At 73.1% G+C, this 57,671-nt stretch carries 40 protein-coding genes and 1 pseudogene (1 of these 41 cut by a window edge); 13 read left to right on the top strand and 28 right to left on the bottom strand.

Going from position 1 to position 57,671, the window contains the following annotated elements; all coding sequences use genetic code 11:
- A protein-coding gene (locus ACFV3E_RS36175) for an amino acid ABC transporter permease (RefSeq protein WP_500539122.1) crosses the window boundary here: on the top strand, positions 1–816 show its 3' portion. Its footprint begins 33 nt before the window's first position; 816 of the gene's 849 nt are visible here — the last part of the coding sequence; its start codon lies off the left edge, out of view; the stop codon is at positions 814–816.
- 105 nt (positions 817–921) lie between these two features.
- Entirely contained in the window at positions 922–2,577 is a 1,656-nt protein-coding gene (locus tag ACFV3E_RS36170; RefSeq protein WP_500539120.1) for an FAD-dependent monooxygenase, read from the top strand.
- A gap of 132 nt (positions 2,578–2,709) precedes the next feature.
- Here the strand turns inward: ACFV3E_RS36170 and rny are convergent, their stop codons facing one another.
- The 5 genes and pseudogenes from rny to ACFV3E_RS36145 form a co-directional block, all read right to left on the bottom strand.
- A complete protein-coding gene (gene rny / locus ACFV3E_RS36165) occupies positions 2,710–4,197 on the bottom strand; it encodes a ribonuclease Y (RefSeq protein ID WP_500539118.1) in 1,488 nt (495 codons plus the stop codon).
- 93 nt (positions 4,198–4,290) lie between these two features.
- Positions 4,291–4,944 (bottom strand): annotated as a pseudogene (recX, locus tag ACFV3E_RS36160) (recombination regulator RecX); the annotation flags it as partial.
- A complete protein-coding gene (gene recA, locus ACFV3E_RS36155) occupies positions 4,890–6,035 on the bottom strand; it encodes a recombinase RecA (protein ID WP_500539116.1) in 1,146 nt (381 codons plus the stop codon). The gene recA and the pseudogene recX, both read right to left, overlap by 55 nt.
- A 237-nt stretch (positions 6,036–6,272) precedes the next feature.
- Positions 6,273–7,436 (bottom strand): AI-2E family transporter, encoded by a 1,164-nt coding sequence (locus tag ACFV3E_RS36150; protein WP_500539114.1) that lies wholly within the window; start codon positions 7,434–7,436, stop codon positions 6,273–6,275.
- A gap of 135 nt (positions 7,437–7,571) precedes the next feature.
- Complete coding sequence (locus ACFV3E_RS36145) at positions 7,572–7,766, bottom strand: DUF3046 domain-containing protein (protein ID WP_499514387.1); 195 nt, start codon at positions 7,764–7,766, stop codon at positions 7,572–7,574.
- A gap of 339 nt (positions 7,767–8,105) precedes the next feature.
- Between ACFV3E_RS36145 and ACFV3E_RS36140 the strand changes: the two genes are divergently transcribed.
- From ACFV3E_RS36140 to ACFV3E_RS36130, 3 genes are all read left to right on the top strand, one after another.
- Entirely contained in the window at positions 8,106–8,687 is a 582-nt protein-coding gene (locus ACFV3E_RS36140; protein WP_500539112.1) for a TMEM165/GDT1 family protein, read from the top strand.
- A 194-nt stretch (positions 8,688–8,881) separates the two neighbouring features.
- Positions 8,882–10,102 carry a PP2C family protein-serine/threonine phosphatase gene (locus ACFV3E_RS36135; RefSeq protein ID WP_500539110.1) on the top strand — a complete coding sequence of 407 codons (1,221 nt, stop codon included), beginning with the start codon at positions 8,882–8,884 and terminating at the stop codon, positions 10,100–10,102.
- 92 nt (positions 10,103–10,194) lie between these two features.
- Positions 10,195–12,501, top strand: coding sequence for a SpoIIE family protein phosphatase (locus tag ACFV3E_RS36130; RefSeq protein WP_500539108.1), 2,307 nt, complete (start codon positions 10,195–10,197; stop codon positions 12,499–12,501).
- On the opposite strand, the gene ACFV3E_RS36125 is transcribed toward ACFV3E_RS36130, so the two are convergent.
- The 4 genes from ACFV3E_RS36125 to ACFV3E_RS36110 form a co-directional block, all read right to left on the bottom strand.
- A complete protein-coding gene (locus ACFV3E_RS36125) occupies positions 12,502–13,113 on the bottom strand; it encodes an HdeD family acid-resistance protein (RefSeq protein ID WP_500539105.1) in 612 nt (203 codons plus the stop codon).
- A 61-nt stretch (positions 13,114–13,174) separates the two neighbouring features.
- A complete protein-coding gene (locus tag ACFV3E_RS36120) occupies positions 13,175–13,594 on the bottom strand; it encodes an SHOCT domain-containing protein (protein WP_500360165.1) in 420 nt (139 codons plus the stop codon).
- A gap of 94 nt (positions 13,595–13,688) precedes the next feature.
- Positions 13,689–16,166: an ATP-dependent Clp protease ATP-binding subunit gene (locus ACFV3E_RS36115; protein WP_500539103.1), complete on the bottom strand. Its 2,478-nt coding sequence runs from the start codon at positions 16,164–16,166 to the stop codon at positions 13,689–13,691.
- 142 nt (positions 16,167–16,308) lie between these two features.
- A complete protein-coding gene (locus ACFV3E_RS36110; RefSeq protein ID WP_500539102.1) occupies positions 16,309–18,969 on the bottom strand; it encodes a Pls/PosA family non-ribosomal peptide synthetase in 2,661 nt (886 codons plus the stop codon).
- A gap of 323 nt (positions 18,970–19,292) precedes the next feature.
- On the opposite strand from ACFV3E_RS36110, the gene ACFV3E_RS36105 reads away from it, so the two are divergent.
- From ACFV3E_RS36105 to ACFV3E_RS36090, 4 genes are all read left to right on the top strand, one after another.
- Complete coding sequence (locus ACFV3E_RS36105) at positions 19,293–21,143, top strand: Na+/H+ antiporter NhaA (protein WP_500539100.1); 1,851 nt, start codon at positions 19,293–19,295, stop codon at positions 21,141–21,143.
- A 71-nt stretch (positions 21,144–21,214) separates the two neighbouring features.
- The gene (locus ACFV3E_RS36100) at positions 21,215–21,931 is read left to right on the top strand and encodes a HEAT repeat domain-containing protein (protein WP_500539098.1); all 717 of its coding nucleotides are present in this window, start codon (positions 21,215–21,217) and stop codon (positions 21,929–21,931) included.
- A 245-nt stretch (positions 21,932–22,176) separates the two neighbouring features.
- Positions 22,177–22,842 carry a response regulator gene (locus ACFV3E_RS36095; RefSeq protein WP_499514378.1) on the top strand — a complete coding sequence of 222 codons (666 nt, stop codon included), beginning with the start codon at positions 22,177–22,179 and terminating at the stop codon, positions 22,840–22,842.
- Positions 22,839–23,939 (top strand): sensor histidine kinase, encoded by a 1,101-nt coding sequence (locus ACFV3E_RS36090; protein ID WP_500365801.1) that lies wholly within the window; start codon positions 22,839–22,841, stop codon positions 23,937–23,939. The genes ACFV3E_RS36095 and ACFV3E_RS36090 overlap by 4 nt, the downstream gene beginning before the upstream one ends.
- On the opposite strand, the gene ACFV3E_RS36085 is transcribed toward ACFV3E_RS36090, so the two are convergent.
- The 6 genes from ACFV3E_RS36085 to ACFV3E_RS36060 form a co-directional block, all read right to left on the bottom strand.
- Complete coding sequence (locus ACFV3E_RS36085) at positions 23,900–26,689, bottom strand: cation-translocating P-type ATPase (RefSeq protein WP_500539096.1); 2,790 nt, start codon at positions 26,687–26,689, stop codon at positions 23,900–23,902. The two genes, ACFV3E_RS36090 and ACFV3E_RS36085, sit on opposite strands and share 40 nt — an antisense overlap.
- A gap of 74 nt (positions 26,690–26,763) precedes the next feature.
- Entirely contained in the window at positions 26,764–27,723 is a 960-nt protein-coding gene (locus ACFV3E_RS36080; protein ID WP_500539094.1) for a polyphosphate kinase 2 family protein, read from the bottom strand.
- Between the two features lie 61 nt (positions 27,724–27,784).
- Positions 27,785–27,916, bottom strand: coding sequence for a hypothetical protein (locus tag ACFV3E_RS36075; protein WP_500539092.1), 132 nt, complete (start codon positions 27,914–27,916; stop codon positions 27,785–27,787).
- A gap of 260 nt (positions 27,917–28,176) precedes the next feature.
- Complete coding sequence (locus ACFV3E_RS36070; protein ID WP_500539090.1) at positions 28,177–30,267, bottom strand: SpoIIE family protein phosphatase; 2,091 nt, start codon at positions 30,265–30,267, stop codon at positions 28,177–28,179.
- Between the two features lie 147 nt (positions 30,268–30,414).
- On the bottom strand, positions 30,415–32,859 hold the full coding sequence (locus tag ACFV3E_RS36065) for an ATP-binding SpoIIE family protein phosphatase (protein WP_500539088.1): 2,445 nt from the start codon (positions 32,857–32,859) through the stop codon (positions 30,415–30,417).
- Between the two features lie 100 nt (positions 32,860–32,959).
- Positions 32,960–34,135: a hypothetical protein gene (locus tag ACFV3E_RS36060; protein ID WP_500539086.1), complete on the bottom strand. Its 1,176-nt coding sequence runs from the start codon at positions 34,133–34,135 to the stop codon at positions 32,960–32,962.
- 164 nt (positions 34,136–34,299) lie between these two features.
- Between ACFV3E_RS36060 and ACFV3E_RS36055 the strand changes: the two genes are divergently transcribed.
- Positions 34,300–35,202, top strand: a complete 903-nt coding sequence (locus tag ACFV3E_RS36055) for a hypothetical protein (RefSeq protein ID WP_500539084.1) — start codon at positions 34,300–34,302, stop codon at positions 35,200–35,202.
- Between the two features lie 7 nt (positions 35,203–35,209).
- Here the strand turns inward: ACFV3E_RS36055 and ACFV3E_RS36050 are convergent, their stop codons facing one another.
- Genes ACFV3E_RS36050 through ACFV3E_RS36035 form a run of 4 tightly spaced genes read right to left on the bottom strand, consistent with a single transcriptional unit; the run spans position 35,210 to position 38,371 of the window.
- The gene (locus ACFV3E_RS36050; RefSeq protein ID WP_500539082.1) at positions 35,210–36,430 is read right to left on the bottom strand and encodes a PucR family transcriptional regulator; all 1,221 of its coding nucleotides are present in this window, start codon (positions 36,428–36,430) and stop codon (positions 35,210–35,212) included.
- 48 nt (positions 36,431–36,478) lie between these two features.
- Complete coding sequence (locus ACFV3E_RS36045; RefSeq protein WP_499514368.1) at positions 36,479–36,787, bottom strand: AzlD domain-containing protein; 309 nt, start codon at positions 36,785–36,787, stop codon at positions 36,479–36,481.
- Positions 36,784–37,497 (bottom strand): AzlC family ABC transporter permease, encoded by a 714-nt coding sequence (locus ACFV3E_RS36040; RefSeq protein ID WP_500372631.1) that lies wholly within the window; start codon positions 37,495–37,497, stop codon positions 36,784–36,786. The genes ACFV3E_RS36045 and ACFV3E_RS36040 overlap by 4 nt, the downstream gene beginning before the upstream one ends.
- Positions 37,498–37,522: 25 nt before the next feature.
- On the bottom strand, positions 37,523–38,371 hold the full coding sequence (locus ACFV3E_RS36035) for an AraC family transcriptional regulator (RefSeq protein WP_500539079.1): 849 nt from the start codon (positions 38,369–38,371) through the stop codon (positions 37,523–37,525).
- Positions 38,372–38,482: 111 nt separating this feature from the next.
- On the opposite strand from ACFV3E_RS36035, the gene ACFV3E_RS36030 reads away from it, so the two are divergent.
- From ACFV3E_RS36030 to ACFV3E_RS36020, 3 genes are read left to right on the top strand one after another with little or no spacing between them, the layout of a single operon-like run.
- On the top strand, positions 38,483–43,192 hold the full coding sequence (locus ACFV3E_RS36030) for an ATP-dependent helicase (protein WP_500539077.1): 4,710 nt from the start codon (positions 38,483–38,485) through the stop codon (positions 43,190–43,192).
- Between the two features lie 18 nt (positions 43,193–43,210).
- Positions 43,211–44,035: a DNA-formamidopyrimidine glycosylase family protein gene (locus tag ACFV3E_RS36025; protein ID WP_500539075.1), complete on the top strand. Its 825-nt coding sequence runs from the start codon at positions 43,211–43,213 to the stop codon at positions 44,033–44,035.
- A 32-nt stretch (positions 44,036–44,067) separates the two neighbouring features.
- On the top strand, positions 44,068–44,865 hold the full coding sequence (locus ACFV3E_RS36020; protein ID WP_500539073.1) for an SDR family NAD(P)-dependent oxidoreductase: 798 nt from the start codon (positions 44,068–44,070) through the stop codon (positions 44,863–44,865).
- 538 nt (positions 44,866–45,403) lie between these two features.
- On the opposite strand, the gene ACFV3E_RS36015 is transcribed toward ACFV3E_RS36020, so the two are convergent.
- The 9 genes from ACFV3E_RS36015 to ACFV3E_RS35975 form a co-directional block, all read right to left on the bottom strand.
- A complete protein-coding gene (locus tag ACFV3E_RS36015; protein WP_500329082.1) occupies positions 45,404–45,874 on the bottom strand; it encodes a Dps family protein in 471 nt (156 codons plus the stop codon).
- Positions 45,875–46,035: 161 nt separating this feature from the next.
- Positions 46,036–46,419 carry a helix-turn-helix domain-containing protein gene (locus ACFV3E_RS36010; RefSeq protein WP_500539071.1) on the bottom strand — a complete coding sequence of 128 codons (384 nt, stop codon included), beginning with the start codon at positions 46,417–46,419 and terminating at the stop codon, positions 46,036–46,038.
- A gap of 94 nt (positions 46,420–46,513) precedes the next feature.
- On the bottom strand, positions 46,514–47,056 hold the full coding sequence (locus ACFV3E_RS36005; RefSeq protein ID WP_500365824.1) for a CinA family protein: 543 nt from the start codon (positions 47,054–47,056) through the stop codon (positions 46,514–46,516).
- Positions 47,053–47,790, bottom strand: a complete 738-nt coding sequence (gene pgsA, locus ACFV3E_RS36000; protein WP_500365826.1) for a CDP-diacylglycerol--glycerol-3-phosphate 3-phosphatidyltransferase — start codon at positions 47,788–47,790, stop codon at positions 47,053–47,055. The genes ACFV3E_RS36005 and pgsA overlap by 4 nt, the downstream gene beginning before the upstream one ends.
- Positions 47,787–49,271 carry a 30S ribosomal protein S12 methylthiotransferase RimO gene (rimO, locus tag ACFV3E_RS35995; RefSeq protein WP_500539069.1) on the bottom strand — a complete coding sequence of 495 codons (1,485 nt, stop codon included), beginning with the start codon at positions 49,269–49,271 and terminating at the stop codon, positions 47,787–47,789. Before rimO ends, pgsA begins: the two co-directional genes overlap by 4 nt.
- A gap of 114 nt (positions 49,272–49,385) precedes the next feature.
- On the bottom strand, positions 49,386–50,186 hold the full coding sequence (locus ACFV3E_RS35990; RefSeq protein WP_500539067.1) for a helix-turn-helix domain-containing protein: 801 nt from the start codon (positions 50,184–50,186) through the stop codon (positions 49,386–49,388).
- Positions 50,187–50,406: 220 nt separating this feature from the next.
- The gene (locus ACFV3E_RS35985; protein ID WP_500539065.1) at positions 50,407–53,043 is read right to left on the bottom strand and encodes a DNA translocase FtsK; all 2,637 of its coding nucleotides are present in this window, start codon (positions 53,041–53,043) and stop codon (positions 50,407–50,409) included.
- Positions 53,044–53,157: 114 nt separating this feature from the next.
- Positions 53,158–53,838 (bottom strand): response regulator, encoded by a 681-nt coding sequence (locus tag ACFV3E_RS35980; RefSeq protein WP_431965404.1) that lies wholly within the window; start codon positions 53,836–53,838, stop codon positions 53,158–53,160.
- A 258-nt stretch (positions 53,839–54,096) separates the two neighbouring features.
- On the bottom strand, positions 54,097–57,671 hold a 3,575-nt coding region (locus ACFV3E_RS35975; RefSeq protein ID WP_500539063.1), incomplete at its 5' end, for a HAMP domain-containing protein.

Raw genomic sequence — 57,671 nt, 5'->3', positions numbered from 1 at the left:
CCCCGGGCCAGGATCCGCAACCGGGTCGTCGGCGCGGCCGCCGCCCTGGCGATCCTCGTGCTGCTGTGGTTCGTCTACCGGCGGCTCGACGAGTCGGGGCAGTTCGCCTCGTACCTCTGGGAGCCCTTCCAGTACACCGACATCCAGCAGCGCATCGTCGACGGTCTGCTCGCCACGCTGAAGGCCTTCGCCCTGGCCGCGGTCTTCTCGCTGGTGCTGGGCGCGGCGCTCGCGGCGGGCCGGCTGTCGGACCACGCCCCGGTGCGGTGGGTGGCGACGGTCGTCGTGGAGTTCTTCCGCGCGATGCCGCTGCTGATCATGATCTTCGCGCTGTACGTGGGCGTCTTCACCTCGGCCCCGCTGTGGGCGCTGGTGATCGGCCTGACCCTCTACAACGGCTCGGTGCAGGCCGAGATCTTCCGGGCCGGCATCAACGCCGTGCCGAAGGGCCAGCGCGAGGCCGCGTACGCCATCGGCCTGCGCAAGACGCAGGTCATGGTCTTCGTGCTGATCCCGCAGGCGGTCCGGGCGATGCTGCCCTCGATCATCAGCCAGCTGGTGGTCACCTTGAAGGACACCTCGCTCGGCTACATCATCACGTACGAGGAGCTGCTCTACACCGGCAACCTCATCGCGAAGAACAGCGCGGGCTTCCCCTTCATCCCGATGATCATCATCGTGGCGCCGATCTACATCCTGATGTGCCTGGCGCTCAGCGCGCTGGCCAACTGGATCGAGCGTCGCGGCCGCCGCAGCCGCAAGGGCGCGCCGCCGAAGGCGGGCGCCATCAAGGCGGTGGAGGCCGCCGCGGAGTGACGGCGCGCCAGGCGCGCCACCGCGCGGCAGGTGTGGTCACTTGACGCACGCACGCGCAGTAGGTTGCATACGCAATGTGACTGCACAACTTCCCGGGACCGCGCAGTGGACCCGGTGATCATCGCGGGGGCGGGTCCGGTCGGGCTCGCCCTCGCGCTCTGCCTGGCCCGGCACGACGTGCCGAGCATCGTGCTGGACGAGCACGACCACGCGCCCTCGCTCCCCGCGGAACGCACGGCCGTCCTCAGTCCCGAGACCGCCGGGCTGCTGGTGCGGCTCGGCCACCGCCGGCTCTACGAGTCCGGCGCCACCTGGGAGGCGTGGCGGACGCTGCGCCGACGGCAGGAGACCGTCCGGGTGGAGTTCGGCGACCGCGCCTCCGGCGGGCAGGGGCCCTCCCCGCTGCACATCGGGCAGGAACGCCTGGAGCACGGGTTGCGCGGGGCCCTCGCCGAGCAGGCGCTGGTGCGGATCGTCCCGGGGGCGCGCGTCGACTCCGTCGAGCAGGACGACCGCGGTGTCAGCGTCCGCACCAAGGGTGCCAACGCCACCTGGTGGCGCGGGAGTTACCTGATCGGGTGCGACGGCCCGCGGTCCACCGTGCGCAAGCTGCTGGGCGTGCGCTTCCCCGGCCGCACGGCCGTCGACCGGCACGCCGTCGCCGCCCTGCGGGTCGCGCTGCCCGACGAGGGCGTGGCTCTGCTGCACCGCGAGCCGCCGGGGCCTGGCGCGGGACCGGAGGTGACGGCCCGTCCGCTGCCGGACGGCGTGTGGCGGCTGGACTGGCTGCTGCCCGCGCGCGGTGAGCCGCTCACCTCCGACGAGCTCGTCTCGCGGATCCGCGGCACCCTGACGGCCTGGTGCGGAAGCGTTCCGTCGTACGAGCTGCTGGGCTCCGCCGAGTACCCGGTGCACCAGCGGCTGGCCCGGCGCTGGCGCGCCGGACGCGTCTTCCTGGCCGGCGACGCGGCGCACCTCATGGGCGCGCTGGGCGCGCAGGGCCTGGAGGAGGGCCTGCGCGACGCCGACAACCTCGCCTGGAAGCTCTCCCTGGCCTGGCACCACGGCGCCTCGGACACCCTGCTCGACAGCTACCAGGCCGAGCGGCGCGGCGCGGTGGGCGCCCGGCTGCGGGCCACCGACCAGGTGCTGCCGCTGCTGCGGGCCAGCGGTGTCTGGCACACGGTGCGACGCTCCGTGCTGTCCGGCTCCGCCCGGCGGTACGCCGAACTGCTCACCGACGGCCACCTCGGCCGGGGCCCGCTCGGCGCGCCGCCGGTCTACGCCCGCTCACCGCTCGCGCTGCCCGCTCCCCGCGGGGCGGGCGCCGCGGCCTCGGCCTCCTCGGCGGCCGCGCCGTCGCCGCTTCTGGGGTCCTGTGCCACTCCCCCGGGCGGTGCGGTCGTCGACGTCCCGGTCACGGCGCTCGACGGCTCCGGGGCGCGCCTGTACGAGCGCCTCGGGCGTGACCTGCTGGTCGTCCTCGTCGCGCCGGGCACCGGTGTGTGGGAGAGCCGGCACTGGCTCACCGCGGGCCTGATGCCCCGGCTGGCCAAGGCGGTTGCGGCCCTGCCCACCCGGGCGGAGCTGCTCGTCACGGAGGCGTACCCGGGGTCGACGGCGCACAGCGTGCTGCTGATCCGCCCGGACGGCCACCTGGTGACCGTGATGACCGGCTGCCGCCCGACCGAGCTGTACGCCTACGCCGACCTCGCCCGCGGCGGCCCCCCGAGCCCCGTCCAGGACCGCGTCCCCCACTGACGGGGCGGGGGGAGGGGCGGGGCGCGGGCCCGGGGAGCCCGGTCCCGGCTCCGTCCGCTGGACCTCCGGCGGAGCCGGGGCGAGCCGCCGGGGCGAGCCGCCGGGCCGGTCCGTTCGTCCCGGCCGGTCCGCTCAGCGGGCGAACTCCGTGGCGCGGGACTCACGGACGACGGTGATGCGGATCTGGCCGGGGTAGGTGAGTTCCTCCTCGATCTGCTTGGCCACGTCACGGGCGATGACCTGCGCCTGGATGTCGTCCACGTCCTCCGGGCGCACCATGACCCGGACCTCGCGTCCGGCCTGCATGGCGAAGACCTTGGCCACCCCCGTGTGCGCGGCGGCGATCTGCTCCAGTCGCTTGAGACGGCGGACGTAGCTCTCCAGGGACTCGCGCCGTGCGCCGGGACGGCCTCCGGAGATGCCGTCGGCGGCCTGGGTGAGGACGGCCTCGACGGTGCGGGGGTCGACCTCGTTGTGGTGGGCCTCGATGGAGTGGACGACGTCCTCGGACTCGCCGTGCCGCCGCGCCAGGTCCGCGCCGATGAGGGCGTGGCTGCCCTCGACCTCGTGGGTGAGGGCCTTGCCGATGTCGTGCAGCAGCGTGCCGCGTTTCGTCACGGCCGGGTCGATGCCGAGTTCGGCGGCCATCATGCCCGCGATGTGCGCGGACTCCAGGAGGTGGCCGAGCACGTTCTGGCCGTAGGAGGTGCGGTAGCGCAGCCGCCCGAGCAGCGTGACCAGTTCGGGGTGCATGTCGGTGATGCCGATCTCGGTGAGCGCGTCCTCGCCGTGGCGCACGCAGAGCTGCTCGACCTCGGCCTGCTTGCGCTCGTAGACCTCCTCGATGCGGTGCGGGTGGATGCGGCCGTCGGTGACGAGCGCGTCGAGGGCGAGCCGGGCGACCTCGCGGCGCACCGGGTCGAAGCAGGACAGCAGCACCGCCTCGGGTGTGTCGTCGATGATGAGGTTGACCCCGGTGACGGCCTCGAAGGCACGGATGTTGCGGCCCTCGCGGCCGATGATCCGGCCCTTCATCTCGTCGCCCGGCAGTTGGAGCACCGAGACCACGGACTCGGCGGTCTGCTCGGTGGCCACGCGCTGGATGGCCCCGGCCACGATCCGCCGGGCGCGTTCCTCGCCGCGGTCGCGGGCCGCCCGCTCGATGTCGCGGGCGATCACCGCCGCCTCACGCTTGGCCTGTTGCTCGGCAGAGCGCACGAGGTCGGCGCGGGCCTCGGCCGCGGTGTAGGCGGCGACGCGCTCCAGGACGTCGCGCCGCTCCTCCTCCAGCCGGTTGAGCTCGGCGCGGCGGCGCTCCAGCTCCTCGCGCTCCTCGGCCAGTTCACGGCGACGCCGGTGCAGTTGCTCCGACTCGGCGTCGATGCGGGCCTCCCGGTCGGCGAGCCGCTGCTCACGCCGCTCCAAGTCGGCCCGGATCTCACGGACTTCCTCCTTGGCGGTGGCCCGGATCTCTCGGGCCTCACGCTCGGCCGCCGCCCTGAGCTGTTCGCGTCCCGCGCGGAGCCGTTGGAGCAGCACCCCCGCGGTGACCGCGACGGCCACGGTGACGGCCACGGCCACGGCCGTGAACACGGATTCGGTCCCCAGCGCGATGCCCATGGCACCAACTCCCGTATCTCTGAGGACGCGATCCCTCACCGGTTGTGAGGCTAAGTCGACTCAGAGGCACGGTCAAGGAACCTCAACGGAGGTTCAGTCGGGCAGGTACTGCTCCAGCGACTCCGGGTCCTCGCCCTCCTCCTCCAGAGCACGGCGGACCACCCTCAGGGCGAGCCCTTCCGCGTACCCCTTGCGGGCGAGCATCCCGGCGAGCCGGCGGATCCGCTTCTCCTTCTCCAGGCCTCGGGTGGCCCGGAGCTTGCGGTCGACGAGGGCGCGGGCGGTCTCCTCCTCCTGCCCCGCGTCGAGCCGCCCCACGGCCTGGCCGATCGCCTCGGCGTCCACCCCCCGGGTGCGCAGCTCCTGGGCCAGGGCACGCCGGGCGAGGCCCCGGCCGCGGTGCCGGGACTCCACCCAGGCGTTGGCGAACGCCTGGTCGTCGATGAGCCCGACGTCCTCGAACCGCTCCAGCACGTGCTCCGCCGCGTCCTCCGGGATCTCCCGGCGGCGCATGGCGTCGGCGAGCTGCTTGCGGGTACGCGGCGTCCCGGTGAGCAGGCGCAGGCAGAGCGCCCGCGCCTGCTCCACGGGGTCGAGCGGGCGTTCTTGCTCCGCCCTGGGCCCCTCCTGCCCTACGGCGGGCGAGGAGCGAGAGAAGGAGCCGCCACGATCCTTGTGCCCGGATACCACCGTCAGGCCTTGGCGGCCGCGGCCTTGGTCGCCTTGACGGCCTTGGGCGCCGGGACCGTCGCGCCGGCGTCCGCCTTGGCCGGGTCGGCCACAGCGGCGGGAGCGGCGGGAGCGGCCGCGTCCTCACCGGGCTGCTCGTCCGAGGCCTCGGGCCGGACGCCGATGCCGAGCTTCTCCTTGATCTTCTTCTCGATCTCGTCGGCGAGGTCGGGGTTGTCGCGCAGGAAGTTGCGCGCGTTCTCCTTGCCCTGGCCGAGCTGGTCGCCCTCGTAGGTGTACCAGGCACCGGACTTGCGGATGAAGCCGTGGTCCACACCCATGTCGATCAGACCGCCCTCGCGGCTGATGCCCTGGCCGTAGAGGATGTCGAACTCGGCCTGCTTGAAGGGCGGTGCGACCTTGTTCTTGACGACCTTGACGCGGGTGCGGTTGCCGACCGCGTCCGTGCCGTCCTTGAGGGTCTCGATACGGCGGATGTCCAGCCGCACGGAGGCGTAGAACTTCAGCGCGCGGCCACCGGTCGTGGTCTCCGGCGAGCCGAACATCACACCGACCTTCTCGCGGAGCTGGTTGATGAAGATCGCGGTGGTCTTGGACTGGTGGAGCGCGCCGGTGATCTTGCGCAGCGCCTGGCTCATCAGACGGGCCTGCAGGCCCACGTGCGAGTCACCCATCTCACCCTCGATCTCGGCCCGCGGCACGAGGGCCGCCACGGAGTCGATCACGATGAGGTCCAGCGCGCCGGAGCGGATCAGCATGTCGGTGATCTCGAGGGCCTGCTCGCCGTTGTCCGGCTGGGACAGCAGCAGGGAGTCCACGTCCACGCCGAGGCGCTTGGCGTAGTCGGGGTCGAGGGCGTGCTCGGCGTCCACGAAGGCGACCTTGCCGCCGGCCCGCTGGGCGTTGGCCACCGCGTGCAGGGTCAGGGTCGTCTTGCCGGAGGACTCCGGGCCGTAGACCTCCACCACGCGGCCGCGCGGGAGACCGCCGACGCCGAGGGCGACGTCCAGGGCGGTGGATCCCGTCGAGATGACCTCGATGGGCTCGTTCGGCCGGTCGCCGAGGCGCATGACGGCACCCTTGCCGAACTGCCGTTCAATCTGTGCGAGCGCGGCGTCGAGCGCCTTGTCGCGGTCGGTTCCTGCCATGGGTTCCACCCTGGGTGTCTGAGTCGTTCGCTTCACGTCCATGACGCTACTGCCTGCCACTGACAACGCGTCCCGACGCCGCCCCCGGCCTGTGGACAACCCAAGGGAGCCCGTGAAAACCCTTGGGAAACCAGGCCGGCACATCCATGAGAATGGATGTTCGATTTTCGTGTCAAGCGACTCCCGGACCCCGGTCGCCCCCGCCGTCCGCCCCGTTCCGGCCGTCCCGCCGGTCCCTCACGCCCCCGCGGGCCCCTCCGGTCCGTCGTCGCCCGGACCGGTGCCCTGCCCGTCGCCCGGACCGCTCCCCCGGCCGGTCCTGCGCGACCGCAACCGGAACAGCGGCCGCCGCTGCGGCCCGTGCGCCCGCGGGTCCGTGACGGCGTACCGCTTCACGTACGCCCCGAGGAAGCCCTGCAGCGTCGCCGTCGCCGGGATCGCCACCAGCGCCCCCACCGCCCCCAGCAGCGCCGTGCCGGCGATCACCGACCCGAAGGCCACCGCGGGATGGATGTCGACGGTGCGCGCGGTGATCCGCGGCTGCAGCACGTAGTTCTCGAACTGCTGGTAGACCACGACGAAGCCGAGCACCCACACCGCGTCCCACGGGTCCTGCGTGAACGCGATCAGCATCGGCAGCGCCCCCGCCAGGTACGTGCCGACCGTCGGCACGAACTGCGAGACCACGCCGACCCAGACCGCCAGCGCCGGCGCGTACGGCACCCCGATGGTCACGAACAGCACGTAGTGGGAGACGGCCGAGATCAGCGCCATCAGCGCCCGCGAGTACAGGTAGCCACCGGTCTTGGCCACCGCGATCTCCCAGGCCCGCAGCACCTCTGCCTGCCGGGCGGGCGGCAGCACCGAGCACACGGCACGGCGTATCCGGGGCCCGTCGGCGGCGAAGTAGAAGGTGAACAGGCTGATCGTCAGCACCTGGAAGACCCCGCCGAGGACCGTCGCCGACAGCCCCCACACGTTGCCCGCCTGCCGCTGCACGTAGGTGCGCAGCCAGTCGGAGTGCAGCACGTTCTCCTGCACCTTGCCGACGGACAGGTCGGTGCCGAAGGTCTGGTTGACCCACACGACCACGTCGTCGACGTACTCCGGCAGATTGCGCCCGATCGAGGTGATCTGGTCCACCAGCAGGGAGCCGAGCAGCACCACGAAGATCCCGCCCGCGGCGAGCACGACCAGGAACACCAGCCCGGTCGCCCACCCCCTGCGCATGCCGCGCGCGGCCATCCAGTCCACCGCCGGCTCGATCGCCAGGGCGCCGAAGAAGGCCAGCAGGATGTTCACCAGCAAACCGATGACCTGGTGGAACGCCCAGTTCGCCAGTTGGAAGGCGGCCAGCAGTGCGATCGCCAGCAGCATCGCCTTCGGCAGCCACCGCGGCATCGCGGAACCCCCCGTGCCCTCCCCGGCACCCGTTCCGTGTCCCGGGTCCCCGGGCTCCCCCGGCGACCGCGGACCCGCGGCCGCCCCGGCTATCGTCTCGTCGCTTCCCGCCACGACCCCAGTCCCACCCCGTGATCAGCGGCGCGAGGCCGGAACGTCGACGGCCGCGCAGACCGCCCGCCACACGTCCTTGGTCTCCCAGCCCTCGTCCAGTGCCTGGTGCACGGTCCGGCCGCCGAGCTCGGACATCACGTGGTCGCGCGCGAAGGAATCGGCGTACGTCTCGCCGAAGTGCGTGCGCATCCGTTCCCAGAACACCGTCAGCTTCATGCGGCCAGTATCCCGCGCCGCCGACCGAACGGGTGGGCGTCGCACAAGGGCGCACACGTCCGCCGCCGGGCCGGCGGGGCCGATCCGTGCGTTGGGTACACTGGACTGCAGCGAAGGGGAGTAGTCCCGCAATACCGGCTGGTCGACACACTGGACGTCCTGGACGTCCCGGCCACCGGGCCGCCGCACCAGGTGCGGGGGTGGACGAGACCTTCGGCCAAGGCAAGACGTGGTCCGCACCGCCGTGCGGGCCGCTCCGTCGTGCCGGGCCGTTGGCGCTTCCCGTCGCCCCCTGGGTGCCGTCGAGTCCGCGGTCCGGTCCCAGCAGAAAGCACCGGAATGACCTTCGACCCCCTGGCGCTCGTCACCGCCTTCGGGCTGATCTTCCTCGCCGAGCTCCCGGACAAGACGATGTTCGCCTCACTGGCGATGGGCACGCGCATGCGCCCGCTGTACGTCTGGTTCGGCACCTCGACCGCCTTCATCGTGCACGTGGCCATCGCGGTGGGCGCCGGCAGCCTGATCGGCATGCTGCCGAACATGGCCGTGAAGCTGGTCTCCGCCGCCCTGTTCGCCTTCGGCGCCGTGATGCTGCTGCGGAGCGGGGGCGACGACGACCACGACGAGGCCGGCAGGACCGTGACCGGTTTCTGGCCGGTGTACTCCACCGCCTTCATGGCCGTCTTCATCGGCGAGTGGGGCGACCTCACGCAGATCACCACCGCCAACCTCGCCGCCACCAACGGCTGGCTGCCGACGGCCGTCGGCTCGGCCGCGGCCTTGATGTCGGTTTCCGCCCTGGCCCTGGTGGTGGGCCGGTTCATCGCCAAGAAGGTGCCGCTGAAGACCGTCCAGCGCATCGGCGGCGCCTGCATGGCGGGCCTGGCCGTCTGGACCCTGGTCGAGGCGTTCACGGGCTGACCGGCCCCCGGCCTCCGGGGAGGGCGCACCACCGCCTCCCTTCCTCGCACCGTCCGCTTTTCCCGAATGCCGCCATTAAGTGGTGCGATGACCGGAGATGTTTACCGGGCGTACATTCGGTGTATGCGAGCGCCAGCGGTGGAGGACGACCTTCGCGCCGCGGCCCCCGGCCCCGTCAGGGACCCGGAGCCGCGATGAAGGGCAGTCTCACGCACCGCCTGCGGCGGCTGCCCGGGCAGCGGGCGGCCGCGCCGGGCTCAGGGCCCGGCCCCTCCTGGGTGACGCAGATGACCCAGGGCCACGGGCCACTGGCGCTGGCCGTGTTCATGATCGGCGCGATCGTCGTCACCGGTTTCATACTGCCGCCCACCGAGCACCTGGCCTCGCTGATGGTGGTGGTCCCCGCCACCACGGCCGTGCTGGCGGGGCCGGGGACGACGACCCTGAGCGCCGCCCTGTCCTGCGTCGCCGCCTTCGTGCTGGACGTCCACGACAACCTGCTGGGCACCTCCATCCCCGCCGTGCACCAGCTGGAGATCCTCCTCGTCTCGGCCTTCGTCATCGCCTCCCGCAGCATCCGGGACCGCAGCGTCCGGGAGCTGATGGAGGTGCGGATCGTGTCCGACACCATCCAGCGCGTCCTGCTGCGCCCGCTGCCCCCGCGCATCGGGCCGTTGCTCGTACGGGCGACGTACCACGCCTCCCATCCGTACGCGCAGATCGGCGGGGACCTGTACGCGGTGGCCCGGAGCGCGGCGGGGGTCCGCTTCCTGATCGGGGACGTCAAGGGCAAGGGGCTGCCGGCGGTCGAGGACGCGGAGGCCCTGCTCGGGGCGTTCCGGGGGGCCGCCCGCAGGTTCGGCTCGCTCCCGGAGCTGGTGGCCGACCTGGAGCACGCGGTGCGCGGCCACTTCGAGGAGACCGGCCGCACCGACAGCGACGCCGTGGAACGGTTCATCACCGCGCTGGTCCTGGAGGTGCCCGACGACTGCGCCGAGATCCACATGGTCACCTGCGGACACCCCCCGCCCTACATGGCACAGCGATCCGACACCCTGCTGCTGTCCCCGGCCGTGCCCTCTCCCCCGCTCGGCCTGGGGAGCCTGAACGCCGAGGACTACGTCGTCGACACCTTCCCCTTCGGCCGTGAGGCGACGCTGCTGCTCTACACCGACGGCGCCATCGAGGCCCGCAACGACGACGGCCAGTTCTACGACCTGGGCGCCCATGTGGCCGACTGGCCGGGCTCCCGTCCGGAGGAACTGCTCCAGCACGTGCTCGACGGGCTCTCCCTGCACGTGGGCGGCGGCGCCATCAAGCTCGACGACGACATCGCCATGATCGCGGTGCAGTACGGCGACGGGTTCCCCTCGCCCTCCCCCGCCCCGTCCGACGAGCGGCTCCTCACCTCCTGACGCGGTCGCCGCCGCGGACCCTCCCCCGGGGGAAAACGCCAGGGTGCGGGGGCTGGTGGGGTGGGAGAGGGTGAGGTGGGAGGTGCGTGCGGATGGCGGGTGGCGGTGACGTGCTCCTGCTCGTCGACGAGGACGGGCGGGTGGCCGAGTGGCGGCCCAAGGCCGATGAGCTGTTCGGCCTGCCCGCCGACCGGGCCGTGGGACGGCCCGTCGCCGACCTCGTCCGCGCGCCCGGTTCCGCCCTGGGCCAGAGCGAGCTGCTGGTCAGGCCGCTCCTGTGCGGTGACTCCGTGATGTGGGAGGTGCGCGCGGGCGGCGACGCCCTCGGCGCGCGGGACATGGCGCTGCTGAAGCTGATGTTCTCGCAGGCCCCGGTGGGTCTGCACGTCCTCGACGACCAGCTGCGCCTGGTGCGGATGAACAGCGCGACGCGGGCGCTGCACGATGCGGCGCTCAGCCCCGGGCGGCACTTCGGCGAGGTGTTCCAGCTGGACGACCCGGTGACGGAGGAGGAGGTCGCCCGGCGGGTGCTGGAGACCGGGGAGCCGGTGGTGAACCGCCTGGTGCGCGGCGCGCTGGGCGAGGGCCGGCCGCACCGGCGCATGTACCTCACGTCCGTCTTCCGTCTGGAGGGCCCGCACGGCGAGGTGCTGGGGCTGGTGGCCGCGGCCTCCGACGTCACCGAGCGGCAGACGAGCCGCCGGCGGATGGCCGTCCTGGACGCGGTGCGCGAGCGGGTGGGGCAGCGGCTGGACGTGGTCGCGGTCTGCGAGGAGCTCGCGGAGACGGTGGTCCCGGCGTTCGCCGGGATCGTGGTGGTGGAGGTGGTGGAGGACGTCGTGCGCGGTGAGGTGCCGCCGCTGGTCCCCGTCGACCGCGACGTGCCGCTGCGCAGGGCCGCCTACCGCGGGAAGATCTCGGCGTACCCCGTGGGGGACGTCCGGCACCTGCCCTACGGCACCCCGTTCGCCCGCGTGCTGGCCGATCTGCAGCCGCGGCTCATCCCGGTGGACGAGGACAGCATGTGGCTGGCGGCCGACCCGGCGCGGGCCGACGCGATCCGCCGGCAGAACGTGCACTCCCTGATCGTGGCGCCGCTGGCGGTGCGCGGTGAGGCGCTGGGTCTGGTCAGCTTCTACCGGCACGAGGACGAGGACCTCTTCGACGAGGACGACGTCAGGCTGGCGCTGGACGTGTGCACCCACGCGGCGCTGTGCATCGAGAACGCCCGGCGTTTCACCCGCGAGCGCACCATCGCCGCGACCGTGCAGCGTCGGCTGCTGCCGCAGCGGCCGGCGCCGCGGATCGCGCTGGAGACGTCCCATCTCCACCTGCCCGGCATGGAGGGCGGTGGGGCGTGGTTCGACGTGATCCCGCTGCCCGGGGCGCGGACGGCCCTGGTCGCCGGTGACGTCAAGGGGCGGGGCGTCGAGGCCGCCACCACCATGGGGCAGTTGCGTACGGTGATCCACTCCCTGGCCGCGCTCGACCTGCAGCCCGAGGAACTGCTGGCCAGGCTGAGCGACACGGCGACCCGGCTGGCCGAGGAGCGGGCGGCGCTGCCGGCCGGGGACCCCCTGCACCGCGAGCCGCTGACCGCGGAGTGCGTCATCGCCGTCTACGACCCGCTCGACCTCACCTGCACGATCGCCCTCGCGGGCCACCCGCAGCCGATCGCCGTCTTCCCCGACGGCGCGATCGAGTCGCTGCCCGTCTCCGCCGGGCCGCTGCTGGCGGAGACGAGCAACACGCCCTTCTCCGCCACCACGGTCGCGCTCCCCGAGCACACCACCCTGCTGTTCGGCACCTCCCCGCTGACGGACCTGCTCCACCCGCGCTCCGGAACGCTGCACGGCCTGCTGGAGCGGTACGGCCGGGGCCCGCTGCAGGAGCTGAGCGACGCCTTCGCGTACGCCATCAGGAACGGCAGCCAGCCCGGGGACCTGCTCATGCTGTTCGCCCGCACCCGGGGGTTCCCCGGCGACCGGGTGCTGACCTGCCCGCTGCCCAGCGACGCGGAGGCGGCGCCCATCGCTCGGTCGTTGGCGCGGCGCCGGCTGGCGCAGTGGGGGGTCGACGAGGAGACGGCCTTCACCACGGAGCTGATCGTCAGCGAACTGGTCGGCAACGCGGTGCGGTACGGGGCCCCTCCCCTGCAACTGCGGCTCGTGCTGGACGCCACGCTGACCTGCGAGGTCAGCGACGCGGGAGCCAGCGCGCCGCACTTGAAGCACGCCCGCACCCTGGACGAGAGCGGGCGCGGCCTGTTCATCGTCTCCCGCTGCGCCGACCAGTGGGGCACCCGCTACCACGCCGAGGGCAAGACCATCTGGGCCGAGCAGTCCCTGCAGACGCCGGTCCCGCCCCTACGGGCCGCCGCCGACGACGCGGGGCCCTGATCACACGGGCGGAGGCGCGGACGCCGGACGTTTCGCGAGGGAGCGCAACGCGAACGCCGCCGCCACCTCGGCCAGGCCGAGCAGCACGAGCCACAGCCCGACCAGCCGGGCCAGCGCGACCGCCGACTGCACGGGGAAGGCGAGCACGACGATCCCCGCGACGACGCCGAGCGCGGCCACGGCGAAGGCCATGCCCCGGTGCGGCATGTCCCGTCCCGCGACGGCGATGAACCCCACGAGCAGGCCGGACACCAGCCAGTAGGCGCCGAGGACGAGGGAGAGCACGGCGGCGGTCTGCAGCGGGTGCCGCAGGCACAGCACCCCCGCGAGCACGGCGACCACCGCGACGATCACCGCCGTCACCCTGCTGCCGCCGTCCCGGCGGGAGAACGCCGTGACGAAGTGGAAGACCCCCGTGACCAGCAGGTACAGGCCGATGACGACCGCCAGCACGTGCAGCGTCTCGTCCGGCCAGACGAGCACGACCACCCCCGCCACGAGCGTCGCGAGGCCGAAGCCCAGGGACCACCCCCAGGAGCCCCCCAGCCTGCCGAGCACCTCGTCGGGGTCGGCCGGCCCTTGCGTCGTGGCGTGTCCGTACGGTGCGTTCATGGTGTCTCCCGGCGGTGCCCGCGGCGGCGGACGCCGCCGCGGGACGAAGGGCTGGGACCGCTCAGTGCAGGACCTTCTCCTTGAAGCGCTGGAACTCCTCCTCGGTCAGGTCGCCCCTCGCCTTGAGCTCCGAGAGCTTCGCGAGCGCGTCGACCCCGCCCGTCGCCGTGCCGGCGCCGCCCGCGGTCTCGCGGATGTAGTCGTCGAACGCCTTCTGCCGGGTGCGCGCCTGCTCCGCCTCGCGCTTGCCCATGCCCGAGCCGCGGAAGAGGAGGTAGGCGAGGATCCCGATGAAGGGGAGGACGAGCACGAAGAGCAGCCAGGCCGCCTTGGCCCATCCGTTCATGGTGTCGTCGCGGAAGACGTCCATCACGACGCGGACGATGAGGAAGATCCAGATCACCCACAGGAAGATCCACATCATCGTCCAGAACGCGCCCAGGACCGGGTAGTCGTAGGCCAGGTACATGTGACCGGTCATTTCCGTCTCCTCCTGGCGCCCGCCCCGTGCGGTTCCGGGGAGGGCGCGGGCCCGTGGCGGATGCCCGCCCGTGAAGCTGCGCGGTAGGCCGGGGTCAACCGTCCGACGCCGCCGCCTCCTTGGCCGGCTCCCGCGCTTCGCCCTCCTTGAGGCCGAGGGACAGCTGCCCGTCCTTGACGTCGGCGACGACCGTGTCCCCGGGGTTGAGGGTGCCGTCGAGCAGCATGTTGGAGAGCCTGTTGTCGAGTTCGGTCTGGATGGTGCGGCGCAACGGCCGTGCTCCGAACTCCGGTTGGTAGCCCCGGTCGGCCAGCCATTCCTTGGCGGCCTGGGTGACCTCGAGGCCCACCTGCTGGGCGTGGAGCCTGCGGCGGCTGCGCTCCAGCAGGAGGTCGACGATCTGCACGAGGTCCGACCGGGTCAGCGCGTGGAAGACGATGATCTCGTCGATGCGGTTGAGGAACTCGGGCCGGAAGTGCGCCTGGAGCTCGGCCATCAGGTCGTCCCTGATGTCGTCGATGGCCCCTTCGTGGTCGAGGATGTGCTTGGAGGCGATGTTGCTGGTCATGATGACCACGGTGTTCCGGAAGTCCACCGTGCGGCCCTGGGCGTCGGTGAGGCGCCCGTCGTCCAGCACCTGCAGCAGCAGGTTGAAGACGTCCGGGTGGGCCTTCTCGACCTCGTCGAACAGCACGACGCTGTACGGCTTGCGGCGCACCGCCTCGGTGAGCTGCCCGGCCTCCTCGTACCCGACGTAGCCGGGCGGGGAGCCGACGAGCCGGGAGACGGTGTGCTTCTCCTGGAACTCGCTCATGTCGAAGCGGATCATGCGCTCGGGGTCGCCGAAGAGGAGCTCGGCGAGCGCCTTGGCGAGCTCCGTCTTGCCGACGCCGGTCGGTCCGAGGAAGAGGAAGCTGCCGGTGGGCCGGTCGGGGTCGCCCATGCCGGCGCGGCCGCGCCGCACGGCCTGGGCCACGGCGTCGACCGCCTCGTCCTGGCCGATGACCCGCCGGTGGAGGTCCTCCTCCAGCTTCATCAGCCGCTCGCGTTCGGTCTCGTTCAGCTGGGAGACGGGGATGCCGGTGCGCGCGGACAGCACTTCGGCGATGTCCTCGGCCGTGACGCCCGGGGTCTGTTCGCGTTCCGCGGTGACCGCCGCGCGTTCGTTCTCCAGCTCCCGGATCCGCTCCTTGAGGCCGCCGGCGCGTTCGAAGTCCTCGGTGCTGACGGCCTCGTCCTTCTCGCGGCGGAGCTTGGTCAGGCGCTCCTCCAGCTCGTCGGACGGGCCCGGGCCGCCCAGGGAGCGCAGGCCCACGCGGGCGCCGGCCTGGTCCATGAGGTCGATCGCCTTGTCGGGCAGGAAGCGGTCGCTGATGTACCGGTCGGACAGGGCGGCCGCGGCGTCCAGTGCCTCGTCGGTGTAACGCACCTGGTGGTGCGCCTCGTAGGAGTCGCGCAGCCCGCGCAGGATCTCGACCGTCTCGTCGACGGAGGGCTCGGGGACCATCACGGGCTGGAAGCGGCGCTCGAGGGCGGCGTCCTTCTCGATGTACCTGCGGTACTCGTCGATGGTGGTGGCGCCGACCACGCTCAGGTCGCCGCGGGCCAGGGCGGGTTTGAGGATGTTCCCCGCGTCCATGGCGCCCTCGCCGCCCGCCCCGGCTCCGACGACGGTGTGGAGTTCGTCGATGAACAGGATGACGCTGCTCTTCGCCGCGGTGACCTCGTCGATCACCTTCTTCAGGCGTTCCTCGAACTCGCCCCGGTACTTGGAGCCGGCCACGAGTCCGGCCAGGTCCAGGCCGACCACCCTGCGGTCCCGGAGCGTCCTGGGCACCTCGCCGGCCACGACGCGCTGCGCGAGGCCTTCGACGATGGCGGTCTTGCCGACGCCGGGGTCGCCGATGAGCACGGGGTTGTTCTTCGTCCGCCGGGACAGCACCTCGACGGTCTGCTCGATCTCCTCGCCCCGGCCGATCACCGGGTCCAGCCGTCCGGCGCGCGCCTCCTCGGTGAGGTCCCGGCCGTACTCGTCCAGGGTCGGGGTGTCGGTCGGCGCGGACCGGGGGCGGCCGCCCTTGCCGGCGAGGGTCGTGGGATCGGCGCCCTCGGAGCGCATCTCGAGGCCGGAGCGGGGGTCGTCCGCGAGCGCGGCGAGGATGTGCTCCGGGCCGATGTACGAGGCGCCGGAGGCCTGGGAGCGCGCATGGGCGGCGAGCAGGGCGCGTTTCGCGGCCGGGGTCAGCGCGGGCTCCCCGCTGCCGGTGCCCGAGGGCAGGATCGCGCCCACGTCCTCGGCCAGCCGGTCGGGGTCCACGCCCGCCTGCTCCAGCAACTGCCTGCCCGCCGGTACGCGGGTGGCCGCCCACAGCAGGTGCTCGGTGTCGAGGTCGGCGCCGTCGGCGGCCGCCCGGCTCGCGGCGGCCGCCAGCAGTTCGTTCGAGGAGTCGCTGAGCAGGCGCCCGATGGGGACGCGCTGGACCGCGGGCGGCGACGCCGCGGGACTCATCCCGAAGAAGCGGTTGAAGAGGTCGGAGAACGGGTCGCCGGACCCGAAGGGGGAAGTCGTCACCTTGCCCACCCGTCCGGCGGGCCCACAACGGCTGAGTGGCGCCCGCCGTAGTCGATTTGCCCGTACTCCACCAGTGTTGGCCCGATCGGACGCGCGTGCCACCGGGGGTCCCGGCCGGTCACCGGACGCGGCGCGGCGCCGCTCAGCCGGTCCGGGCGGCGGTCGCGGCGTCGCGGTGCGCCGGGGGCACCGGCAGCACGTCCGGCATCTCCCGGGCGGGGTTGCCGGCCCAGTGGGCCCCCGGCGGCATCTCCTCGCCCTTCATCAGGAAGGAGTCGGGCGCGAGGACCGCCTCGTCGCCCATCGTCACCCCGTAGTGCACGAGGGCGCCGACGCCGAGCGTGCAGCCGGCCCCGAGGGCGCTGTGGTCGGACTTGAAGGTGCCGTCCTCCTGGGAGTGGCACTGGATGCGGCTGCCCTCGTTGAGGACGCACTCGTCCCCGACGGCGACCAGGGAACGCTCCGGGAAGTAGCAGCCGTCGTCGAAGACCCGCCGGCCCACCCGGACGCCGAGCCAGCGCCAGATGACGCCCTTGAAGGGCGTGCCGTTGAAGACCATGATCGCCTCGCTCACGCTCGTGACCTTCCAGTACCGCTCGTGCCGCCAGAAGGGACGTTCGTAGATCGAGCAGTACAGCGGCCGCAGCCCCCGGAAGCCGGTGGCGATGCGTTCGGACAGCACCATGTCGGCGACCGTGAAGGCGAGCGTGAGGATGTTGGCGAGCGCTATCACCCACACGCCGAGCGCGTCGTAGAGGTCCGCGGCCACCGACACCACGAGCGCCACCCAGAAGAAGAACACCCACCGCGCGAGCAGGTGCAGCGCCATGGTGGAGACGTTGTGCTTGTTCTTGGCCGCCAGGCGGCGCCGGAAGGTCTCGCCGTCCTTGAGGTGGTCGAACTTGCTGTCGCGCAGGACGGACCGCGGGATCTCGAAGCTGGGCGAGCCCAGCAGGCCGACGCCCTCCCGCACCTTCCCGTCCACCGGGACCATGACCTTGGTCGCCAGGAGGCAGTTGTCCCCCGTCCTGCCCTGCGACGGGTAGGCGACGTAGTTGCCGACGAAGTTGTGCGGCCCGATGGTGACGCGCGAGACGCAGAAGGACGAGCTGGAGAAGTCGGCGTTGATGATCGACAGTCCGTCGGCCACCATCGTCCCGCGTCCGACGGCGCTGAGGAACGGGTTGTCCTGCTTCATGATCGTGCCGAAGTTCGATCCGGTCTGCTCCACGTGGGAGAGCCGGTAGCCCAGACCGCCGAGGTAGTGGACGATGGCCGAGCTGTCGCCGAACAGGGTCTTGAAGAAACGACGGTTGGTCAGGAATCCGATGGTCCGGTGCATCCCGTACCGGAAGCCGAACAGGGGGTAGACCGTGTCCGGCCGGACGGCGCGGTTCAGCACGCGCGGGACCGTCACCGTGAACAGCAGGCCGAGCACCACCGCGCCGAAGAACAGGGCGACCGAGGTGACCAGGGCGTCGGAGTAGAACGACCAGGCCGTCAGCGCCCTGGGGCCGGGCTCCAGGAGCGAGGCGAACTGCGGCACGGCGGCGAACAGCAGCACCGAGCCGGCGACGGCCAGCGGCACGTAGACCAGGACCGCTCCCAGCAATTGCGAGAGGGAGTAGCCCGCCCTGCGCGCGGTGCCGCAGCGGGCCGGTCCGACGGCCCGGTAGTCGACCTCGGCGGGCTGGGCGGGGGACCCGTGCCAGTGCTCGCCGTCGGGGACGCGCTGGCCGGCGTGGAGCGAGGAGGCGTGCCCGAGCTGGGCGCCGTCGCCCATGACCGTGTCGATGTCGATCACCGTCACCTCGCCGACCAGCACGTCCTTGCCGAGCGTGACGGGTCCGGTCCGGATCACCCCGGACTCGGCGCGGTAACAGGAGAGGAACACGTCCTTGCGGATCACCGTGTCGTCGCCGATGGTGAGCAGGTCGGTGCAGACCGGCACGCGCCGTGACAGGACGGTGACCCGGCGCCCGATCTTCGCACCGAGTGCCCGCAGGTAGAGCGTGTACAGCGGCGACCCGTGGAAGAACACCAGCGGATCCGACCGGACGAGGGTCTTGACGCACCAGAAGCGCAGGTAGGACAGGCTCCAGATGCGGATCTGCCGGGGCCGCCACCGGCCGACGAGCACCCACTTGGCGACGATCGGGAGCACGCACACCGCGGCGAAGGTCATGCTGCCGAAGGCGATCGCCCGCAGGTAGGTGTCGACCAGGCCCGAGGCCCCGGCGATCCAGTCCACGCCCTTGGTGAGGACGAGCGCGGCCCCGAAGGAGTACGCCACGAAGAAGGCGAGCTGCAGCGTCGCGCACAGCACGTAGTGGGGGGTGCCGGAGGGCGGCCCCACCACCGGCCGTGGCACCGCGGCGCGCGACGGGTCGGCGACGGTGTACCCGTTCGCGCCGGGCGCGCCGGGCGCGGACGAGGCGCGTACGGAGCCGGAAGGGGCGGGCGCCCGGACGGAGGCGGCGGAGGCGGAGGCGGCCGGTGCGCCCTCCTCGAGGGCGGCCGCCAGGCTGCGGACGGTGGGATGGCGGTAGATCTCCTTCATCGACACCGACGGCGCGTCCGGCCGTTTCCTCAGCCGCGCGCAGAAGTGGGCCATCACCAGGGAGTCGGCGCCCAGGTCCTCGAAGAAGTGGCTGTCGACGCGGACCTGCTCGACGTGGACGACGCCGGCCAGGGTCTCCGCGAGGATCCTTTCCGTGCCGGTCCGCGGACCGGCACGATCACCCCCGGCGGCTGAGGCTTCATCCTGATCGCGCCGACCGGCTGCGGCTGATTTGTCCACCATGTGATCCCCTGAGGGTCTACGACCATCCGCGTCCCAGCGGCCCGCTGCCACGAGGGGTCGTGGGCGCCTGTCCGGCCGTACGGGAAGAAGTCGTCTCCTTGCAGTCTCGAACGTCCGGCGCCGGGGCGCCAACCGCCGGGCCCGCGACCGCGGGAGCGGTCACCGTGCGTAGGGCGGGCGCGCGCCGCGGAACCGCCGCCCGGGCCGCCTTCCTGCCCCGTGGGCCCGTGCGACAGGCCACCGTCACGGGCTCGTGCCACGATGTGCGGGTGAGCGCGTTCTCGTCACTGCGGGCAACGGGGCAGACTCCGCGCCGCCCCGGCGTGACCACTCCGCGCCTGCGGTTCCTGCGCACCGAGACGGCGGGCGCCGGTTTCCTGCTGGCCGCCACGGTCGTCGCCCTGGCCTGGGCCAACCTGGCGCCGGGCAACTACGAGTCGGTGTGGCACACCCATCTGTCGCTCACGCTGGGTTCACGGGGGGTGTCGCTCGACCTGCGGGAGTGGATCAACAGCGGGCTGATGACCCTGTTCTTCTTCATCGTCGGCCTGGAGGCCCGCAGGGAGTTCGACCTCGGCGAGTTCCGCGAGCGGACCCGGATCACCCTGCCGACCATGGCCGGACTCGCCGGGATGCTCGTGCCGCTCGCCCTCTACCTCGCCTTCACCCACGGCACCCCGCAAGCGCGCGGCTGGGGCACCGTGATCTCCACCGACACCGCGTTCGCCCTCGGGATGTACGCCCTGCTGGGCCGCAGACTCCCCGCGGCCACCCGGGCGTTCATCCTGACCGCGTCCGTCGTCGACGACTTCATCGCGCTCGCCGTCATCGCGTTCGCGTACACCAGCGGCATCTCGTGGCCCGAACTGTTCGTCGCCATCGGCCTCTTCGCCGTCGGGATCGGGGCGGCCAACTCCATCGTGCGGACCTGCGGCGAGTTCCGCGGCGCCGCCTACGCGCTGACCGGCGTGGCGGTGTGGTTCGCCCTGCTCGGCTCCGGGGTGGACCCGGTCGTGACGGGGCTGGCGCTCGGTCTCATGGCCTGCGACCACCCGGCGCGCGGCGCCGACCTGCGCCGGGCCAGCACGCTCTACCTGCGTTTCAGGGAGCAGCCCACACCCGCACTGGAGCGCAGCGCCCGGCGGGGTCTGGCGCTGTCGGTCTCGCTCAACTCCCGGCTGCAGGAGCTGTTCCGGCCCTGGACCAGCTATCTCATCGTCCCCGCCTTCGCCCTGGCCAACGCCGGCATCACCATCGACGCAAGGCAGTTGGCGGCCGCGTTCACCTCCCCCGTCACCCTCGGCATCGTCGTCGCGTACGTGGTGGGCAAACCTCTCGGGATCGTGGGCGCCTCCGCGCTGACCACCCGGCTCAGCCGCGGCCGGCTGCGCCCGGCGGTCGGCTGGGGAGCGGTGGCGGCCGGCGGCACCATCTCCGGCATCGGCTTCACCATCGCCCTCCTCATCGCGGACCGCGCGTTCCAGGGCGGACGGCTCGCCGAGGCGAAGATCGGCATCCTCGCCGCGGTGGTCCTCTCCTTCCTGCTCACCTGGTGCGTGACGCTCGTCCTGAACCGGCTTCCCCGGGCGGTGCGCCGGCGGGCGCTGCTCGGCAGGTCGCAGCAACTGGAGGACCTGGCCGTCCCCGTGGACCCGGAGCGCGACCACGTCCGCGGCCCGCACGACGCCCTGGTCACCGTCGTCGAGTACGGCGACTTCGAGTGCCCCTACTGCGGCGAGGCGGAGCCCGTCATCCGCGACCTGCTCGCCGACTTCGGCGACGTCCGTTACGTGTGGCGCCACCTGCCGCTCGCCGATGTGCACCCCCACGCCGTCCAGGCCGCCCGCGCCACGGAGGCCGCCGCCGCGCAGGACCGCTTCTGGGACATGCACGACCAGATCTTCGCCCACCCCCAGGCGCTCGACTCGCGGGGACTGGAACGGCTGGCCACGGCGATCGGTCTCGACATCGAGCGCTTCCGGCACGACGTCGAGACCCGCTCCGTCGCGGTCCGGGTCGCCGAGGACGCCGAGTCCGCGGACCTGAGCAATGTGTCGGGGACCCCGACGTTCTTCATCAACGGCCGCCGCCACTACCGCGCGTACGACATCGAGAGCCTCTCGGCCGGGGTCCGCGGCGCGCTGGAGCGCGCGAAGGCGGCCCTCCACCACTGACGCCCCGGGGCACTGTCGTACCGGGCCCGTAGGCTCCCGGTACCGCAAGCACGAACCGGGAGGGACGCCCCATGGACGAGACGGTGGCCGCCGACCTCGATGCCCTCGCCACCGGGCTGGCGGACCCCGACGCGGACCTCGACGCCCTCCACGTGCTGGAGGGGCGGGTGCTCGCCGCCCGCGACGCGGCCCTCGTCCCGGCGCTGGAGGCCCACCTCGCGGCCGCGGTGGATGCGCGGGGATGGTACGCGCGCGCCGTTCTCGCCCGGATCCTCGTGCGCACGGCGGGCCGTGCCTCGCTGCCGGCGCTGCTGCGCGCCCACGCCCGGGACCTCGGGGACGACCAGGACTCCCTCACGGCGGAGCTGGCCCACCTCGCCGAGGAGGACCCCGCCTCCGCCCGCGCGCTGCTGCTCCCCTGGACCGTCGATCCGGACCCGGAACTGCGGCGGACGGCGTTCTGGCTGCTCGGCCACGTGCGGCACGCGTCCGACGTCGAACGGCTCGCGCGGGCCGCCGCGGACCCGGACGAGGGCGTCCGCCGCACGGTGGCGGGGGCGCTGACCGGGCATTGCGGGACCGATCCGCGGGCCGTCGCCGTCCTGACCGGGCTGCTCTCCGACGCCTCGCCGCGCGTGCGGATCTCGGCGCTGAGCAGCCTCGGTTTCGCACGGCGCCCGGAGACCCTGCCGGCGATCCACGGGCTCGCGGACGACCCCGACGAGAGGGTCCGTTCCTGGGTGCCCGTCGCACTCGCCCGTTTCCCCGCCCGGGACGGCGCCGGTTGATCAGCCCCGCCGACGGGGCGGGCCCCACCGCGCGCGCCGTGGCCCGCGGCGCACCCGGTGTTACGTTGGTCAGTGCTCCAGGGTTGTGGAAACCGCCCGCGGCACCCCGCCGGGCAGTCGTCCGGAACCGCGCCCGCCCCCGACCGACGGTCCCCGTCACCTGGCCGGACGCGGCCCGGTGCCCTGCCGGACGGCGCGCGGCGTGGTAGGAATCGGGCAGGGGTCCGGTGGCGAGTGGAGCACGCGTGATCCGGGTATTGGTGGTCGACGACGAGGCCCTGATCCGTACGGGCTTCCAGCGCATCCTCGACGCGGCGGACGACATCGAGGTCGTGGGTGCGGTGCCCGGCGGGCAGGCGATCCGTACGGCGCAGGACGCCCAGCCCGACGTCGTCCTGCTGGACATCAGGATGCCCGACGTGGACGGCCTCACCGTCCTGGCCGGGCTCCGGCGGCTGCCGCAGCCTCCGGTGGTGGCGATGCTGACGACCTTCGACATGGACGAGTACGTGACGACGGCGCTCCGCTCGGGCGCGGCCGGTTTCCTGCTGAAGGACACCGACCCCGAGGAACTGCCCTTCCTGGTGCGGACCCTGGCCGACGGCGGTGCCGTGCTGTCGTCCAAGGTCACCCGGACGGTCGTGGACGGCTACCTAGGCGCCGGCCCGCAGGAGTCGGCGGCCCGCGGCGTGGCCCGGCTGACGGAGCGCGAGCGCGCCGTCCTGCTGCTGGTCGCCGAGGGCCTGTCGAACGCGGACATCGCCGGGCGGATGCACCTGGGGACGGGCACCGTGAAGGACCATGTGAGCGCCATCCTGACCAAGCTGCAGGTGGGCAGCCGGGTGCAGGCCGCGCTGCTCGCGGAGCGCGCGGGGCTGCTCAAGCGGCCGCAGGACGGTGAGGGCGGATGAGGTTCCGGCGTCCGACGCCCATGGCGATGGACCTCGTCGTCGTCGCGGTAGCGCTGTTCGACATCTGGGTCAACGTCGACCCCGAGGAGCCGGTGCGCCTCGGGTGCGCCCTCGGCGGCGCCGTCGCCCTGATGCTGCGCCGGCGTCTGCCGCTGGTCACCTTCGTGCTGGCGCTGCCCGCCGTGCTGGTCTCGGACGCGGCCTTCGCCACGCTGGCCGCGCTCTACACCCTCGCCTCGCTCTCCCAGCGCCGGTGGCTGCTGGCCGGCTGCGCGCTGGCCTTCACGATCGCCGACATGGCGCCGTGGCCCGCGCCGAAGTTCGACCTGTCCGAGCCCTCGACCCTGATCACCCTGAGCTACACCGCCGCGACGGCCGCCGCACCGGTCTTCCTGGGCCAGCTCGTGCAGGCCCGGCGGGACCTGTCGCTGCGGCTCACCGAGATCTCGGAGGCCCGTGACCACGAGCGGCTGCTCACCGCGCAGACCGTACTGGCCAAGGAGCGCGCCCAGCTCGCCCGGGAGATGCACGACGTGGTCTCCCACCAGGTCAGCCTGATCGCCGTGCGGGCCGGGGCGCTCCAGGTCGGCACGCAGGACGCCGAGGTCAAGGAGGCCGCGGCGACGATCCGGCGGCTGAGCGTGCAGACCCTGGACGAGCTGCGGCACATGGTGAGCGTGCTGCGCGCCGCCGGCGGCCGGCCCACGGAGCTGACCCCGCAGCCCTCCCTCGCGGACCTGGAACGGCTGGTGAGCGGCAGCGGCATCGAGGCCGAGCTGCAGCCGGACCTGCCGGACGGGCTGCCGCCGACGGTGCAGCGCGCGGTCTACCGCACCGTCCAGGAGGCGCTGACCAATGTGCGCAAGCACGCGCCCGGGGCCTCCGCGCGGGTCCGGATCCACCGCCAGGGCGGCACCGTCCGGGTCACGGTCACCAACACCGCCCCCACCCGGCCCGCGCTCCCCCTGCCCAGCGCCCACTACGGCCTCGTGGGCCTGCGGCAACGCGCCGCACTGCTCGGCGGCACCGTCACCTCGGGCCCGACGGCCGACGGCGGCTACGAGCTCAGGCTGGAGCTGCCCGCCGCGGGCACCTGAAGCGGCGCCGCCCGGCCCCGCTCCGCGGCCGCCGCCCGCACCCGGCGTGCCAGGAGCTTGCCGAGCTCCCACAGGAGCAGCAGGACGACGGCGGACAGCAGGGCCCAGCCGAACTGCCGCAGGTTGATCCCGGTGGTGCCCAGGATGCGCCGGAAGCCGTCCATCTGGGTCACCAGGACGGCGAGGGCGAACTCGCCCAGGGCCGCCCAGTTCATCTGCTTGCTGTCGAAGGTGGTGGTCGTGAGGACGGAGGCGGTTTCGCTGCGGCACTCGAACGCGGCCACGATCAGGCAGAGCGCGAAGGCGGTGAAGGCCATCGAGTTGCCGACGGCGGCGCTGTGGAAGTGGCTCTCCCCCACCTTGATCAGGGCCAGCAGGATGGCGGTGATCGCCAGCCCGCTCAGCCCCACGGTGACCAGCACGGGCCTGGTGAGCACGGACTGCCCGCGGGGCCGGGGCGTGCGGCGCATCAGGCCGGGGCTCTCCTGGTCGAAGCCGAGGGCGAAGCCGAAGGGGGCGTTGACGACGAAGTGCACCCACAGGACCTGGGCGGGGGTGAAGGGTTCACCGGCGGCGATGTTGAGCAGGGTCGCGCCGAGGAAGGTCAGGACGAAGGTGACCAGCAGCAGGAGGACGAAGCGGATGTACTTGGTGAGGTTGTCGTAGAGCTTCCGGCCCTCCTCCACGGCGTGGATGATCGTGGCGAAGTTGTCGTCGGACAGGATCATGCGGCCGGCGTTCTTGGCGACGTCGGTGCCGCTGCCCATGGCGATGCCGATGTCCGAGGCCTTGATGGCGGGGGCGTCGTTGACGCCGTCGCCGGTCATCGCCACCACCTCGCCCTTCTTCTTGAGGGTGTCGGCGAGCAGGACCTTGTGCTCGGGGGCGACCCTTCCGACCACGCCGATGTCGTCGATGCGGGCGAGGCGTTCCTCCTCCGGCAGCGCGGCGAAGTCCGCGCCGAGCATCGCCTCCCCGGGGATGCCGAGCTGCCGCGCGATGGCGGCGCCGGTGGTGACGTCGTCGCCGGTGACCATGCGGACCCTGATGTGGGCGGCCTGGGCGTCCGCCACCGCGTCCCGGGACTCGTCGCGGGGCGGGTCGATCATGCCGACGAGGCTGGTCATCCGCAGGTCGGTGACGAGGGCGAGGAGGTCGCCGGCGGGGTCGAAGCCGGCGGGGTCCAGGTCACGGGTGGCGGCGGCCATGACGCGGCGTCCCTCGCCGCCCATCCGCTCGGTGGCCCCCTGGGCGCGCCGGCTGAGGTCGTCGTCCCAGGGAACGGTCGTGCCGGCGGACAGCGCGGTCGCGGCCCGTGCCATCACGGCCGGCGCCGCGCCCTTGACGAAGCACCGTACGACCGGGCGGCCCGAGGCGTCGGTGGCCGAGTGGAAGGTGGCCATCAGCTTGTAGCCGGGGTCGAACGGCAGGGTGGCCAGCCGGGGCAGCCGTTCGCGGGTGGCCTCGATGTCCAGCCCGGCCTTGTGGCCGAGGACGAGCAGTGCGCCCTCGGTGGGGTCGCCCACCACCGTGCCGTCCACCAGCTTGGCGTCGCTGGCCACCACGTACGGCAGGATCGCGTCCTCGATGCCCGCGGAGGAGCCCGCGGCGTGGTGGATCCTGCCCTCCAGGCCGTAGCCGGTGCCGGAGACGGTGTAGCGGTCGGTGGGGCTGACCACCTCGACGGCGGTCATCTGGTTCATCGTCAGGGTGCCGGTCTTGTCGGAGTTGATGGCGGAGGTGAAGCCGAGGGTCTCGACCGAGGGCAGTTCCTTCACGATCGCGTTGCGCCGGGCGAGGTTGAGGCTGCCGACCGAGAGGATCACCTGGGTCACCGTGGGCAGCGCCTCGGGGATCGCGGCGATGGCCAGGGACACCGCGCTGACGAACAGCGCGTCCCACTCCTGGCCGCGGGCACGGCCGAGGGCGAACATCACGACCATCGTCAGGCCCGCGGCCGCGGCGATCCACAGGGTGAGGTCGTCGAGCTCCTTGGTCAGCGGCGACTGCTCCTTGGCGGTGGCCGACAGCATCCCGGAGATCTTCCCCAGCTCCGTGCCCGAGCCGGTGCCGGTGACGATCAGGACACCGCTCCCGTGCGTGACGGGGGTGTTCATGAAGGCCATGTTGGTCTGGTCGCCGGGTCCGAGGGGAGCGGCGCCCGCGGGCAGGGTGCCGGTGTCCTTGGCGGCGGGGATGCTCTCGCCGGTCAGCGCGGACTCGTCGATCTGCAGGGCGTTGGCCCGGACGATCCGCCCGTCGGCCGGCACCTGGTCGCCGGCGGCGATGAGCACGATGTCGCCCGCCACGACGCCCTCGGCCGGGATCTCCGACTCGGTGCCGTCGCGCCGCACCCGGGCGGTCGCCTTCATCATCGACTTCAGTGCGTTCATCGCGCTCTCGGCCTTGCCCTCCTGGCGCAGCCCGACGACCGCGTTGAGCAGGGTCAGCAGGACCAGGAGGATGCCGGTGCTCCACTGGGCGATCAGGAACGAGACGACGGCCGCGGCGACCAGGATGATCTGCATGTAGCTGCGGTACTGGTCGAGGAAGCGCCGCCACGCGGGCGGCGGTTCCTCCTCGGGCAGCGCGTTCGGGCCGTGCGCGGCGAGCAGTTCGGTCACCCGTGTGGCCGGCAGTCCGACGTCCGGGTCGACCTCGAACGCCATGGCGACGTCCTGCGGGGACCGCGCGTACCAGCCTTCCGGTGACGCGGGCCGTTCCCCCTCCGGCTTGGGCTGCACCGTCATCGTCCTGCCTCCGATCCGGTCGCTGCGTCCGGCCGTCCGGCCGTCCGGCGGTCCGGCGGTCCGGCGGTCCGGGGCTACGGGCGCCGCGCTTCCTTGGTCCGCCGCCGGGCCGCATACGGGTCGGCCGGCGCCCCTTGCGGGGCCTCGGCCTCCAACTCCCGCCGGGCGGCGAGCAGGTCGCGCCGGGCCTCCTCGCCGACCGTGGGGTACTGGGGGTCGATCTCCATCAGCGTGTGGGCGAGCACCGCCGCGGCGCAGATCCGCGCGAACCACTTCCGGTCCGCCGGGACGACGTACCAGGGGGCGTGCTTGGTGCTCGTCGCCGACAGCATCTCGGAGAAGGCCTTCTGGTACTCGTCCCAGTGGCGGCGCTCCCGCACGTCGGCGGCGGAGAACTTCCAGTTCTTCTCGGGGAGGTCGATCCGCTTCAGGAAGCGGGCGCGCTGCTCCTCCTTGGAGAGGTTGAGGAAGACCTTGACGACCTTGAAGCCGTTGTCGGTCAGGTAGCGCTCCCAGTTGTTGATCTCCCGGTAGCGGCGCTCCCAGATGCCCGCGCCCTTGGGCTGCTCGGGCAGCTTCTGCCGCTGGAGGACCTCGTGGTGCACCCGGACGACGAGGACCTCCTCGTAGTGGGAGCGGTTGAAGATCGCGATATCGCCGCGCGCGGGCAGCCTCTGCGCGTAGCGCCACAGGTAGTCGTGGTCGAGCTCCTCCGCGGAGGGCACCTTGAAGCTGCTGACCCGCACGCCCTGCGGGTTCACCCCGCTCATGACGTGACGGATGGTGCCGTCCTTGCCCCCGGCGTCGAGTGCCTGGAGGCAGAGCAGCACCCCGTAGGTGTCCTGGGCGGCCAGCCGCGCCTGGTACTCGGCCAGCAGCGACACGCCCGTGCTCAGCAGTCCTACGCCGTTCCGCTTCTTCAGGCTGCCCTTGTACCGGGGGTCGAAGTCCCTGGCCAGGTCCACTGTGGACCCGGGCTCCACACGCAGCGGCTCGATGAACGCGGCTATGCGCCTGGCCTGAGTGTCCGCCATCGCCGTCCGGCCTTTCTACGAGCGGGGATACCCGCCACGGTCCGCCGCCCCGGACGGTGCGTCAAACGGACCGGGTCCGTTCGCCTGAACGGGCGCCACCGGCCGCGGACCGGATCGGCGGCCGGGCCTGCCCGCACCTGCGCCACTCCCGCGGGCTGCAGCCGAACCGGTCGTGGAACCGGCGGGAGAACACCCTGAGCGACGAGAAGCCCAGCAGACGGCACGCGCCTCATCAGCGTCCGCGGGTCGATGCCGAGGCAGCGGCTCAGCTCGGCGTACCCGCTGAGCGCGGCGGTACGGACCAGGGGCCGCAACGGCGCACACCCCCCTCCGTCCGGGAATGACGAGCCCGTTGTCACGCCGGACCGGGCACGCGGCGGGGTCGGCGACCCAGCACGGCACCCGGCACCCGGCCCGGCCTTCGTGGACCTCGCCGCCCGGCGGGCGGGCCGGTCAGCCCGCAGGCGCGGGGAGGGCCTGCTCGGTCCAGATCGTCTTGCCGTCCTCCGCGTACCGCGTGCCCCACAGGTCGGCGAGCTGGGCGACGATGAACAGCCCACGGCCGCCTTCGTCCACGGTGCGCGCGTGCAGCAGGTGCGGGGCGGCGGGGCTGGTGTCCCGGACCTCGCAGGTCAGCATCCGGTCGTTGATGAGGCGCAGCCGCATCGGGGGGCTCCCGTAGCGGATCGCGTTGGTGACCAGTTCGCTGACGATCAGCTCGGCGTTGAAGACCGTGTCCTCGTCCGCTCCCCACTCCGCGAGCCGGTCGCGGACCAGGGCCCGCGCCGTGGCGACGGCCGTGCGGTCGTCCGCGAGCGGCCAGGCGGCGACGCGGTCCTGCGGGAAGGGGCGTGTGCGGGCCAGCAGGAGCATCGGCACCCCCCGGTCGACGCCGGCGGGAAGCGTGTACATGATCTCGTCGCAGAGGTCCTGGAGCGGACGTTCCCGCCCCGGCCGGCCGCTCTTGAGCGGTGTGGAACCGCCCGCCAGGTGCAGGGACAGCACCGGTGAGCTGGTGAAGGCCAGGACACTGCCCTCCGGGATGTCGAGCTCGGCGGCGGCGAAGGGCGTCCCCCCTGCGGTGCCCAGCCGCGGCCCGTCCGGGATCTCCGGGATCTGCGCACTGCCGTCCGGCGTCACGATCACCGGCGCGAGATGACCGGCGCGGGCCATCGTGCATCTGCGGGTCAGCGGGTCGTACACGACGTACATGCAGGCGGCGGTGAGGACCTCCCGGTGCAGCGGGTCGGCGGGCGGCAGCGAGGCGCGCTCGGCGGCGAGGTGCGTCGTGATGTCGTTGAGCCGGGCCAGCAGTTCGTCGGGCTCCAGGTCGAACGCGCTCAGCGAGCGGATGACGGTGCGCAACTGGCCCATGCCGGCGGTGGCGTGGATGCCCTGTCCCGCCACGTCCCCGACGACCAGCGCGGTGCGGGCGCTGGACAGCGGGATCGTGTCGTACCAGGACCCCGCCGCGCTCTCCCTCGCCGCCGACAGGTAGGCGGTCTCCAGCGCGGTGTGCGAGACGGGGCGACGGGGCAGCAATTGCCGCCGCACGGTGGCGGCGACGCTGTGCTCCCGGGTGTAGCGGCGGGCGTTGTCGATGCACAGGGCGGTGTGGTCGGCCAGCTGGAGCGCGATCTCGACGTCGTCCTCCGTGAAGGGCTCCAGCCGTTCCGTGCGGTAGAGACTGATCAGCCCGAGTACCGTTCCGCGCAGTGTCAGCGGCACCGTGAGCAGCGTCCGGGTCCCCGAGGCGCGGATCGCCTCGGCGCGGGCGGGGTCGGTGGCCAGCCACGGCAGCCCGGCGTGCAGCCGCACCACGCGGGGCCGCAGGTCGGACAGCGCCTGGGTGTACGGGGTCGGGTCGGGCAGGCTCCGCACGTCGCCCACCGGGTACGCCTGGGACTGCCCGAGGCCGGCGCTGCTCCCGAACGCGGCCCGCCGCAACGGGGTCCCCAGGGGCAGCGGCGACAGCGGCGGGTCGTCGCCGCGGACCACGTCGTCGACGACCTCCACCACGACGACGTCGGCGAAGGCGGGCACCACGGCGTCGACGAGTTCCTCGCAGGTCACCACCACGTCCAGGGTGCGGCCCACGCGGTCGCGCACCGCGTTGAGGACGCGCAGCCGGGCACGCCCCTTCTCCCTCTCGGTCACGTCGACCACGGCGAGCGCGACGCCCAGGACCGTCCCGTCCGGGTCCTCCAGCCGGAAGACGGAGAGCGAGTAGGAGTGCGCCTCGCCGTCCCCGGTCAGCGGGTACGTCCGCATGAGGTCCTCGATCAGCGGGACGCCGGTCTCCAGCACCTGGCGCAGGCGCACCTCCACGTCGTCGGGCGAGACGACGGGATAGGCGTCGCGGAAGTACCGCCCGAGGAGGTCCTCCGAGCGCACCCCGCGCATGGCAGGGGTGCCCATGTTGACGCGGACCACCCGCAGGTCCGGGTCGAGGACGTGCAGGCCGACCGGTGACTGGGTGAACAGGGCGCGCAGGATCGCCGCCTCCGCCTCACCCATGGGAGCGGGCGGGCTGCCGTGCACCACTGGAACCACCTCCGTCGGCGCCCGCCCGGTGGACACCGGACGGGCGCCGCCTACGGCCGTCCTCCAAGGTTTAGTGCGAACCACCGCGACCGGCGACCCGGGCGGCCCGGATGCCTGACACCGCCCGGACACGCCGCCCCGCCCGCCTCAGGACTCGGACAGCGGCTGCTCCGCCCAGATGGTCTTCCCGCCCGCGGTGTAGCGGCTGCCCCAGCGGCTGGAGAGCTGGGCGATGAGGAACAGTCCGCGGCCGCCCTCGTCGGACAGCCGGGCCCGGCGCAGCCGGGGCTGGGTCTGGCTCGGGTCGGACACCTCGCAGACCAGGGTGTCGTCGCGGATCAGGCGCAGCCCGACGGGATCGCCGCCGTAGCGGATCGCGTTGGTGACCAGCTCACTGGTGATGAGTTCGGTCGTGAACGCCAGGTGCTTGAGGTCCCACAGCTGCAGCTGGCTCTCCACCGCGGTCCTGGCCCGCGCCACGACGGCGGGATCGGCGGGGAACTCCCAGGTGGCGACGGAGCCGGGCGGCAGGGGGCGCATGCGGGCGACGAGCAGCGTGACGTCGTCGCCGGGCGGCTCTGCCAGGAGTTCGTCGAGGATCGCGCGGCCGGTCTGGGTGGGGGTGCGGGTCCCGCCGGGGTCCGTGGCGAGCACCGAGCACAGACGCCCGAGCCGCTCCTGCGCGGAGCCGTCGGGGTGGGAGAGGAGCGGCTCGTTGAAGAACGCCAGCACACTGCCCGGGGGGACCTCGAAGCCGACCGGCTCGAAGGGCAGGCTGTCCACGCCCAGCGCCGGACCGGGCTTGAGGCCGATCACCTCGGCGGGGGCGCCCGGCGCGGCGTACACCGGCGCGGGATGCCCGGCGCTCGCCATCTCGCAGCGGCCCTCGACGGGGTCGTAGACGCAGTACAGGCAGGTGGCGCCGACCGCGCTGCCGCCCGCCGTGCCGTCCTGGTCCTCGCCGTGCGGCGGGGCGACGTCGCCGAGCCTGACGACGAGGTCGTCCATGTGGGCCAGGAGTTCACCGGGCGGCAGGTCGAGGTCGGCCAGGGTCTGCACCGCCGTGCGGAGCCTGCCCATGGTGGCCGCCGCGTTCAGGCCGTGGCCGGTGACGTCGCCGCTGACCAGCGCCAGCCGGCTGGAGGACAGCGGGATCACGTCGAACCAGGCGCCGCCGACCGCTTCCGTCGTGCCCGCCGGTACGTAGCTGCCGGCGGTCAGCACCCCGGTGGTCTCGGTGATCGACGGCGGGAGCAGGCTGCGCTGGAGCGCCTCGACGGTGCGGTGCTCGCGCGTGTAGCGGCGGGCGTTGTCCAGGCCCAGGGAGGCCCGTGAGGCGAGCTCCTCCGCGAGGCCCGCGTCGCCCAGGCCGTACGGCGGCAGGGCGGCGGTCCGCCACATCACCAGGACGCCGAGCACCAGGCCGCGGGCGATCAGCGGCACGCTCAGGAAGGACGCCGCCGTGTCGGGCAGCAGCAGCCGGCTGCGTTCGAGGTCCCCGGCCAGGCCCTCGCGCCAGGAGGTCAGGTCCGACCTGAAGACGGCGGCGCCGCCGCGCAGGTGGTCGCTCTCCAGGCTGCGCAGGCGGAAACCGGCGCCCCGGGGGTGGATCTCGGGGGGCCACGAGCCGTCGAAGGAGGCCACCGCGACCCTGCGGAAGGGGGCACCGAGCCGGAACTCGCCGGGCTCCTGGCCGATCAGCACGGTGTGGGTGAGATCCACGGCGGCCAGGTCGGCGAAACGGTGGGAGACGAGCACGTCCACGAGTTCCTGGGCGACCCTGGCGACGTCCAGGCTGCGGCCGATGCCCTCCGCGGCGGCGTGCATCAACTCCATGCGCTGGCGGGCGGCGTGCTCCTGGGTGACGTCGGTGAAGATGACGGCGACCCCGACGGGGCGGTCGTTCGCGCCGTGCAGCCGGAAGGCGGAGAAGGACGCCACCCTTTTGACGTCCGGTGTCCCCTGGCGCCGGGCGCTGTGCACCCAGTCGACCAGCGGCTCCCCGGTCTCGGCCACGTGCCGCAGTTGCTCCCGGAGCGCCGCCGCGTCCTTGGGGAGCAGCACGTCCTCGACGGTCCAGTCCGTCGGCTCCACGCGGACGCCGGCTCCCGGCGGAAGGTCGACGCCGGAGACGAGGTTGAACCGGGTGGTCTCCAGCGCCATGTCGTGGATCGCGAGGCCGACGTGCCGCTGCCGGAAGAGGGCCCTGAGCAGTGCCTCGTCCTCCTTGCGGCGTTCGGCCACCGCGCGGGGTGTGACGGTCACGACCATCCCCCCGGCCGGCCCGCCGCCCGCGGCCATCGGCTGCACCCGCAGCCGCACCGGGACCGCGGTGCCGTCGCTGTGCCGCAGCTCGGCGTCGTCCTCCGCTTCGGCGGCGGCGCGGGCCGCGGGGAGGAGGCGTGCCCACACCTCCGGGGCCGTCAGGAGTTCGGCGACCGGGTGTCCGCACACCGCCCCGGGGGGCCGTCCGGTCAGCTCGTGCACCGATCCGGTGCACATGAGGACGTCGCCGTGCCCGTCGACGACGAACAGGGCGCCGCTGCCGTCATGCGGCGAGCCGAGGTTGTCCAGGTCGGTGTGTGTAGTCACCCGGTCGTCCGATGTCGTGGTTCCCCCTCCCATTCAAACCCCCGGGAGCCCGCACGCGCATCGCCACCGGGCCCGGTCGGGCGCCGTCGCCGCCGGCGGCTCAGCGCGCGGGGCGGCCGGTGACGTCGACCCGGCCGAACGCCGCGCCGGCGCCCCTCAGCGAGACTTCGCCGGGGGCGAGGCGGTCCACTCCCGGTACGCCGCCGTCCGGGGTGCCGGACAGGAGGGCGGCCAGCTCGGCGGTGGTGACGGGGGTCCCGGGCAGCACGCCGGGCGGGGCGGCGGACGCGGTGACCGTCCACGCGGCGGGCCCGGCGAACACCGACTCCTCCACGCCGCGCAGCCATCTCACCAGGGCACGGCGCGACGAGGACGCGGCCCGCTGGTGCACGACCACCCCGAGCAGCGGCCCGGCCCACCGCGCGAGCCGCTCCGGGGGCCCGGAGGCCGTCACCTCGGGGCCGAAGGGCCGGCCGACCATGACCAACGGCGTCCCGTGCTCGATCTTCCGCACCTCCGCGCGGAGGTCTCCGTACGGCAGGACGGCCCGGGCGGCGCGGCCGGTGAGCGCGGACAGCGCCGGCCGCTCCCCCCACGCCGCGTCCAGTTCGCCGAGCCACCGGGCCAGTTCGCCGGCCGTGGTGACCGGCCTGCGTTCGAGGACGGCCGGGTGCAGGAGAAGTCCGGACTCGTGTGCGAGGGTGTCCGGCCGCGTGCGGACGAGCACCCGGCCGTCCGCGGGGCGCGGCCCGGAGCCGGCCGGACGCCCGTCGCGCGCCTCCAGGACGATCAGGACGTCGCCTGCGCGGTGGTACAGGGTGACGGCGAGCGGCTCGGGCAGCGGGTCGGCCGGCGCCTCCCGGCACGGGACCGGTACGGGGAGCAGCGGCGACAGCTGGTGCAGCCACGCGGCGAGCGCGGCCGGATCGGCGACCGGGGCGGTGAGGCGTACGGTGCCCGCGCGCTCGCCCGACGGCACGACGCGCAGGGCGTCCGCGCCGGTGCGGCCCTCGACGCGGAGCTCGACCGCGGTCTCCCCCTGCCGGGCACCGCGGTGCGTGGTGGCGCGCAGCGCGTCGGCGCCCTCGGCGGTGAGGTACCGGGCGAGGGCGCCGGTGTCGCCGGCCCGGTGGATCACGCTCCCGTAGTCGGGGAAGACCGGACCGCTCCACACGTCGTACCCGGCGAGCGTCTCCCCGAGCAGCTTCCGCCGCACGCCGTCGAGCCAGTCGGCCAGTTCCTCGGAACCGGCCCGCCACAGCAGTGGATCGTCCACCGCGCCCCCTCCCCCGTGTTTTCCGGCACATTAAGTCCGGGGTGTGCCAGGGCCGTCAACTCCCGGCGGCGGATGACCCGTACTGGGGGGCGCGTGGTCGCACGCCAGGGTGCTCCCTGCGCACTTTTGTGTGCAGAGCGCTTACGGAGGCCTACTGTGCGCACATGCCAGCAACCCCGCTAGAACGCGCCGAGCATTTCGTGTGGCTGACCGCACGCGTGCTCGAGCAGCGCAGGTTCGCGTACCACTTCCGGAACGGCCCGGCGGACGCGGTGGAGACCGCGCTGACCGCCTACCGCAACGGCGACGACGGCTACGGCCACGCCCTCGAGCCCGACCTGCGCGGCACGGTCAGCCAGCCGCTGCACGTGGCCCACGCGCTGCGCGTGCTCGACGAGATCGGCAGGTGCACCGGTCAGCGCGCCGAGCGGATCTGCCGCTACGTGACGGCCGTGTCGACCCCGGAGGGCGCGCTGCCCGCGCTCCACCCCTCGCTGCGCGGCTTCCCGGTCGCCCCCTGGCTGCCCCTGGTGGACAACCCTCCGGGCGACCTGCTGGCCACGGGGCCGGTGGTGGGCACGCTGCACCGCAACGAGGTCTGGCACGCCTGGCTGTTCCGGGCCACGGACTTCTGCTGGGAGGCGATCGAGACCCTCGACAAGACCCACCCCGGCGAGGTCGTGGCCGCGATGGCGTTCCTGGACCACGCGCCCGACCGGGCGCGGGCCCGGGCGGCGGCGGCGCGGCTGGGACGGATCGTGCGCGAGCAGCGGCTCGTCGTACTGGACCCCGGGCGGCACCCGGAGGCCGCGCCGCCGTCCGGATCCCCGGACGGCGAGCACCGTTTCGCGTACGACTACGCGCGCACGCCGGACTCCCCGGCGCGGGAGTGGTTCACGGACGCGGAGATGGACCGCGCGCTGGACTTCCTGGCGGCCGGCCAGCAGGACGACGGCGGCTGGCCCGCGCGCCGGGCCGCGTGGGCCCCCGGGACGCTGCTGGAGTGGCGGCCGCTGGTCACCCTCGACGCGCTGCTCACCCTGCGGGCGTACGGACGCCTCGCCTGAGGACGGCTCACCCGGCGGCGTCGCGCAGCAGCAGCGCGGCCAGTGCCAGGGCCGTGCCGTGCGGCGCGGCGAGGTCGAGCCCGGTGAGTTCGCAGATCCGGGCCAGCCGGTTGTCGACGGTGTTGGGGTGCAGCCCCAACTGCCGCGCGGTGCTGCGGCGTTCCTGCCGGCTGCCGAGGTAGGTCCGCAGCGTCTCGACCAGGTCCTGGCGGCCCGCGATCGGGTCGAGCAGGGCCGCTATGCGATCGCTGCTCTCGTCGCGCCGTGACAGGTGGTACTCCAGCAGCACGTCGTCGAGCCGGTGCAGCCCCGGCGGCAGCCCTCCGGCGCGCGCCACCCTCAGCACCTCCGTCGCCGTGCGGGCCGCACCGGGGATGTCCTCGGGGCCGGCGGCCGTGACGGCGGCCAGCCGCACGTCCGCGGAGCAGGCGCGGCGCAGCGGTGCGAGCAGGGCGTCGTCGCCGCCCGGCAGCACCGGGTGGCCGGGGACGACGGCGTGGCCGCCGGTGTCGTCGAGCAGGGCCGGCACCTCGGTGCCGAAGGCGCGGTCCAGCGCGGCCTGGGCCCGGCGCGGCATGCGGTGCGCGGCCGCCGGGGGACGGCCGGAGGCGTCCTGGGGCGGGAAATGGAGGGCGAGCACGAGGGCGCCGCCCGCCAGGCCCAGCCGCCCGGCGGGGAACCGTTCCGGCGGCAGGGAGCCGTCCAGCAGCGCCCGCACCAGGGCGCGGCGCTCCTCACGGCGTTCGGCGGCGAGCGTGCTCTGCTCGTCCAGGTACGTCTCGGAGACGGCGCCGACGATGCCCTCCTGGATGCCGATGAGGACGTCGGCGAGTTCGGCGAGCGCGGCCTCCTCGCCCGGTCGCGCCACCTCCCGCAGCGCCCGCCACAGCACGGCGGTGCCGCGCAGGTGGCCGCGCAGCACCAGGTGCAGGGGCAGCCCCTCCTCGGCGCGCTGGGCGGCGCGTTCCCTGAAGCGGTCGAAGTCGCCCCGCTCCGGCCGCTCGGCGGGAGTGCCGTGGACGACCCGGCGCAGGAAGAGCCGCAGGCCGTGGCGCGCGGTGGCGGCGAGCTCCCCGTCCTTGACGTCCGCGGGCAGCTCGGCATAGCCGGGGAGGTCGGCGAAGGCGCGCGTCGTCATGGAGCGGGCGATCTCGTGCACCCTGTGCTCGCAGCGCGCCGCGAGGGCGCGGGCCGCGTCGGAGAGGACCGGCAGGGAGTCGACCGCCATCGTCCCACCCTCACTTGCGCATCCGTTGTGACGGGTCACATTAACCCGTCACCCGGTGACGGCCCGCAGTGCTCCGGTCACCACCACCGCGACGGCGACGACCACCAGGAAGGGGGCGCGCAGCAGCAGGGCGACGCCGGCCGCCGCCAGACCCGCGGCGCGCGCGTCGAGCACCAGGCCGCGCCCGTCCCCGAAGGTCTGCAGTGCGGTGAGGGCCGCCAGCAGGGCGATGGGCAGCAGCGCGGCCAGCCGCCGCACGACGGGGCGTTCCAGGAAGCCCGCGGGAACGGACAGGCCCAGCAGTTTCACGGCGTAGCAGCCGAAGGCGGTGACGCCCACGGCGATCCACGTGCTCAACGGTCGGCCTCCTTGCGGCGGGTCACGGCCAGGACGAGCGGTGCGGCCAGCGCCGCGACCAGGACGGGCACCCCTGCGGGGAGCAGCGGCAGGCACACCAGGGCGAGCGGTACGGCGACCGCCGCCGTGGCCCGCTCGCGGCGGCCCCGCAGCATGGGTGCGAGCAGCGCGAGGAAGACCGCCGGACCGGCCGCGTCCAGGCCCCAGTCGGCCGGGTCGCCGAGCGCGGCGGCGCCGAACGCGCCCAGGAACGTGGTCAGGTTCCACAGCGTGTAGAGGGTGGCGCCGGTGACCGTGAAGCCCAGCCGGGCGCTCGCCCGGTCGGGCTGCGCCAGGGCGACGGCGGACGTCTCGTCGATCACCCACTGCGCCGCGAAGGGGCGCACCGCGCGTGGGACGCGCAGCAGTTCGGACAGCCGCAGCCCGTAGAAGGCGTTGCGGACCCCGAGGAAGAACGCCCCGGCGGCGGCCGCCAGGGGACTGCCGCCCGCGCCCAGGGCGCCGACGAGCGCGAACTGCGAGGCGCCGGTGAACACCAGCAGGCTGAGCGCGCAGGTCTGCAGCAGGCTCAGCCCGGCCCCGGCCGAGGTCACTCCGAAGGCGAAGCCGGACAGGCCGACGGCGACGCCCACTCCCAGGGCGTCACGGACCACCGCGGAACGCGGCTTGACGGACGGCGGTGGGTGCTGCCGGTCCCGGCCGGCTTCCAAGGGTGCTGCGGTCACCTGCCCGACGCTAGGCCGCGCCCTTGGAGCCGTCTTGTACGTTCTTGCGCTCCCGCTGGTACGCGCCCGGAGGGACCCCCACGATCCGCGTGAAGTGGCGGTTCAGATGGGGCTGGTCGGTGAAGCCCACGGCGACCGCGGCCTCGGCCGGTGCCGTCCCGTCGTCCAGCAGCCGCCGCGCGCGCCGGACCCGGGCGTCGGTGAGCCAGGCGTGCGGGGGCATGCCGTACAGGTCGCGGAAGCCGCGCAGCAGCGCGAAGGGGCTCGTGCCCAGCCCCGCCGCGAGCTCCGCCAGCGGCGGCGGGTCGGTGAGGCGCGCCTCCAGGATCTGCCGGGCACGCTCGGCGTTGCGGGCGCCCGCGGTGAGAAGGGCGCGCTCGGGCAGCATGCCCCCGTGGGCGCGCAGCAGCCGGGCGACGGCGAGCCGCATCATGGTGTCGGCGGCGAGCGCGTTTCCCTGGTCGGCCGCCCGCAGCACCTGGGTGACCAGGTGCACGGCGTACGGATCCTCGGCGACGGCGACGGTGAAGCCCGCCGTCCCGCGGATCGCCGTCGTCTCCGCCGCGACGGAGGCCACGACGTCCGCCCCGGGGTACAGCACGCTGTACGTCCACCCCTCGGGCACGCCCGCGTGCCCGGTGTGCGCGGTGTCGGGGTTGATCAGCGCCACCGCCCCCGGCCCCGCCCGCTCGATCGTGCCGTGGTGGTGGAAGGCCTCGACTCCCTGGGTGATGCCGGCGATCACGAACGACTCGTGCGTGTGCCGGACGAACGTCTTGCGCACGTACCGCGCCCGCAGGAGATCGACGTCCGGCAAGCCCGGATGCCTCCAGAACCGCGCCCGCTCGTCCGACCCCATCCCCCCATTCTGCGCCGTGCCCGCCCTCCTCCCGCCCGCCCGGCCCGGGAAGGGCCGCGTACACGCACGGAGGGGGGTGGTTTGTCAGTGGGGCGAGGCAGGATGGATGGCATGTCGCGACGGAGCACCGGGGCCACCCCGGAGGAGCGGGATCCGGCGGGGGCCCTCGACGCGTTCGCCCCCGCCACGCGCGCGTGGTTCACGGGGGCCTTCAGCGCGCCCACCGCCGCGCAGGCGGGGGCCTGGCGGGCGATCGCCGGCGGGTCCGACGTGCTCGTGGTGGCCCCCACGGGCTCCGGGAAGACGCTGGCGGCGTTCCTGGCCGCCCTGGACCGGCTGGCGTCGACACCGCCGCCGGCCGAGGCCAAGCGCCGCTGCCGCGTGCTGTACGTGTCGCCCCTGAAGGCGCTCGCCGTCGACGTGGAGCGCAACCTGCGCAGTCCGCTGACCGGCCTGCGGCACGAGTCCGTGCGACTGGGGCTGCCGGAGCCCGAGGTACGGGTGGGCATCCGCTCGGGCGACACCCCGGCCGCCGAGCGGCGCGCGCTCGCCACCCGGCCGCCGGACATCCTGATCACGACCCCCGAGTCGCTGTTCCTGATGCTGACCTCCTCGACCCGGGAGTCGCTGCGCGGCGTCGAGACGGTGATCCTCGACGAGGTGCACGCCGTCGCCGGGACGAAGCGCGGCGCCCACCTGGCGCTGTCGCTGGAGCGGCTGGACGAGCTGCTGGAGCGCCCCGCGCGGCGCATCGGCCTGTCGGCGACGGTCCGCCCGGTGGACGAGGTGGCGCGCTTCCTGTCGCCGCAGCGCAAGGTGACGGTCGTCCAGCCCCCGTCGCAGAAGGAGTTCGACCTGTCGGTGGTCGTCCCGGTCGAGGACCTGGGCGAGCTCGGCGGCTCCCCCGCCACCGAGGGCGACGACCCGCGGCCCTCGATCTGGCCGCACGTCGAGGAGCGCATCGCCGACCTGGTGCAGGACCACCGCTCCACGATCGTCTTCGCCAACTCGCGCCGCCTGGCCGAGCGGCTGTGCAACCGGCTCAACGAGATCGCGTACGAACGGGCCATGGGCGAGCCCCTGCCCGTGGGCGCGCCCCCTGCGGAGATCATGGCGCAGTCCGGCGCGGCGCGCGGGGCGCCGCCGCTGCTGGCCAGGGCGCACCACGGCTCGGTCTCCAAGGAGCAGCGCGCCCTGGTGGAGGAGGACCTCAAAGCCGGGCGGCTGCCCGCCGTCGTCGCCACGTCCAGCCTGGAGCTGGGCATCGACATGGGCGCGGTGGACCTGGTCGTCCAGGTGGAGTCGCCGCCCTCGGTGGCGTCCGGCCTGCAGCGCGTGGGCCGGGCAGGACACCAGGTGGGGGCGGTCTCGACCGGGGTGGTCTTCCCCAAGTACCGCGGCGATCTCGTGCAGTCGGCGGTCGTCACCGAGCGGATGCGGGAGGGCGCGATCGAGGCGTTGCGCATCCCGGCCAACCCGCTGGACGTCCTGGCGCAGCAACTGGTCGCGATGACGGCGCTGGACACATGGGACGTCGACGAACTGCTGGCGGTGGTGCGCCGGGCCGCGCCCTTCGCCGCGCTGCCGCACTCGGCGTTCACCGCGGTGCTGGACATGCTGGCCGGGCGCTATCCGTCGGACGCCTTCGCGGAGCTGCGGCCGCGCGTGGTGTGGGACCGGGTGGCGAACACGGTGGCGGCCCGACCCGGTGCGCAGCGCCTGGCGGTGACCTCGGGCGGCACGATCCCCGACCGCGGGCTGTTCGGGGTGTTCCTGGCAGGCGCCGACCCGAAGAAGGGCGGCGGCCGGGTCGGCGAGCTCGACGAGGAGATGGTCTACGAGTCCCGGGTGGGCGACGTCTTCACCCTGGGCACGACCTCCTGGCGGATCGAGGACATCACCCGCGACCGGGTACTGGTCTCCCCCGCCCCGGGCGTGCCCGGGCGGCTGCCGTTCTGGAAGGGCGACCAGCTCGGCCGTCCGCTCGAGCTGGGCCGCGCCCTCGGCGCGTTCCTGCGCGAGGTCGCGGCCCTGGCCCCGGGCAAGGGCCGGGCCCGGCTGGCCGCGGCGGGGCTGGACCCGTGGGCGGTCGACAATGTGCTGGCCTACCTGGAAGAGCAGCGCAAGGCCTGCGGCCATGTGCCCGACGACCGCACCATCGTGGTGGAGCGCTTCCGGGACGAGCTGGGCGACTGGCGGGTGGTCGTCCACTCCCCCTTCGGCGCCCAGGTCCACGCCCCCTGGGCGCTCGCACTGGGTGCCCGGCTCGGTGAGCGGTACGGCTTCGACGCGCAGGTGATGCACGCCGACGACGGCATCGTGCTGCGTCTGCCGGACGCGGATCTGATGGGCCTGGACCTGCTGGACGTGGACCCTGCGCGGCAGGGCTCCGAATACGACGCCGACCAGTCCCCGGTCGGCGCGGCCGACGTCGCCTTCGACAAGGGCGAGGTCGAGCAGCTCGTCACCGACCAGGTCGGCGGTTCCGCGCTGTTCGCGTCCCGGTTCCGGGAGTGCGCGGCCCGTGCGCTGCTGCTGCCCCGCCGGGACCCCGGCAAGCGCACGCCGCTGTGGCAGCAGCGCCAGCGGGCCGCCCAGCTGCTCCAGGTTGCCTCGGAGTTCGGTTCGTTCCCCATCGTGCTGGAGGCGGTCCGCGAGTGCCTGCAGGACGTCTTCGACGTCCCCGGGCTGGTCGAGCTGATGGGCGACATCGAGTCCCGCAAGGTGCGGCTGGTCGAGGTGACGACGCCCGAACCGTCGCCGTTCGCCAAGTCGCTGCTCTTCGGCTACGTGGCGCAGTTCCTCTACGAGGGCGACTCGCCGCTGGCCGAGCGGCGCGCCGCGGCGCTCTCGCTGGACTCCCGGCTGCTGGCGGAGCTGCTGGGCCAGGCCGAGCTGCGCGAGCTGCTCGACGCCGACGTGATGGTGGTACTGGAGCAGGAGCTGCAGTGGCTCACCGAGGACCGGCGGATCAAGGGCCCCGAGGGGGTCGCCGACGTGCTGCGCCTGCTGGGCCCGCTGGACGACGCCGAGCTGGCCGCGCGCGGAGCGGAGCCGGGCTGGGCGGCCGGGCTGGAGGGCGCGCGCCGGGCGATCCGGGTCCGCGTCGCGGGCGTGGACCGCTGGGCCGCCGTGGAGGACGCCGGGCGGCTGCGGGACGCGCTGGGCACCGCCCTGCCGGTCGGTGTGCCCGAGGCGTTCACCGAGCCGGTCAAGGACCCGCTGGCGGATCTGCTGGCCCGCTACGCCCGTACGCACGGGCCGTTCACCTCCGCCGAGGCCGCCCAGCGCTTCGGCCTGGGCACCGCCGTCGCCGACGGCACCCTGCACCGGCTCGCCGCGTCCGGCCGGGTCGTGCAGGGCGAGTTCAGGCCGGGCGGCGCGGGCCACGAGTGGTGCGACGCCGGTGTGCTGCGGCGGCTGCGGCGGCGCTCGCTGGCGGCGCTGCGGCACGAGCTGGAACCCGTGCCGCCGGCCACGCTGGCGACCTTCCTGCCGCAGTGGCAGCACGTGGGCACGCACGGCCTGCGCGGCCTCGACGGCCTGGTGCGGGCCGTCGAGCAGTTGCAGGGCGCCGCCGTCCCCGCCTCGGCCCTGGAGAAGCTGGTCCTGCCCGCCCGTGTGGCGGACTACACCCCGGCGATGCTGGACGAGCTGACGTCGGCGGGCGAGATCGTGTGGGCGGGGGCCGGCGCGCTGCAGGGCAAGGACGGCTGGTTGTCGCTGTATCTCGCCGACACCGCCCCCCTGTTGCTGCCGCAGCCCCAGCCGCTGGAACTCTCCCCGGTGCACCACGCGGTCCTGGACGGGCTCTCGGGCGGCTACGGGCTGTTCTTCCGGCAGATCTCCGAACAGGTCCGCGCCGCCGGGCACGAGCTGTCCGATCCGGAACTGGCCGAGGTGGTCTGGGAGCTGGCCTGGTCGGGCCGGCTGACCAACGACACGCTCGCGCCGCTGCGCGCCCTGCTCGGCTCCGGCCGTACGGCGGGCTCCACCGCGCACCGGGCGCCGCGCGCGGTGCCCCGCGGCCGCTACGGCGCCTTCACGGCCCGTACCGGCCGGCCCGCGCCCCGGGTGACGGCGTCACGGGGCGGGCCGCCGACGACCGCGGGCCGCTGGTCCCTGGTGCCGGAGGTGGAACCCGACGCGACGCACCGGGCGCACGCCCTCACCCACGCGCTGCTGGACCGGCACGGCGTGGTCACCCGGGGGGCGGTGGCCGCCGAGGGTGTGGAGGGCGGCTTCTCCGCCGCGTACCGCGTCCTGTCGGCCTTCGAGGAGACCGGACAGGCGCGCCGTGGCTACGTCGTGGAGGGGCTGGGCGCGGCCCAGTTCGCCATGGACGGCGCGGTGGACCGCCTGCGGGCCATCAGCAACGCCCGGGACCGCGAGGACACTCGGCACGACAAGTCCCGCACCGTGGTGCTGGCCGCGGCCGACCCGGCCAACGCCTACGGCGCCGCCCTGCCCTGGCCCGAGCAGCCCGCCGGGGTGACCCACCGGCCGGGACGCAAGGCGGGGGCCCTGGTCGTCCTGGTCGACGGCGAGCTCACGCTGTACGTGGAGCGCGGCGGCAAGACCTTGCTGGCCTGGCCCGGCCCCTCCGCGGCGGAGGGCGACGGCCGGGGAGGCGGCGGCCCGGACGAGGAGCGGTTGCAGGCGGCCGCCGACGCGCTTGCCCTGGCCGTACGCGACGGAGCGCTCGGCCGGCTCACGGTGGAACGCACGAACGGCGAGTCCGCCCTCACCTCGGTGCTCGGCCGGGCCCTGGAGGCGGCCGGCTTCCATGCGACACCCCGCGGCCTGCGGCTGCGGGCCTGAACGGGAACAGGGGGATCCGTGCCCGAGGGCGACACGATCTGGCTGGCCGCGCACCGGCTGCACTGGGCGCTGGCGGGGCATGTCCTGCTCCGTGCGGACCTGCGGGTGCCGCGGCTGGCGACGACCGATCTGTCGGGACGCCGCGTGGAGGAGGTCGTGGCCCGCGGCAAGCACCTGCTGATCCGGGTCGAGGGCGGGCTGACCCTCCACTCGCATCTGCGCATGGACGGTTCCTGGCAGTTGTACGCACCCGGTGAGCGCTGGCGGGGCGGTCCCGACCACCAGGTCCGGGCGGTCCTGGCCAACGCCGAGCGGGTCGCGGTCGGCTACCGGCTGCCCGTGCTGGAGCTGCTGCGCACCGCCGAGGAGGACCGGGCCGTCGGCCACCTCGGTCCCGATCTGCTGGGCCCGGACTGGGATCCGGCCGAGGCGCTGCGCCGGCTGACCGCCGACCCGGCCCGGCCGGTCGGGGAGGCGCTGCTCGACCAGCGCAATCTGGCGGGCATCGGCAACGTCTACAAGTGCGAGGTGTGCTTCCTGCGCGGCGTCACGCCCTGGATGCCGGTCGGCGAGGTCCCCGAGCCCGAACGCGTCGTCGAGCTCGCCAGGAAGCTGCTGCAGGCCAACAAGACCCGGCACGGCCACATCACCACCGGCGACACCCGGCGCGGCCGGACGCACTGGGTGTACCGCCGGGACCGGCACGGCTGCCTGCGCTGCGGGACGGCGATCCGCGTCGCCGAGCTGGGCCCGCCCGGCCAGACCCGTGCGACGTACTGGTGCCCGCAATGCCAGCGCGGCCCCGCGCCGGCGTCCGCGTCGGCGCCGCGACACGCCAATTGACGAACCGTCAGATCCGGTCGTACCGTCGCCGCATGACCGTACCGGCGTACGACCTCACCGGGCGCACCGCTCTGGTCACCGGTGCCGCCAGCGGCATCGGCCGGGCCTCGGCGCTGCTGCTCGCCCAGGCCGGGGCCACCGTGACGTGCGCGGACGTGGACGAGCCGGGCGCCCGGCACACCGCCGAACTCGCCGTGAAGGCCGGCGGCGCGGCAAAGGCATGTGCCGTGGACGTCACCGACCGCGCGCAGGTGGCCGAGGCCGTCGCGGCGATCGTGGCCGCCCACGGACGGCTGGACGTCCTGGCGGCCATCGCGGGCGTCATGCACTCCGGTTCCGTCCTGGACACCGACGAGGCCGACCTGGACCGGGTGCTGTCGGTGAACTTCAAGGGGGTGCTGCACTGCGCCCGCGAGGCCGCCCGCCCGATGGCGGAGCGCGGCGCCGGCAGCATCGTCACCATGGCCTCCGGAGCCATCGACACCGGCGCCCGCGGGCTGCTCTGCTACAGCGTCTCAAAGGCCGCCGTCGTCCAGCTGACCCGGACCCTCGCCACGGAGCTGGGACCCCACGGCGTGCGGGCCAATGCCGTCGCGCCCGGCTTCGTCCGCACACCGATGACGAGCCACTACGGCACCGGCCCCGACGGCCTCTTCGACGAGCGGGCCCAGGCGCGGGCCGAGGAGGCGCTGGTGCGCGCCTCGCCCCTGGGCCGTGTGGGCGACCCGCAGGACGTGGCGCACACCGTGCTCTTCCTGGCCTCCGACGCCTCAGCCTTCACGACCGGCCAGATCCTGCGCCCCAACGGGGGCGTCGTCATGCCCTGGTAGTGACTGACTTCGCGGTCCCGGAAGTCTTCCGGACAGCCCTCCCGGCGCCGGGCCCCCAACCTCACGGACGGCCGCCGGAGCGGCGGACGATGATCCCCGTGACCACCTCGCCGTGTGCAGGGGGACGATGCTGAGCCCCCATCCACCGGCGACGACCAGGCCCTCGAAGGAGCCTGCCTGCGCGGGCTGGACGACGAGCCTCAGCAGGGCCCACCACCACACCACTCCCGCGACGAAAGCGATCGCCCAGCGGACCGGCCGCCGGGCCCACAGCTCGTGAAACAGGCGGAGAACGTGCATGGCCGCCTCCTTCGGAGCCCCGAGGTTGCGGCGGGTATCACCAGGGACCCAATCCCGGGCTTTCCCCGTACACAGGTGCGATCCCCGTCCGGCAAGATCTCTAGACCTCTGCCGCCCCACCCCGCGCAACGTTCACCCGGAAGGAGGACACGTACGGCTACTACCTGCGACATTCCCCCGCCCGAACGCAACCCAGGGCGACGGGCCCCGATGCTCCCGCCGACGACGCCCCACCGGCCTAGACGTTCTCGGCCTGGAACATCCAGTGGTGCTTCTCGAGCTCGGCGGCGAGCCCGATCAGGATGTCCTGGCTCACCGGATCGGGCTTCTCCGTCGCCTCGATCCCCTGGCGCACCCGCCTGATCACGGCGTCCAGCGCCACGATCATGACCGAGACCACCTTCTCGTCCTTGATCCAGCCGTCCGGCACCTCGTCGATCCTGCTGCTCTTGGAGACCGTCCCCGCGCGCCCGTCCGGCGTCACCCCGATCGCGGCCGCCCGCTCCGCGACGGTGTCGGCGTAGGTCCGAGCGGTGGTCACCACGTCGTCGAGCTGGAGGTGGACCGACCGGAACCGCGCCCCGACCACGTTCCAGTGCACCTGCTTGGCGACGAGCGACAGGTCGATGAGATCGCTGAGGGTGTGCTGCAGGGCCTCACCGACGGTCTTGCGGTCGGCCTCGGGCAGCGTGCTCTTCACGACGGTCATGCTGCTCCTCCTCGGGAATTGCCTGGCGTCGCAGGGCCACCTCCATGGCGGTCCCGCCTCATGAGCGCCTTCCCCGGATCCGCGGATCACACGCGGGCACGCCGTGGCCCCGGCCGGTTGCCCACCGGCCGGGGCCACGGTTCGGAACTGCTTGGTGTCGCTCAGGCCGCGACGACGTCCACGGCCTCGGTGGGCGCCTTCGGCGCCTTGATGGTGACCCGCTCGTCCGGACCGGACGGTACGGACGGAACCGCGCCCAGCAGCGGCCGCCTAGGCGCGGCTGCCGACCCGACAGCAGCCGACTCGGCGAGTTCGGCAAGCGCCAGATCGTCGCTGACCTCCCGCATCACCTCGGACATCGGGACGTCCAAGGCGTCACAGATCGCGGAGAGCAGTTCGGAGGAAGCCTCCTTCTGCCCTCGTTCGACCTCCGACAGATAGCCCAGGGAGACCCGGGCGGATGAGGAGACCTCACGCAGGGTGCGGCCCTGACGCTGGCGCTGCCGACGCAGCACGTCACCGAGCAGGCGACGGAGCAGAATCATCGGTGGCTCCCTCCTCGGACCGCGAATTCGCAACCTTCTTGCCCCACCGTACCGCCTCCGACACCGGCCGTGCGGGGAGCGATGACGTGTTCACTCAGGGCTGCAAACATCCCTTCCCCCCGCTGTCTTCCCTACCCTTCGCCGTCGGGGATTCGTCGGGTGTTCCCCCGCCCGTCAGAAGCGTCTGCTGCAAGAGGGTCAGAACGGCGTTCACGGTGGTGGTACGGATTTCGGCACGGTCGCCGTTCAACTGCAGTCTCTCGCACCACGAGCCGGTCGGCCCGGCGACCGCCACGTAGACCGTCCCGACCTGCTGTCCGTCCTGCGGGTCCGGGCCGGCGACTCCGGTGGTGGACAGCCCCCAGTCGGCGCGCAGCACGCGCCGCACGCCCTCCGCCATCCCCCGCGCGACGTCGGGGTCGACGGCCCCGCGTTCGGCCAGCAGCGCGCCGTCCACGCCCAGCACGTCCCGCTTCAGTTCGGTGGCGTACGCGGTGACCGAACCACGGAAGGACCTGGAGGCACCGGGCACCGAGGTCAGCTCGGCGGCGACCAGGCCACCGGTCAGCGACTCGGCGACGGCGAGCCACTGCTGCCGCCCCTCCAGCAGCCCCAGCACCTCGGCGGCGACGTTCACGCGCCCTGTCCCTGCTCCTCCGGGAACTCCAGCGGGACGTCCTCCGCGAGCGCCCCCTCCTCCTCGTCCGCCCCCTCGCGCGCCCGGCGCACGGCGGCCGCGCGCTGCGCGGCCAGTCCGGCCCGGCGCATGACGACGGCCTGGCGCACGTAGTCCAGGCCCGTCACCACGGTCAGCACCACCGCGGCACCCATCAGCACCGCCCGCAGCGTCGCCAGCGGCCCGGTGAGGATCAGGATGTACATGCCGACGGCGACGCCCTGGGTGAGCGTCTTCAGCTTGCCGCCCCGGCTGGCCGGGATCACTCCCCAGCGGATCACCCAGAACCGCATCAGCGTGATGCCCAGCTCGCGGAAGAGGATCACCGCGGTGACCCACCAGGGCAGGTCCCCGAGGGCCGAGAGCCCGATCAGCGCCGCGCCCATGATCGCCTTGTCGGCGATCGGGTCGGCGATCTTGCCGAAGTCGGTGACCAGCCCGTAGCGCCGGGCCAGCTCGCCGTCGAAGAGATCGGTGATCATCGCGATGGCGAACGCCGCCCACGCGAAGGAGCGCCACGCCGGGTCGTGCCCGTCGTCGTGCACGAGCAGCATGACGAAGCCCGGCACCAGGAGCAGCCGCACCATCGTGAGGACGTTGGCGATGTTCCACAACGAAGGCCGCCGGACCGCGGCCGCCGGGGCGGCGGGTGCGGACCGGTGGTTGCCGGCGGCGGACGCCGGGACTCCCGTCATCTGCGCGCCTCCTGCGTCGTGCCAAGCGGCTCCGCGACGAGGTCGACGCCTTCGGTGTCCACCACCTTCGCCGCGACGAACGATCCGGGCACCAGGCCCGCGTGGGAGGTCAGGACGACCTGGCCGTCGGTCTCCGGCGCCTGGTGGGCACCGCGGCCGACCGCCCCCTCCTCCTCGTCGACGGAGTCGACCAGCACCTGCACCGTCGAGCCCAGCCGCTCCTCGGCACGCTGCGCGGTCAGCTCCTCGGCCAGCCGCGAGACCCGGGCCAGCCGCTCGGCGACGACGTCCTCGTCGAGCTTGCCGTCGTAGCCGGCCGCCTCGGTGCCCTCCTCGTCGGAGTAGCCGAAGACGCCGATGGCGTCGAGCCGGGCGGCGCCCAGGAAGCGCTCCAGCTCCTCCAGGTCCGCCTCCGACTCGCCCGGGAAGCCGACGATGAAGTTGGAGCGGACCCCGGCCTCCGGCGCCTTGGAGCGGATGGTGTCCAGCAGCTCCAGGAAGCGCTCGGTGTCGCCGAAGCGGCGCATCGCGCGCAGCACCCCGGGTGCGGAGTGCTGGAAGGACAGGTCGAAGTACGGCGCGACCTTCGGCGTCGAGGTCAGCACGTCGATCAGGCCCGGGCGCATCTCGGCGGGCTGCAGGTAGCTGACCCGGATCCGCTCGATGCCGTCGACGTCGGCCAGTTCCGGCAGCAGCGTCTCCAGCAGACGGATGTCACCGAGGTCCTTGCCGTACGAGGTGTTGTTCTCGCTGACCAGCATGACCTCCTTGACGCCCTGCTCGGCCAGCCAGCGCGTCTCGCCGAGCACGTCCGAGGGGCGGCGGGAGATGAAGGAGCCCCGGAAGGACGGGATGGCGCAGAAGGAGCAGCGGCGGTCGCAGCCGGAGGCGAGCTTCACCGAGGCGACGGGGCTGCTGTCCAGGCGGCGGCGCAGCGGTGCGCGCGGCCCGGAGGCGGGCGCGACACCCTCGGGCAGGTCCGCGGGGGCGGGGACCGGCTCCGTGGCGCTCTGCGCGTGGCCGGGCAGCGCGACCTCGCTCACGGCCTGCCGGGCGGCCGGGCTGACCGGGAGCAGCTTGCGGCGGTCGCGCGGGGTGTGGGAGGCGTGGACGCCGCCGGAGAGGATCGTCTGCAGGCGGTCGGAGATGTTCGCGTAGTCGTCGAAGCCGAGCACCCCGTCCGCCTCGGGCAGGGCCTCGGCCAGCTCCTTCCCGTAGCGCTCGGCCATGCAGCCGACCGCGACGACGGCCTGGGTGCGGCCGTGGCCCTTGAGGTCGTTGGCCTCCAGCAGGGCGTCGACGGAGTCCTTCTTGGCGGCCTCGACGAAGCCACAGGTGTTCACGACGGCCACGTCGGCGGCGGCGGCGTCCTCGACGAGCTGCCACCCGTCCGCCGCCAGCCGGCCGGCGAGCTCCTCGGAATCCACCTCGTTACGGGCGCAGCCGAGCGTGACAAGAGCGACGGTACGGGGTTCGGACATAGGCTCAGCCTACTTTGTCCCCGACGGGGCTCCGACGCGCAGCGGCGCCCGGCGCCGGGACAGGTGTCCCGCGCCGGGCGCCGCGGTGTCCGTGCGCGCCCGTGGAACCGGGCGTCACCCTGCTTCCGGGTCGCCGGGGGTGAAGGTGAGGCGCTGGACCTGACCGGGGTCACCCGCGGGTCCGAGGTCCTTGCCGTTGACGAAGAGGTCGACCGCGCCCGCGTTGCCGATGATGAGGTTGATCTTGCTCTTGTCGGTGAAGGTCTTGGAGTCGCCCGGCTCCAGACTGCCCTGGTAGAGCTGCCTTCCGTTGCTGTCCACCGCCTGGATCCAGCTCTTGTCGTTCCGGGCGGTGAGCTTGACGGTGACCTTGTCGGCCGGCGCCGCGGCGATCGCGCTGTCGGACTCCTCGGGCCTCGGCGCGGAGCTCGTGGGGTTGCCGGACGGCTTCGCCGCCGGGCTCGCCGCACTCGGCTTGCCCGCCACCGGCTCCTTGCCGCCGTCCTCGCCACCGCTGAACAGGGTGAACCCGACGAAACCGATGACGGCGACGATCGCCGCGACCATCGCGGCGGTCCAGTTGGGGCGGCGCGGCTCGGACCTCATCCGCTCCGCCTCGTACAGCGGCGCCACCGGGGTCGGGGCGGGCGCACTGCCGTGCTCCGCCGAGAACTGCTCGATCAGGGCCTCGGGATCGAGACCCACGGCGCGCGCGAGCGCCCGGATGTGGCCGCGGGCGTACACGTCGCCGCCGCAGCGGGAGAAATCGTCCTGCTCGATCGCGTGCACGATGGGCGGGCGCACACGCGTTGTGGTACTGACCTCGTCGACGGTCAGACCCGCGGCGATGCGGGCCTGGGCGAGGGCGCGACCGACCGAGAGCCGGTCGTCGGGGGGCGGGTTGCCGATGGACACGGGGGCGCCTTTCGAGCGTGCAGCCACCTGCTGGAGACTCAGTCTAGGGGGGTGTGCAAAAGGACGGGCAAGCGGGCGGGCGTTGTTTGTCCGCCATCAGGATTGCCGTCTTTCCCGGCGCCGATGACAGTCGGCCATACGCCTTCCCCCTGCACTAACTTGACGTACGGGCGGGAGCAACGGTTGCGTCCAACCCACTTACGAGTGAGCCACGGAATGGCTACGAACCGGCCTCGCCCCGGAGCAGGGCGAGCACTCCGTCCATCTCGTCCGGCTTGACCAGTACGTCACGGGCCTTCGACCCCTCGCTGGGGCCGACGATCCCGCGCGATTCCATCAGGTCCATGAGCCTGCCCGCTTTCGCGAAGCCGACACGCAGTTTCCGCTGGAGCATCGAAGTCGAGCCGAACTGCGTGGAGACGACCAGTTCCGCGGCCTGGCACAACAGGTCCAGGTCGTCGCCGATCTCCTCGTCGATCTCCTTCTTCGGGCCCGAGCCGACGACCACGTCGTCACGGTAGGCGGGGGTCAACTGCGCCTTGCAGTGGGCGACGACGGCCTGGATCTCGTCCTCGGTGACGAAGGCGCCCTGCATGCGGACCGGTTTGTTCGCGCCCATCGGCAGGAACAGCCCGTCACCCTTTCCGATCAGCTTCTCGGCGCCGGCCTGGTCGAGGATGACCCGGCTGTCGGCGAGCGAGGAGGTCGCGAAGGCCAGCCTGGACGGCACGTTGGCCTTGATGAGACCCGTGACGACGTCGACGCTGGGCCGCTGGGTGGCCAGCACGAGGTGGATGCCGGCGGCCCGGGCGAGCTGGGTGATGCGGACGATCGCGTCCTCGACGTCCCGCGGCGCGACCATCATCAGGTCGGCCAGCTCGTCCACGATCACCAGCAGGTAGGGGTAGGGCGCGAGCTCCCGCTCGCTGCCCTCCGGCGGCTTCACCTTGCCCGAGCGCACCGCCGCGTTGAAGTCGTCGATGTGCCGGAAGCCGTAGGCGGCGAGGTCGTCGTAGCGCAGGTCCATCTCGCGCACGACCCACTGCAGCGCCTCGGCGGCCCGCTTGGGGTTGGTGATGATCGGGGTGATGAGGTGCGGGACGCCCTCGTACGCGGTCAGCTCGACGCGCTTGGGGTCGACCAGCACCATCCGCACCTCGTCGGGCGTGGCGCGCGCCAGGATCGAGGTGATCAGGCAGTTGATGCAGGAGGACTTGCCGGATCCGGTGGCGCCCGCGACGAGGATGTGCGGCATGCGCGCGAGGTTGGCCATGACGTAGCCGCCCTCGACGTCCTTGCCGAGGCCGACCGTCATCGGGTGCTCCTCGCCGGCGGCCTCCGCCGACCGCAGCACGTCGCCGAGGTTGACCATCTCCCGGTCGCTGTTGGGGATCTCGATGCCCACCGCCGACTTGCCGGGGATCGGGCTGATGATCCGTACGTCCGGACTGGCCACGGCGTACGCGATGTTCTTGGCGAGGGCCGTGATCCGCTCGACCTTGACGGCCTGGCCGAGTTCGACCTCGTAACGGGTCACCGTCGGACCGCGCGTGAAGCCGGTGACCCGTGCGTCCACCTTGAACTGCGAGAAGACGCTCGTCAGCGACTCGACCACGGCGTCGTTGGCGGCGCTGCGGGTGCGTCCGGGACCTCCGCGCTCCAACAGGTCCAGGGACGGCAGGCCGTAGGTGACGTCGCCGGACAACTGGAGCTGCTCGGCGCGCGGCGGCAGCGGCGGGCCCTGCTCGGGCGCCGCGCGCTTGGTGAGGTCGGGCACGGACCGGTCGGCGGTGTCCTCGGCGGCGGCCTCCCCGGTGTCCCGGGCCTGCGGCAGGGAGTGGCTGACGAGGTCCGCGACGACGGAGGAGCCGGGCACGCCGTAGGCGAGGGCGCCGTCGAGGTCGGCGGCCACGCCGTAGGCGAGGTCGACCGCGTCCAGTCCGTCGCCGGGCCTGAGATCGGGCAGTTCCGACCGCTCCTGGCGGCGCCTGGACCGGCGGCGCGACTTCTCCCCGCCGTCCTGCGGGGCGGTGTCCTCCTCCAGCAGGTCGCTGAACGGCACGGCGTCGTCCTCGGTCGCAGCGCCGCCCTGGTCCTCCACCAGGCCCAGCCGGATGCCGAGTTCGCGCAGCCGCCGGGGGATGGCGTTGACCGGGGTCGCGGTGGTGACCAGCAGCCCGAAGAAGGTGAGCAGCGCCAGCAGCGCCACCGCCAGCGGTGCGCCGACGGTGTAGTCGAGCGGCGCGGACGCCGCCCAGCCGATCAGGCCGCCCGCGTCGCGGATCGCGTCGGCGCCCTGCCCGCGGCCGGGGGAACCGCAGCCGATGTGCACCAGGCCCAGTACACCGACGGTGAGGGTGGTCAGGCCGATGACGATGCGCCCGTTGGCGTCGGACTTCTGCGGGTGGCGCATCAGCCGCCAGACGACGGCACCGACGAGGAACGGCACGAGCAGGTCCAGCCGCCCGAACAGCCCGGTGATCAGTATCTCGACCAGATCGCCCACCGGACCGCGCAGGTCCGACCAGGTGCCGGTGGCGACGACCAGCGCGAGGCCGAGCAGCAGCAGCGCCAGGCCGTCCTTGCGGTGCGCCGGGTCGAGCCCGCGCGCGCCGCGCCCGACGCCGCGGAAGAGGGCGCCCACGGTGTGCGCCAGGCCGAGCCACACCGCTCGCGCGAGCCGGTAGACGCCGCCGGTCGGGGACGGCGCGGGCTTCGGCGCGGGTTTGGCCGCCGCCGCCTTGGCAGGCGGCTTCTTGGCCGCCGCCGCCTTCTTCGCGGGGGCCTTCTTCGCCGCGGGCTTGGCCGCAGGTTTGGCGGCAGCCTTCTTGGCGGTGCCGGACGTACGTGAGGCCATGATGGTGAGGTTACCGTTCCGCCCCGCGCACGACACGCGTGGCCACGCATACCGCCATTCGTGTCGTGCCCCTGTTGCGCCATGGATGACACTGCATCAAGTGGCGCACACGCTTCACTCTTGCGGGGGAATCTTCTTGTCGCCGCCGCCCGTGCCCGGCTCCAGCGCGTCCAGCGCGCGGCGCAGTCCGGTCAGCTTCCGCTCCAGGTGGGCGGCCGTGGCCACCGCCGCCGCGTCCGCGGACTCGTCGAGCTGCTTGGACAGCGCCTCCGCCTGCTCCTCCACCGCGGCGAGCCGTGCGGAGAGCTCGGCGAGCAGGCCCACGGGCTCCTTGGCGCCGTTGCCGCCCTGCCGCGCGCCCTGTTCCAGCTGCAGCCGCAGCAGGGCGGCCTGCTCGCGCAGCTGGCAGTTCTTCATGTAGAGCTCGACGAAGACCGAGACCTTGGCGCGCAGCACCCACGGGTCGAAGGGCTTGGAGATGTAGTCCACCGCGCCGGCCGCGTAGCCGCGGAAGGTGTGGTGCGGCCCGTGGTTGATGGCGGTCAGGAAGATGATCGGGATGTCGCGGGTGCGCTCGCGCCGCTTGATGTGCGCCGCGGTCTCGAACCCGTCCATGCCCGGCATCTGGACGTCGAGCAGGATCACCGCGAAGTCGTCGGTCAGCAGCGCCTTGAGCGCTTCCTCCCCGGACGATGCCCGCACCAGGGTCTGATCGAGCGCGGAGAGGATGGCCTCCAGCGCCAGCAGATTCTCCGGCCGGTCATCGACCAGGAGGATCTTGGCCTTCTGCACCATGGCCCGCCCTCCTCGCCCCGGCACTGCACCGGTCGCCGCCCCCATGGACGACTCCTGAGTGCCGCCCGTCCTTGTGCCGGTCATGGTAGCCGCACCCCGCTGTCCGCCACACCCTGTCACCGCCATGTCACTGTGCACGTAGCAGAAACGCAAGCGGAGACCAGAAGGTTCCCAGAATCCCGCACTCTCACACCTCTTCACACACGCCGAGTCATGGGCGTTCACCGTCCGTTGCCCGGCCGCTCACCCAACGTGGCGTCACCTGGACTGCATCCACTGCTCCATCACCGCGAGGAGATGGTCGGTGTCCACCGGCTTGGCGACGTAGTCGGACGCCCCGGACTCGATGCTCTTCTCCCGGTCGCCCTTCATCGCCTTCGCCGTCAGCGCGATGATCGGCAGCCCCGCGAACTGGGGCATCCTGCGGATCGCGGCCGTGGTCGCATAGCCGTCCATCTCGGGCATCATGATGTCCATCAGGACGACCGCGACGTCGTCGTGCTGCTCCAGGACCTCGATCCCCTCCCGGCCGTTCTCGGCGTAGAGCACGGTCAGCCCGTGCTGCTCCAGCACGCTGGTGAGGGCGAAGACATTGCGGATGTCGTCGTCCACGATGAGCACCTTCTCACCGCTGAACCCGCCCGCGAAGCCGGTGTAGGCGTCGCTGTGCGCCCCCTCCACCCACGACTCGGGCAGCGCGGGGCGCTCCACCGGCCCGGCGGCCGCGGCGGGCCGCGGTGCCGCGGAACGCCGGCGCAGCCGGGCCAGGCTGCTGCCCGCGCCCCGGCCGCGCACGGCCACGTGACCGTGGGCCGGGACGTGGAACGGCTCGGCCGGCGCCCCCTCGAGTTCCCCGGCCTCGCCGCCGGGGAGCTGCGGGTAGCCCTGGGGCGGCAGTTCGGTGGTGTTGAGCGGCAGGTAGAGGGTGAAGGTCGAGCCGCGGCCGGGCTGGCTGTCGGCGTGGATCTCGCCGCCGAGCAGCCGGGCGATCTCCCGGCTGATGGACAGACCCAGGCCCGTGCCGCCGTACTTGCGGCTGGTGGTGCCGTCCGCCTGCTTGAACGCCTCGAAGATGACCCGCATCTTGCTCGCCGCGATGCCGATGCCCGTGTCGGTCACCGAGAAGGCGATCAGCGGCTCGTCCGCGCCCCGCAGCGAGCCGGACTCCAGCAACTGCTCCCGGATGGCCTGCGGCACGTCGGGACCGGCCGGGCGGATGACCAGCTCGACCGAACCGCTGTCGGTGAACTTCACCGCGTTCGACAGCAGGTTGCGCAGCACCTGCAGCAGCCGCTGCTCGTCGGTGTGGAGCGTGGCGGGCAGCTCCGGGGAGACCCGTACGGAGAAGTCCAGGCCCTTCTCCGCGGTGAGCGGGCGGAAGGTCGCCTCCACGTAGTCGACCAGCTGGACCAGGGCGATGCGGGTCGGGCTGACGTCCATCTTGCCCGCCTCGACCTTGGACAGGTCCAGGATGTCGTTGATGAGCTGCAGCAGGTCGGATCCGGCGCCGTGGATCGTCTCGGCGAACTCGACCTGCTTCGGCGACAGGTTGCCCTCGACGTTGTCCGCGAGCAGCTTGGCCAGGATGAGCAGCGAGTTCAGCGGGGTGCGCAGCTCGTGCGACATATTGGCCAGGAACTCGGACTTGTAGCGCATCGAGACGGCCAGCTGCTCGGCGCGCTCCTCCAGGACCTGCCGGGCCTCCTCGATCTCGGTGTTCTTCACCTCGATGTCCCGGTTCTGGCGGGCCAGCAGCTCCGCCTTCTCCTCCAGCTCCGTGTTGGACATCTCCAGCTGCTTCTGCCGGTTCTCCAGCTCCGCCGAGCGCTCCCGCAGCTGTTCGGTCAGCTCCTGCGACTGCTCCAGCAGGTACTCGGTCTTGGTGTTCACGCTGATGGTGTTCACGCTGACCGCGATCATGTCGGTGATCTGGCCGAGGAAGTCCTTCTGGATCTGCGTGAGCGGCTGGAAGGAGGCCAGCTCCATCACACCCAGCACCCGGTCCTCGAACACCACCGGCAGCACGATGACGTGGGCCGGCGGCGCCTCGCCGAGCCCGGAGGAGATCCTCAGGTAGCCCGGCGGGACGTCCTCCACCAGGATCGAGCGCTTCTCGACCGCGGCCGTGCCGATCAGTCCCTCGCCGGGCAGGAACACCGTCGGCATCGTCCGCTTGGAGAAGCCGTACGAGCCGGACAGCCGCAGCTCGTAGCCCTCCTCGATCTCCTCCCCGCCGGCCGGCTCCTCCGCGATGAAGAAGGCGCCGTGCTGGGCGGAGACCACCGGGGTCAGCTCGCTCATGATGAGCGCCGCCACGTCGTTGAGGTCGCGGCGGCCCTGCATCAGACCGGAGATGCGGGCGAGGTTGCCCTTGAGCCAGTCCTGCTCCTTGTTGGCGAGCGTGGTCTCGCGGAGCCGGACGATCATGGTGTTGATGTAGTCCTGGAGCTCCAGGATCTCGCCCGCCGCGTCCACGTCCGTGCGGATGTTGAGGTCGCCGCGGGTCACCGCGGTGGCCACCTGGGCGATGTTGCGCACCTGACGGGTCAGGTTGTTCGCCATCAGGTTCACCGACTCGGTGAGGTCCTTCCAGATCCCGGACACGCCCGGCACGCGCGCCTGGCCGCCCAGGCGGCCCTCGGTGCCCACCTCCCGGGCCACCCGGGTCACCTGGTCACCGAAGGCCGACAGCTGGTCGACCATCGTGTTGATGGTCGTCTTCAGCTCCAGGATCTCGCCGTGCGCGTCGACGTCGATCTTCTTGGACAGGTCGCCGCGGGCGACCGCGGTGGTGACCATGGCGATGTTGCGGACCTGGCCGGTCAGGTTGGAGGCCATGTTGTTCACCGACTCGGTGAGGTCCTTCCACGAGCCGGACACACCCGGCACGCGCGCCTGGCCGCCGAGGATGCCGTCGGTGCCCACCTCGCGGGCCACCCGGGTCACCTCGTCACCGAAGGCGGAGAGCGTGTCCACCATCGTGTTGATGGTCTCGGCGAGCTGGGCGACCTCGCCGCGCGCCTCGACGGTGATCTTCTTGGTGAGGTCGCCGTTGGCGACGGCGGTGGCGACGGAGGAGATCGAACGCACCTGGCTGGTCAGGTTGTTGGCCATCAGGTTGACGTTGTCGGTGAGGTCCTTCCAGATGCCGGAGACGTCCCGCACCCGGGCCTGACCGCCCAGCTGGCCCTCGGTGCCGACCTCACGGGCCACCCGGGTCACCTCGTCGGCGAACGCGGACAGCTGGTCCACCATCGTGTTCACGGTGGTGACCAGGGCGAGGATCTCGCCCTTGGCGTCGACGGTGATCTTCTTCGACAGGTCGCCCTGGGCGACCGCGGTGGTGACCTCGGCGATGTTGCGGACCTGCATCGTCAGGTTGTTCGCCATGAAGTTGACGGACTGCGTCAGGTCCTTCCAGGTGCCCGACACGCCCTTCACCTCGGCCTGGCCGCCCAGGATGCCCTCGGTGCCCACCTCGCGGGCCACCCGGGTCACCTGCTCGGCGAAGGACGAGAGCTGGTCGACCATCGTGTTGAGGACGTTCTTGAGCTCCAGGATCTCGCCGCGCGCGTCGACGTCGATCTTCTGGGACAGGTCACCGCGGGCCACCGCGGTCGCCACCTGGGCGATGTTGCGGACCTGTGCGGTCAGGTTGCCCGCCATGCCGTTCACGGAGTCGGTGAGGTCACGCCACACACCGGCGACGCCGGGCACCTGCGCCTGGCCGCCGAGCCGGCCCTCGGTGCCCACCTCGCGGGCCACCCGGGTCACCTGCTCGGCGAACGAGGAGAGCTGGTCGACCATCGTGTTGATGGTGTTCTTCAGTTCCA

Origin of the sequence: Streptomyces sp. NPDC059718 (assembly GCF_042733315.1) — a bacterium.
Classification (GTDB): domain Bacteria; phylum Actinomycetota; class Actinomycetes; order Streptomycetales; family Streptomycetaceae; genus Actinacidiphila.
This window is presented reverse-complemented; position numbering and strand designations above follow the sequence as displayed.

Excerpts from the sequence above, each read along its gene's own strand:
- recA (WP_500539116.1), bottom strand. The coding sequence starts at position 6,035 with ATGGCAGGAACCGACCGCGACAAGGCGCTCGACGCCGCGCTCGCACAG.
- rny (WP_500539118.1), bottom strand. The coding sequence starts at position 4,197 with ATGGGCATCGCGCTGGGGACCGAATCCGTGTTCACGGCCGTGGCCGTG.
- ACFV3E_RS36010 (WP_500539071.1), bottom strand. The coding sequence starts at position 46,419 with ATGATTCTGCTCCGTCGCCTGCTCGGTGACGTGCTGCGTCGGCAGCGC.
- ACFV3E_RS36145 (WP_499514387.1), bottom strand. The coding sequence starts at position 7,766 with ATGAAGCTGACGGTGTTCTGGGAACGGATGCGCACGCACTTCGGCGAG.
- ACFV3E_RS36130 (WP_500539108.1), top strand. The coding sequence starts at position 10,195 with ATGGCGGGTGGCGGTGACGTGCTCCTGCTCGTCGACGAGGACGGGCGG.
- pgsA (WP_500365826.1), bottom strand. The coding sequence starts at position 47,790 with ATGACGGGAGTCCCGGCGTCCGCCGCCGGCAACCACCGGTCCGCACCC.
- rimO (WP_500539069.1), bottom strand. The coding sequence starts at position 49,271 with ATGTCCGAACCCCGTACCGTCGCTCTTGTCACGCTCGGCTGCGCCCGT.
- ACFV3E_RS36080 (WP_500539094.1), bottom strand. The coding sequence starts at position 27,723 with ATGGCGGACACTCAGGCCAGGCGCATAGCCGCGTTCATCGAGCCGCTG.
- ACFV3E_RS36110 (WP_500539102.1), bottom strand. The coding sequence starts at position 18,969 with ATGGTGGACAAATCAGCCGCAGCCGGTCGGCGCGATCAGGATGAAGCC.
- ACFV3E_RS36100 (WP_500539098.1), top strand. The coding sequence starts at position 21,215 with ATGGACGAGACGGTGGCCGCCGACCTCGATGCCCTCGCCACCGGGCTG.
- ACFV3E_RS36055 (WP_500539084.1), top strand. The coding sequence starts at position 34,300 with ATGCCAGCAACCCCGCTAGAACGCGCCGAGCATTTCGTGTGGCTGACC.
- ACFV3E_RS36140 (WP_500539112.1), top strand. The coding sequence starts at position 8,106 with ATGACCTTCGACCCCCTGGCGCTCGTCACCGCCTTCGGGCTGATCTTC.
- ACFV3E_RS36150 (WP_500539114.1), bottom strand. The coding sequence starts at position 7,436 with ATGCCGCGGTGGCTGCCGAAGGCGATGCTGCTGGCGATCGCACTGCTG.
- ACFV3E_RS36050 (WP_500539082.1), bottom strand. The coding sequence starts at position 36,430 with ATGGCGGTCGACTCCCTGCCGGTCCTCTCCGACGCGGCCCGCGCCCTC.
- ACFV3E_RS36120 (WP_500360165.1), bottom strand. The coding sequence starts at position 13,594 with ATGACCGGTCACATGTACCTGGCCTACGACTACCCGGTCCTGGGCGCG.
- ACFV3E_RS36035 (WP_500539079.1), bottom strand. The coding sequence starts at position 38,371 with ATGGGGTCGGACGAGCGGGCGCGGTTCTGGAGGCATCCGGGCTTGCCG.
- ACFV3E_RS36030 (WP_500539077.1), top strand. The coding sequence starts at position 38,483 with ATGTCGCGACGGAGCACCGGGGCCACCCCGGAGGAGCGGGATCCGGCG.
- ACFV3E_RS35985 (WP_500539065.1), bottom strand. The coding sequence starts at position 53,043 with ATGGCCTCACGTACGTCCGGCACCGCCAAGAAGGCTGCCGCCAAACCT.
- ACFV3E_RS36015 (WP_500329082.1), bottom strand. The coding sequence starts at position 45,874 with ATGACCGTCGTGAAGAGCACGCTGCCCGAGGCCGACCGCAAGACCGTC.
- ACFV3E_RS35980 (WP_431965404.1), bottom strand. The coding sequence starts at position 53,838 with ATGGTGCAGAAGGCCAAGATCCTCCTGGTCGATGACCGGCCGGAGAAT.
- ACFV3E_RS36085 (WP_500539096.1), bottom strand. The coding sequence starts at position 26,689 with ATGACGGTGCAGCCCAAGCCGGAGGGGGAACGGCCCGCGTCACCGGAA.
- ACFV3E_RS36090 (WP_500365801.1), top strand. The coding sequence starts at position 22,839 with ATGAGGTTCCGGCGTCCGACGCCCATGGCGATGGACCTCGTCGTCGTC.
- ACFV3E_RS36135 (WP_500539110.1), top strand. The coding sequence starts at position 8,882 with ATGAAGGGCAGTCTCACGCACCGCCTGCGGCGGCTGCCCGGGCAGCGG.
- ACFV3E_RS36020 (WP_500539073.1), top strand. The coding sequence starts at position 44,068 with ATGACCGTACCGGCGTACGACCTCACCGGGCGCACCGCTCTGGTCACC.
- ACFV3E_RS36125 (WP_500539105.1), bottom strand. The coding sequence starts at position 13,113 with ATGAACGCACCGTACGGACACGCCACGACGCAAGGGCCGGCCGACCCC.